The 55,760-nt window shown below is 72.5% G+C and carries 54 protein-coding genes (1 of these 54 running past the window's edge); 25 read left to right on the top strand and 29 right to left on the bottom strand.

What is annotated here, in order from left to right:
- Positions 1-381: the end of a universal stress protein gene (locus ACIB24_RS09935; protein ID WP_398278966.1), read on the top strand. It extends 606 nt beyond the left edge of the window; 381 of the gene's 987 nt are visible here — the last part of the coding sequence; its start codon lies off the left edge, out of view; its stop codon occupies positions 379-381.
- Here ACIB24_RS09935 and ACIB24_RS09930 read toward each other — a convergent pair.
- The 3 genes from ACIB24_RS09930 to ACIB24_RS09920 are packed head-to-tail and all read right to left on the bottom strand — an operon-like array spanning position 352 to position 4,746.
- Positions 352-2,916: a cation-translocating P-type ATPase gene (locus ACIB24_RS09930; protein WP_398278963.1), complete on the bottom strand. Its 2,565-nt coding sequence runs from the start codon at positions 2,914-2,916 to the stop codon at positions 352-354. The genes ACIB24_RS09935 and ACIB24_RS09930 overlap by 30 nt on opposite strands.
- 35 nt (positions 2,917-2,951) lie before the next feature.
- Entirely contained in the window at positions 2,952-3,833 is an 882-nt protein-coding gene (locus tag ACIB24_RS09925; RefSeq protein WP_398278960.1) for a hypothetical protein, read from the bottom strand.
- Position 3,834: 1 nt separating this feature from the next.
- A complete protein-coding gene (locus ACIB24_RS09920) occupies positions 3,835-4,746 on the bottom strand; it encodes a universal stress protein (protein WP_398278957.1) in 912 nt (303 codons plus the stop codon).
- A gap of 210 nt (positions 4,747-4,956) precedes the next feature.
- Between ACIB24_RS09920 and ACIB24_RS09915 the strand changes: the two genes are divergently transcribed.
- Positions 4,957-5,502, top strand: coding sequence for a flavodoxin domain-containing protein (locus ACIB24_RS09915; RefSeq protein WP_398278954.1), 546 nt, complete (start codon positions 4,957-4,959; stop codon positions 5,500-5,502).
- A gap of 15 nt (positions 5,503-5,517) precedes the next feature.
- Here ACIB24_RS09915 and ACIB24_RS09910 read toward each other — a convergent pair whose 3' ends face one another.
- Positions 5,518-6,009 (bottom strand): DUF3291 domain-containing protein, encoded by a 492-nt coding sequence (locus ACIB24_RS09910; RefSeq protein ID WP_398278951.1) that lies wholly within the window; start codon positions 6,007-6,009, stop codon positions 5,518-5,520.
- Positions 6,010-6,107: 98 nt separating this feature from the next.
- On the opposite strand from ACIB24_RS09910, the gene ACIB24_RS09905 reads away from it, so the two are divergent.
- Together ACIB24_RS09905 and ACIB24_RS09900 are read left to right on the top strand one after the other, a co-directional pair.
- Positions 6,108-6,533 carry a MerR family transcriptional regulator gene (locus ACIB24_RS09905; protein ID WP_398278948.1) on the top strand — a complete coding sequence of 142 codons (426 nt, stop codon included), beginning with the start codon at positions 6,108-6,110 and terminating at the stop codon, positions 6,531-6,533.
- A complete protein-coding gene (locus ACIB24_RS09900; protein ID WP_398278945.1) occupies positions 6,530-7,519 on the top strand; it encodes an NAD-dependent epimerase/dehydratase family protein in 990 nt (329 codons plus the stop codon). Before ACIB24_RS09905 ends, ACIB24_RS09900 begins: the two co-directional genes overlap by 4 nt.
- 21 nt (positions 7,520-7,540) lie before the next feature.
- Here ACIB24_RS09900 and ACIB24_RS09895 read toward each other — a convergent pair whose 3' ends face one another.
- From ACIB24_RS09895 to ACIB24_RS09880, 4 genes are all read right to left on the bottom strand, one after another.
- Positions 7,541-8,377, bottom strand: a complete 837-nt coding sequence (locus ACIB24_RS09895; protein ID WP_398278942.1) for a hypothetical protein — start codon at positions 8,375-8,377, stop codon at positions 7,541-7,543.
- Positions 8,378-8,388: 11 nt separating this feature from the next.
- Positions 8,389-9,564, bottom strand: a complete 1,176-nt coding sequence (locus ACIB24_RS09890) for an alpha/beta fold hydrolase (RefSeq protein WP_398278939.1) — start codon at positions 9,562-9,564, stop codon at positions 8,389-8,391.
- Positions 9,565-9,569: 5 nt separating this feature from the next.
- The gene (locus tag ACIB24_RS09885) at positions 9,570-10,124 is read right to left on the bottom strand and encodes a PadR family transcriptional regulator (RefSeq protein ID WP_398278936.1); all 555 of its coding nucleotides are present in this window, start codon (positions 10,122-10,124) and stop codon (positions 9,570-9,572) included.
- A gap of 93 nt (positions 10,125-10,217) precedes the next feature.
- Positions 10,218-10,976 (bottom strand): TetR/AcrR family transcriptional regulator, encoded by a 759-nt coding sequence (locus ACIB24_RS09880; protein WP_398278933.1) that lies wholly within the window; start codon positions 10,974-10,976, stop codon positions 10,218-10,220.
- Between the two features lie 302 nt (positions 10,977-11,278).
- Here ACIB24_RS09880 and ACIB24_RS09875 point away from each other — a divergent pair, with 302 nt between their 5' ends.
- The 3 genes from ACIB24_RS09875 (at position 11,279) to ACIB24_RS09865 (ending at position 14,821) form a co-directional block, all read left to right on the top strand.
- Positions 11,279-11,419 carry a hypothetical protein gene (locus ACIB24_RS09875; RefSeq protein ID WP_398278930.1) on the top strand — a complete coding sequence of 47 codons (141 nt, stop codon included), beginning with the start codon at positions 11,279-11,281 and terminating at the stop codon, positions 11,417-11,419.
- Between the two features lie 48 nt (positions 11,420-11,467).
- Positions 11,468-12,253, top strand: a complete 786-nt coding sequence (locus ACIB24_RS09870; protein WP_398278927.1) for an SDR family oxidoreductase — start codon at positions 11,468-11,470, stop codon at positions 12,251-12,253.
- 210 nt (positions 12,254-12,463) lie between these two features.
- The gene (locus tag ACIB24_RS09865; RefSeq protein WP_398280390.1) at positions 12,464-14,821 is read left to right on the top strand and encodes a phosphoketolase; all 2,358 of its coding nucleotides are present in this window, start codon (positions 12,464-12,466) and stop codon (positions 14,819-14,821) included.
- 22 nt (positions 14,822-14,843) lie between these two features.
- Here ACIB24_RS09865 and ACIB24_RS09860 read toward each other — a convergent pair whose 3' ends face one another.
- Positions 14,844-15,428 carry a hypothetical protein gene (locus ACIB24_RS09860; RefSeq protein ID WP_398278924.1) on the bottom strand — a complete coding sequence of 195 codons (585 nt, stop codon included), beginning with the start codon at positions 15,426-15,428 and terminating at the stop codon, positions 14,844-14,846.
- Positions 15,429-15,587: 159 nt separating this feature from the next.
- Here ACIB24_RS09860 and ACIB24_RS09855 point away from each other — a divergent pair, with 159 nt between their 5' ends.
- From ACIB24_RS09855 to ACIB24_RS09825, 7 genes are all read left to right on the top strand, one after another.
- The gene (locus tag ACIB24_RS09855; protein ID WP_398278921.1) at positions 15,588-16,064 is read left to right on the top strand and encodes a nitroreductase/quinone reductase family protein; all 477 of its coding nucleotides are present in this window, start codon (positions 15,588-15,590) and stop codon (positions 16,062-16,064) included.
- A 73-nt stretch (positions 16,065-16,137) separates the two neighbouring features.
- Positions 16,138-18,456 (top strand): transketolase-like TK C-terminal-containing protein, encoded by a 2,319-nt coding sequence (locus ACIB24_RS09850; RefSeq protein ID WP_398278918.1) that lies wholly within the window; start codon positions 16,138-16,140, stop codon positions 18,454-18,456.
- Positions 18,453-19,751, top strand: coding sequence for a PucR family transcriptional regulator (locus ACIB24_RS09845; RefSeq protein WP_398278915.1), 1,299 nt, complete (start codon positions 18,453-18,455; stop codon positions 19,749-19,751). Before ACIB24_RS09850 ends, ACIB24_RS09845 begins: the two co-directional genes overlap by 4 nt.
- 135 nt (positions 19,752-19,886) lie before the next feature.
- Positions 19,887-20,864 carry a fumarylacetoacetate hydrolase family protein gene (locus ACIB24_RS09840; protein ID WP_398278912.1) on the top strand — a complete coding sequence of 326 codons (978 nt, stop codon included), beginning with the start codon at positions 19,887-19,889 and terminating at the stop codon, positions 20,862-20,864.
- Between the two features lie 3 nt (positions 20,865-20,867).
- A complete protein-coding gene (locus ACIB24_RS09835) occupies positions 20,868-21,515 on the top strand; it encodes a VOC family protein (protein WP_398278909.1) in 648 nt (215 codons plus the stop codon).
- 29 nt (positions 21,516-21,544) lie between these two features.
- A complete protein-coding gene (locus ACIB24_RS09830; RefSeq protein WP_398278906.1) occupies positions 21,545-23,386 on the top strand; it encodes an FAD-dependent monooxygenase in 1,842 nt (613 codons plus the stop codon).
- The gene (locus ACIB24_RS09825; protein WP_398278903.1) at positions 23,383-23,799 is read left to right on the top strand and encodes a DoxX family protein; all 417 of its coding nucleotides are present in this window, start codon (positions 23,383-23,385) and stop codon (positions 23,797-23,799) included. Before ACIB24_RS09830 ends, ACIB24_RS09825 begins: the two co-directional genes overlap by 4 nt.
- On the opposite strand, the gene ACIB24_RS09820 is transcribed toward ACIB24_RS09825, so the two are convergent.
- Positions 23,719-25,212 (bottom strand): cytochrome P450, encoded by a 1,494-nt coding sequence (locus ACIB24_RS09820; protein WP_398278900.1) that lies wholly within the window; start codon positions 25,210-25,212, stop codon positions 23,719-23,721. The two genes, ACIB24_RS09825 and ACIB24_RS09820, sit on opposite strands and share 81 nt — an antisense overlap.
- A 96-nt stretch (positions 25,213-25,308) precedes the next feature.
- On the opposite strand from ACIB24_RS09820, the gene ACIB24_RS09815 reads away from it, so the two are divergent.
- Positions 25,309-25,956 carry a TetR/AcrR family transcriptional regulator gene (locus ACIB24_RS09815; protein ID WP_398278897.1) on the top strand — a complete coding sequence of 216 codons (648 nt, stop codon included), beginning with the start codon at positions 25,309-25,311 and terminating at the stop codon, positions 25,954-25,956.
- Positions 25,957-26,189: 233 nt separating this feature from the next.
- Positions 26,190-26,360, top strand: coding sequence for a hypothetical protein (locus tag ACIB24_RS09810; RefSeq protein ID WP_398278894.1), 171 nt, complete (start codon positions 26,190-26,192; stop codon positions 26,358-26,360).
- Here ACIB24_RS09810 and ACIB24_RS09805 read toward each other — a convergent pair.
- The 3 genes from ACIB24_RS09805 to ACIB24_RS09795 form a co-directional block, all read right to left on the bottom strand.
- Positions 26,357-26,656, bottom strand: coding sequence for a putative quinol monooxygenase (locus tag ACIB24_RS09805; protein WP_398278891.1), 300 nt, complete (start codon positions 26,654-26,656; stop codon positions 26,357-26,359). The two genes, ACIB24_RS09810 and ACIB24_RS09805, sit on opposite strands and share 4 nt — an antisense overlap.
- Positions 26,657-26,776: 120 nt before the next feature.
- Positions 26,777-27,928 (bottom strand): EAL domain-containing protein, encoded by a 1,152-nt coding sequence (locus ACIB24_RS09800; RefSeq protein WP_398278888.1) that lies wholly within the window; start codon positions 27,926-27,928, stop codon positions 26,777-26,779.
- Between the two features lie 78 nt (positions 27,929-28,006).
- Positions 28,007-28,696, bottom strand: a complete 690-nt coding sequence (locus ACIB24_RS09795) for a TetR/AcrR family transcriptional regulator (protein WP_398278885.1) — start codon at positions 28,694-28,696, stop codon at positions 28,007-28,009.
- A 130-nt stretch (positions 28,697-28,826) separates the two neighbouring features.
- Between ACIB24_RS09795 and ACIB24_RS09790 the strand changes: the two genes are divergently transcribed.
- Genes ACIB24_RS09790 through ACIB24_RS09770 form a run of 5 tightly spaced genes read left to right on the top strand, consistent with a single transcriptional unit; the run spans position 28,827 to position 35,380 of the window.
- The gene (locus ACIB24_RS09790; protein WP_398278882.1) at positions 28,827-29,960 is read left to right on the top strand and encodes a VOC family protein; all 1,134 of its coding nucleotides are present in this window, start codon (positions 28,827-28,829) and stop codon (positions 29,958-29,960) included.
- Entirely contained in the window at positions 29,957-30,913 is a 957-nt protein-coding gene (locus tag ACIB24_RS09785; RefSeq protein ID WP_398278879.1) for a fumarylacetoacetate hydrolase family protein, read from the top strand. Before ACIB24_RS09790 ends, ACIB24_RS09785 begins: the two co-directional genes overlap by 4 nt.
- Positions 30,910-32,820 (top strand): acyl-CoA synthetase, encoded by a 1,911-nt coding sequence (locus ACIB24_RS09780; protein WP_398278876.1) that lies wholly within the window; start codon positions 30,910-30,912, stop codon positions 32,818-32,820. Before ACIB24_RS09785 ends, ACIB24_RS09780 begins: the two co-directional genes overlap by 4 nt.
- Before the next feature lie 5 nt (positions 32,821-32,825).
- Positions 32,826-34,355, top strand: a complete 1,530-nt coding sequence (gene mhpA, locus ACIB24_RS09775) for a bifunctional 3-(3-hydroxy-phenyl)propionate/3-hydroxycinnamic acid hydroxylase (RefSeq protein WP_398280387.1) — start codon at positions 32,826-32,828, stop codon at positions 34,353-34,355.
- Positions 34,352-35,380: an amidohydrolase family protein gene (locus ACIB24_RS09770; RefSeq protein WP_398278873.1), complete on the top strand. Its 1,029-nt coding sequence runs from the start codon at positions 34,352-34,354 to the stop codon at positions 35,378-35,380. Before mhpA ends, ACIB24_RS09770 begins: the two co-directional genes overlap by 4 nt.
- A 10-nt stretch (positions 35,381-35,390) precedes the next feature.
- Here ACIB24_RS09770 and ACIB24_RS09765 read toward each other — a convergent pair whose 3' ends face one another.
- From ACIB24_RS09765 to ACIB24_RS09715, 11 genes are all read right to left on the bottom strand, one after another.
- Positions 35,391-36,059: a GntR family transcriptional regulator gene (locus ACIB24_RS09765; RefSeq protein ID WP_398278870.1), complete on the bottom strand. Its 669-nt coding sequence runs from the start codon at positions 36,057-36,059 to the stop codon at positions 35,391-35,393.
- Positions 36,060-36,160: 101 nt separating this feature from the next.
- A complete protein-coding gene (locus ACIB24_RS09760) occupies positions 36,161-37,762 on the bottom strand; it encodes an ABC transporter substrate-binding protein (RefSeq protein WP_398278867.1) in 1,602 nt (533 codons plus the stop codon).
- 11 nt (positions 37,763-37,773) lie between these two features.
- Entirely contained in the window at positions 37,774-38,889 is a 1,116-nt protein-coding gene (locus tag ACIB24_RS09755; protein ID WP_398278864.1) for an ABC transporter permease, read from the bottom strand.
- Entirely contained in the window at positions 38,886-39,770 is an 885-nt protein-coding gene (locus tag ACIB24_RS09750; protein ID WP_398278861.1) for an ABC transporter permease, read from the bottom strand. Before ACIB24_RS09750 ends, ACIB24_RS09755 begins: the two co-directional genes overlap by 4 nt.
- The gene (locus ACIB24_RS09745) at positions 39,770-41,377 is read right to left on the bottom strand and encodes an ATP-binding cassette domain-containing protein (protein WP_398278858.1); all 1,608 of its coding nucleotides are present in this window, start codon (positions 41,375-41,377) and stop codon (positions 39,770-39,772) included. Before ACIB24_RS09745 ends, ACIB24_RS09750 begins: the two co-directional genes overlap by 1 nt.
- Entirely contained in the window at positions 41,374-42,279 is a 906-nt protein-coding gene (locus ACIB24_RS09740; RefSeq protein WP_398278855.1) for a polysaccharide deacetylase family protein, read from the bottom strand. Before ACIB24_RS09740 ends, ACIB24_RS09745 begins: the two co-directional genes overlap by 4 nt.
- Entirely contained in the window at positions 42,276-43,793 is a 1,518-nt protein-coding gene (locus tag ACIB24_RS09735) for an amidohydrolase family protein (RefSeq protein ID WP_398278852.1), read from the bottom strand. The genes ACIB24_RS09740 and ACIB24_RS09735 overlap by 4 nt, the downstream gene beginning before the upstream one ends.
- Complete coding sequence (locus ACIB24_RS09730; protein WP_398278849.1) at positions 43,790-44,515, bottom strand: aspartate/glutamate racemase family protein; 726 nt, start codon at positions 44,513-44,515, stop codon at positions 43,790-43,792. The genes ACIB24_RS09735 and ACIB24_RS09730 overlap by 4 nt, the downstream gene beginning before the upstream one ends.
- Positions 44,512-45,399, bottom strand: coding sequence for a carbohydrate kinase family protein (locus tag ACIB24_RS09725; RefSeq protein ID WP_398278846.1), 888 nt, complete (start codon positions 45,397-45,399; stop codon positions 44,512-44,514). The genes ACIB24_RS09730 and ACIB24_RS09725 overlap by 4 nt, the downstream gene beginning before the upstream one ends.
- A complete protein-coding gene (locus tag ACIB24_RS09720; protein WP_398278843.1) occupies positions 45,392-46,573 on the bottom strand; it encodes an SIS domain-containing protein in 1,182 nt (393 codons plus the stop codon). The genes ACIB24_RS09725 and ACIB24_RS09720 overlap by 8 nt, the downstream gene beginning before the upstream one ends.
- A 178-nt stretch (positions 46,574-46,751) precedes the next feature.
- Entirely contained in the window at positions 46,752-48,866 is a 2,115-nt protein-coding gene (locus ACIB24_RS09715; protein WP_398278840.1) for a catalase, read from the bottom strand.
- A 157-nt stretch (positions 48,867-49,023) separates the two neighbouring features.
- Between ACIB24_RS09715 and ACIB24_RS09710 the strand changes: the two genes are divergently transcribed.
- Positions 49,024-49,410 (top strand): ankyrin repeat domain-containing protein, encoded by a 387-nt coding sequence (locus ACIB24_RS09710; protein WP_398280384.1) that lies wholly within the window; start codon positions 49,024-49,026, stop codon positions 49,408-49,410.
- Between the two features lie 191 nt (positions 49,411-49,601).
- On the top strand, positions 49,602-50,786 hold the full coding sequence (locus ACIB24_RS09705) for a zinc-dependent alcohol dehydrogenase (RefSeq protein WP_398278837.1): 1,185 nt from the start codon (positions 49,602-49,604) through the stop codon (positions 50,784-50,786).
- Between the two features lie 9 nt (positions 50,787-50,795).
- On the opposite strand, the gene ACIB24_RS09700 is transcribed toward ACIB24_RS09705, so the two are convergent.
- From ACIB24_RS09700 to ACIB24_RS09680, 5 genes are all read right to left on the bottom strand, one after another.
- Entirely contained in the window at positions 50,796-51,215 is a 420-nt protein-coding gene (locus tag ACIB24_RS09700; RefSeq protein WP_398278834.1) for a lipopolysaccharide assembly LapA domain-containing protein, read from the bottom strand.
- Between the two features lie 88 nt (positions 51,216-51,303).
- Positions 51,304-51,726, bottom strand: a complete 423-nt coding sequence (locus ACIB24_RS09695; protein WP_398278832.1) for a hypothetical protein — start codon at positions 51,724-51,726, stop codon at positions 51,304-51,306.
- Positions 51,723-52,934: a fatty acid desaturase family protein gene (locus ACIB24_RS09690; protein WP_398278829.1), complete on the bottom strand. Its 1,212-nt coding sequence runs from the start codon at positions 52,932-52,934 to the stop codon at positions 51,723-51,725. Before ACIB24_RS09690 ends, ACIB24_RS09695 begins: the two co-directional genes overlap by 4 nt.
- 22 nt (positions 52,935-52,956) lie before the next feature.
- Complete coding sequence (locus ACIB24_RS09685) at positions 52,957-54,066, bottom strand: ferredoxin reductase (protein ID WP_398278826.1); 1,110 nt, start codon at positions 54,064-54,066, stop codon at positions 52,957-52,959.
- A 74-nt stretch (positions 54,067-54,140) separates the two neighbouring features.
- Positions 54,141-54,494 carry a hypothetical protein gene (locus ACIB24_RS09680; protein WP_398278823.1) on the bottom strand — a complete coding sequence of 118 codons (354 nt, stop codon included), beginning with the start codon at positions 54,492-54,494 and terminating at the stop codon, positions 54,141-54,143.
- Between the two features lie 87 nt (positions 54,495-54,581).
- Between ACIB24_RS09680 and ACIB24_RS09675 the strand changes: the two genes are divergently transcribed.
- Positions 54,582-55,043: a hypothetical protein gene (locus ACIB24_RS09675; RefSeq protein WP_398278820.1), complete on the top strand. Its 462-nt coding sequence runs from the start codon at positions 54,582-54,584 to the stop codon at positions 55,041-55,043.
- Between the two features lie 2 nt (positions 55,044-55,045).
- Positions 55,046-55,660: a trimeric intracellular cation channel family protein gene (locus ACIB24_RS09670; RefSeq protein WP_398278817.1), complete on the top strand. Its 615-nt coding sequence runs from the start codon at positions 55,046-55,048 to the stop codon at positions 55,658-55,660.
- Positions 55,661-55,760: the final 100 nt, after the last annotated feature.

Raw genomic sequence — 55,760 nt, 5'->3', positions numbered from 1 at the left:
CCCGCGCGGCGGACGCAGCCGTGGACGGACGGCGGGCGGCCGGGGGAGTCCGCGGGGGACGGGGAGTTCGCGGACCTGTCGAAGCAGGCGGCGGACGCGGTCGCGGCCCACGCGGCGGTGGCGGCGACCGCGAACCGCCCCGACCTGAAGGTGACGCCCGTCGTCGTCGAGGGCGCCCCCGGCCAGGTCCTGGTCGACGTGGCGCAACCGGCCGCGCTGCTCGTACTCGGGTCCCGAGGGTGGGGCGGCGTCCTGGGCATGCTCGGTTCGGCCACCCACTGGGCGGTGCACCGGGCCTCCTGCCCGGTGATGGTCGTCCCGAGACCGTCGGGCCGGCCCGCCTCCGAGATCTCAGGCTTCCCCGGCCAGCTCGACCGATGAGCGCCGGCCGGCCCGGCGGAACAGCTCGTCCACCCCCCACACCAGGAACGGGAAGGGGGCCAGCAGGGCGAGGGTCGCGCCGTCGAGCGCGGCGGTGCCGAACACCGCCTGCAGCGGTGGCGCATAGATCACCGCGAACCCGAACAGCAGCTCGACGGCGACGCCACCGAGCAGCAGCCGGTTGGTGGTCACTCCGACCGTCAGGAGGGAGACCCGGTCGGTGCGGGCGGCGAACGCGGTGCCCACCTGGCAGGCCACGATGGCGGCGAAAGAGGCCGTGGTGGCCTGCAGGTAGGCGTGGTGCAGGGCGCTGCCCGGTCCGACCGCGGCCCCCGGGTGCCAGCCCGCCCGCCAGAGCACCTGCAGGAAGGCGAAGAGCGTCAGGGCGGCGGAGACCGAGCCCAGTACCGCCCAGGCGCGGACCAGCATCCGCCGGTTGATCACCCCGGCCCGGCGCGGCCGGGGTGGCTGGTCCATCAGGCCGGGTTCGGCGGGCTCCCGGCCCAGGGCCAGCGCCGGCAACGTCTCCGTGCCGAGATCGATCGCCAGGATCTGCAGCACGGTCAGGGGCAGCGGGACGGCCCCGCCCGACAGGGCGAACAGCAGGAAGGGAACGACCTCCGGCACGGCGTGCGCGAAGATGTAGAGGATGAACTTGCGGACGTTGTCGTAGACCCGGCGTCCCTCCTCGACCGCGGCCACGATGGTGGCGAAGTCGTCGTCGGTCAGCACCATGGTGGCCGCCTCGCGGGCGACGTCCGTCCCGCTGCGCCCCATGGCGATCCCGATGTCCGCCCGACGAAGGGCGGGCGCGTCGTTGACCCCGTCGCCGGTCATCGCCACGACGTCCCCGCGACGGGACAGCAGGTCGGCGATGCGCAGCTTGTCCTCCGGAGTGGTCCGGGCGAAGACCACCTCGTGCCCGCCGTGCAGCACCAGATCCAGGGCCTCGTCGGCGTCCGAGGCCAACTGCTCACCGGTCAGCACCGGACTGCCCTCGTCGCCGATTCCGACCGAGCGCGCGACGGCGGCGACGGTCAGGGGGTTGTCGCCGCTGATCACGTGGATCCGCACGCCCGCCCGGTGACAGGTGGCCACGGCGTCGGCCACGGCGGGCCGGGCGGGGTCCATCAGACCCACGAGACCCACCAGCCGGAGCCGGGTCTCGACGTCCTCGCGCCGGTCGGGGACCGGTCCCGTGAGCCGCGCGGTGGCCACGGCCAGCACCCGCAGCCCGCGGCTCGCCAGCTGCCGGACGGCGTCGTTCGCCGCTTCCCGTGACTGCGTGTCGTCGCACAGCGGCAGCACCGCCTCCGGCGCGCCCTTGGTGGTGACGACCGCCCCGGTCCCGGTCTCCGTCACCGTCGTCATGCGTCGCAGGTGCGGGTCGAACCGGTGGACGGCGTACCGCCGGCCGGCGTCCGGACCGGGCCGGTCACCCGCGAAGCGGAGCAGGGCCGTCTCCGTCGGGTCACCGCCGCCGTCGCCGTCCAGGTGGGCCTCGGTGCACCGACGCAGCGCGGTGGCCAGCTCGTCGTCCGAGGCCCCGCCGCACAGGACGTGGGCCTCGACGTGCATCCGGTTCTCGGTGAGCGTGCCGGTCTTGTCGGTGCAGATGACGGTGGTGGAGCCGAGCGTCTCGACCGCGGACAGGCGCTTCACGACGGCGCCCCGACCGGCCAGGCTGCGCACGCCTGCGGCCAGCGCCAGCGTGATGGTCGGCAACAGGCCTTCGGGGACGTTGGCCACGAGCAGGCCGACGGCGAAGACGAGCGCGGAGCCGAGGCCGAGGCCGGCGAACATGCCGAGCGGTAGGAAGGCGGCCCCCACGGCGACCGCGATCACGGCGATCAACCAGGCGGCGCGCCGGACCTGGCCTTCCAGCGGGCTCTCGCCACCTGCGGTGTGGCCGGTCAGGGCCGCGATCCGGCCGATCTCGGTGGCTCCTCCGGTGGCCGTGACCTCGGCCCGCGCGGCGCCGGACGTACAGAGGGTCCCGCGGAACACCCGGTCGGCCCGGTGCAGGTCGGTGGCCGCGCGCCCGCCGACCGGCGGCCGGGCGCCGCCCGCCTCCCGGAGCACGGGTACCGACTCACCGGTCAGGGCGCTCAGGTCCACCTCGACGGCCCCGTCGACCAGGCGGGCGTCGGCCGGGACGGCGGCGCCCTCCTCGAGGAGGAGGAGGTCACCCGGCACCACCTGCGCCGCGTCGATGTGGTGGGGCACGCCGTCCCGCAGCACCAACGCCTGCGGGGGCAGGTAGGCCGACAGGGCCTCCACGGAGTTCACGGCCTGCCGTTCCTGCCAGAACGCCAGGGCGGCGTTGAGCAGGATGACGCCGATGATGGCGTAGGTCAGCGTCGGCGTCCCGGCCGGCCAGGAGAGCGCGGCCGCACCCCACAGCAGCAGGGCCAGCGGATGGGTGAGCTGCTTGAGCAGTTCGCGCGCCCAGGACAGGCGCCGCCCCTGGGGTAGCGCGTTGGGCCCGTACTGCAGGAGCCGGCGGGCCGCCTCGTCGGAGCTCAGCCCACCCACGTCGTCCTCCGAGTTGTCCTGCCGGTCATGAAGTTTCAGGCGTAGGCGGGCGGTGCGGGAGCCGGGAGCGCGGGAGCCGGGAGCAGCAGAACCGGGCAGGGCAGGGCGCCCGGGGTGACGAACTCCGCCGCCGCGCCCGGCAGCACCACGAGGTCGCCGCCGGAGGCGTGCTGCCGGATACCGGTCTCCCAGGTGGTGTCCACGACCAGGTCCTCGACCGCCGTCGGATCGTCCAGACCGGCCCGTAGGGCGCCGGTGAACAGGTCGTGCACGAGCTGCAGCTCACCGCCGCCGGACGCGGTCCCGTCGGCCACGCCGATCGTGAGGACGCAGATCCGACGGTGCGCGGCCTGGGCGACCAGCCAGGCGTGGACGTCGCCGTCGGGGTCCCACAACGAGGAGGTCACGTACCGCTCCACGGGGACGGCGGGCACCCGCCGGCCGACGAGGACGACCCCGTGACCGCGGTCGAGACCCTGGGTGGCCGCAGCGCAGAGCCCGGTCGTGGCCTGGTGCGGGCCGTCGTCGCAGCCCAGCACCACCAGATCGTCCGGCCGCGCCACGGCACCGAGGACCTGGCCACCCCGACCAGGGCCGGTGAGGGCGGCACACCCCACGAGGCCGCCGGTGAACGTGGTGACCTCGTCGCAGGCGGCCGACAACGCGTCGAGGGCGGGCGGTTCCGCTGCCGGACCCCGGCCCGGACCTCGGGGGGCCGAGGGTTCGGCCAGGACGACGAGCACGTCGGCGTTCGTGCGGGCGGCCTCCACGGTCGCCCAGCGCAGGGCGGCCCGGGACGCGGGCCGGCGATCGAAGCCGACGACCAGCCGCCGCCGCCGCGGGCGCTCCGTCGTCCCCCTGAGGGTCGTGGTGCCGGCCGCGGGGCCGGCGTCGGTGCGGGTGGGGGACATCGTCACGTCACCGGACGATGGCGACAGGACAGGTCGCGCGCAGGAGGCAGCCGTGCCCCACGGAGCCGAGGAGCAGTCCGGTGAAGGCCCCTCGTCCGCGTGAGCCGACGACGAGAAGACCTGCGCCGCGGGCCGCTTCGACCAGTCCGTCGGCGGCGCGGCCCTCGATGATCCGTTCGGTGATCGGCAGGGCGGGGTGGGTCGTGCGGACGAGCTGCGCGGCGGCCGAGACGGTCTCGTGCGCCTCGGCCGTCATGATCTTCTGGAACTCGACGCGCCCACCGGCCTCCAGGGAGAGGCCGACCGCCTCGGTCCAGACGGGCGAGCCGATCGTGGGGCTGACCGCCACGATCGTCAGTGCCGCGCCCCGCTCGGCGGCCTGGTCGGCGGCGAACCGGACCGCCTGCGTGCAGCTGTCGGAGCCGTCGGTCCCCACGACGACGGGGTGCTCCGGTCCGGGCAGCGCCGCCCCGTCCCGGACGACGACCACCGGACAGTGGGCGTGCGCCGTCGCGGTCAGGGCCACGGAGCCGAGGAGAACGGCCCCGACCTCGGAGTGACCGTGCGAGCCGACGACGAGCAGGTCCGCGTCCCGGGACAGGTCGACCAGCGTCTGGGTCACCCCCGCGATCACCGTGCGGCCGGCGACCTCGACGTCGGGGAATTCGCTCTTCGCCACCTCGATGCCGGCCGACACGATGCGGGCGGCGGACTTCTCGGCCAGGTCCGGCCGGTAGGGCGGTGCCCCCATCGGCCCGGGGATCAACGCGTAGTCGGCCGCGTGCACGACGGTCAGGGGACGCCCGCGTCGCGCGGCCTCAGCGGCCGCCCAGCGCACGGCCGAGTCCGCGGACAGGGTGCCGTCGTAGCCCACCACGACGCCCTTGGGCAGCTGCGGTCCCTGGGGAAGCTCCGGCATGGTCCGTCCCTCTCGATCAGCGCGGCGCCGTCCGCCCGGGCCGCGATCCGTGACCACTGTCGCGGCCCCGCCCGCCGCTCCCCAGAGCACTAGGTCCCGGCTCCGCCGTCCCTTTCGACCCTGGTCGCCGATCCGGCCGGATCGCACGCTGCTGGTGTCGGTTCGTCGGAGTCGTCGGAGTCGCAGCAGTCGTAGGAGGGGAGAACGTCGATGTCGGTCCTGGTCGCCGTCGCGACACGGCACGGATCCACCGAGGAGATCGCCGATCGGATCGGGTCGGCGCTCGCTCACGCGGGCCTCGGGGTGGACGTGGTGAGGTTGCCCGAGCCCGGCGCGTACGGCCCGAGGCCGGCCGTGGAGGCGTACGACGCGGTCGTCGTCGGGAGCGCCGTCTACTTCGGTCAGTGGCTGAGGGCCGCTCGTGACTTCGTCCGCGAGAACCGGCAGCTGCTGGAGCAGCTGCCGGTGTGGAGTTTCAGCAGCGGCCCCGTCGAATCGGTGATGCACCGGGACCAGGCCGAGGTCGAGGCTGCGCCGGACGTCGTCGCGGGCCTCGGCGTCGTCCAGCACCGGACCTTCGCCGGGCGGCTGCGGCGCGACGGGCTCGGACGGGGAGAACGGGTCGTCGTGGCGGCCCTGCGGGCGAGCGACGAGGACGACCGCGACTGGGCCGAGATCGACGGCTGGGCGCGGAGCATCGCCGACGTCCTCGTCGCGTGGCGGGCCTCGCGGACGGGTGCCGCCCCGGGGGCCTGATCGTGCCCGAACGCGTCACGGGCGACGGCCCGCCGGTCGCGAGGTCCAGGGGATGTCACGTCGTCCGTCGGGCGTGAAGCGCCGGCGCATCGTGAACGCCTGGGGTGTGGGGCCGTACCGGCGCAGCTGCGCGAGGCGGGCGCGCGCCTGCGCGTCGGTGGGCCTGCTGCCGGCGGTCACCCACCACAGCGCGGACGTCGGGTGTTCGCTCGGCTCGAACCACGCGGCCCGGCGGCGCAGGTGGTGCATGTGCCGGGTCCGGTAGGTGTACTCGTGCAGGCGCAGGTAGTCCGTCCACACAGAGACGTTGACCATGAAGCCCGCCGACCCGTCCGGAACCAGCGATTCGCGCGTGGTGGGCCGTCGCCAGACCAAACCCGGCGCGTGGTCCGCCAGCGCGTAGACCTGGTCCAGCGCGCTGACGAGTTCGGCGCAGCGACGGTCGCCGGGCGGGAAGCGCAACCGGGCGACGGTGACGTGCGCGAGCTGCCAGTCGGTACCTGACACGGTCGGACACTACGCCCGGCCCTCCACCGAAACGATGCCGTCCGCGTCGCCCTTGCCTTCAAGCGCTTGAGGGGTGACAGGGTCGGGACATGACGGCGATGAGCATTCACGAGGTCGCGCGGGAGAGCGGGCTGAGCGGGCCGACCCTGCGCTATTACGAGCAGGTCGGCCTGATCGGGCCGGTCGAGCGTGACGAGAACAGCCACCGGATGTACGGCGCGGACGACGTCCGCGTGGTGCAGACGCTGTCGTGCCTGCGGGCGGTCGGCATGGGCATCGAGGACATGCGCCGTTACGTGGCCAACCTCGAGCGGCGCGGCGAGACGGCTGCCGAGCAACGTGATCTCCTCCTCCAGCACGCCGAGCGGGTCGAGGAGGAGATGGCGGCCAAGCGGGTCCGGCTGGCGTACCTCCGGGCGAAGGCGGCCATGTGGGACGCCCGGGACCGGCAGGACGCCGCGGCCGAGACCGAGGCGACCGACGAGGTCCGGCGGGCCGGGCTCGAGCTGCGGGTGATCGCGTGAGCGCGGCGAGCCGCCCCGTCCTGGTCACCGGCGGAACCGGCTACCTCGGGACGCATCTGGTCGCCGCGCTGCTGCGGTCCGGCCGGCCGGTGCGGGTCACGGCCCGCTCGACGGCGGCCGAGACCGGGCTGCGGGACGCGGTCCGACGCGGTGGGGCCGACGACGCCGGCCTGGAACTGGTGGTGGCCGACCTGGAGTTCGACGCCGGTTGGGCGGCCGCCGCCGCCGGGGTCGACGAGGTCTTCCACACGGCCACGCCGTTCCCGCTCACGGCACCTGACGACCCCGACCAGGTGGTCGGGCCCGCCCGGGAGGGCACCCTGCGGGTGCTGCATGCCGTGCGCGAGGCCGGTGCTCGGCGCCTCGTCCTGACGTCGTCGTTCGCCGCGATCGGGTACACCCCGAAGCCGGGTGCGGAGTTCACCGAGCACGACTGGACCGACCCCGCCACGCCGGGACTGGCGCCTTACCCGCTCTCGAAGACGGTGGCCGAGCGGGCCGCGTGGGACGCCCTGGAGCGGGGCGGCGGGGACACCGAACTGGTGGTCGTCAACCCGACGTTCATCCTCGGTCCCGCGCTCACGACCGAGGTGCGCTCCACCGTGCAACTGGTCCGGATGATGCTGGAGGGTGCGATGCCCGTGGCGCCCCGGGCCCGGTTCGGCCTGGTCGACGTCCGCGACGTCGCGGACCTCCACCTGCGGGCGATGGCCGCCCCCGAGGCGGCGGGAAAGCGGTACCTGGCCGTCGCCGACGGTCCGACCATCGACTACCTCCAGATCGCCCGGGTCCTCCGCGAGCGACTCGGCCCGGCCGCCGACCGGGTGCCGACCGAGGAGGCGCCCGGCGACGACCTGCCCCGGCCCGTCATCCACAACGACCGGGCGCGCGAGCAGCTGGGCTGGCGGCCCCGGCCGTGGGCGACGACCGTGGCGGACACGGCCGACGACCTCATCGCGCGCGGCCTGATGGACATACCGGGCTGAGCAGCCGGGGGCGGACCCTCCTCAGAACCCGCCGTCGAACAGGGCCAGCAGGGCCGGCGCGGGGTCGCGCGCGACACCCGTGTTCGCGACCAGCAGCAGGACGGCGAAAAGCGCCGGCAGCGCTGTGAACCCTGCCGCCCAACCGATCACCCGTCGGGTTCGGCGGTCGGCCGATCGCGCCCGGCCGCGCCAGAGCAGCACGCCGAGGCCGACGGAGGCGATCAGGAGGACGACGGCGATCACCGCCATCGCGACGTGGTAGCGGGCGCAGTCGCCCACCATGACGTCGAGCGCAGGTGGGGTGTAGCCGTCGACCCGATGAGAACCCGCCAACTGGAGCCTTGCCTGGGCCAGTAGTCGGGTGGTGGCCGGGTCCGAGGTCTTGTCCAACTCCATCGGCAACAGGGACGAGAAGGGCGCCACGGCCCCCTGCAGGTTGGCCATGACCATCGCCAGCACGAACGCCGTCGACAGCGTGACGGCGGCGCCGACCGCGCCGAGCGCGGCCCGACGTCCCCGAGGGCGCCCGCCGGCTCGCGCGAACTCCCTCCAGAGCCGGACGGTCAGCACGCCGAGCACCCCCAACAGCAGGATGGCCACGCCCGTCTTGATCAGGTGGAACCGCAACCAGTAGTCGACCACGTGCTGCAGCGCGGGCGGGTAGTTGCGGGCCCCCGAGCTCCAGTAGCCGGCTACCGCGGCGCGGAAGGCCGCACCGATCTGGGCCCGGTCGTGCAGGCCGCCCCCGGCCAACCGCTGCGGGGCGAGGAACACGGCGCCGGTCAGAGCCGCGGCGGCCACGGTCAGCATCGCCGGGGTGCGGGCCCCGAGGGGCCGCGTCGTGGTCGGCTCGATCATGGGGATTCTCCTCAGTGTGCTTGCGGCGCAGCCGGGTACGCAGCCGAATACGCGGCTGCGCGACGATCCAGCCAGGTGCCGACGGAGTCGATGCTGCGGTTGATGACACCGAGGTGGTCGGCGCCGGCGACGATCTGTGTCGTCGCCCGGGGCGCGTGCCGGGCGAAGGTGCGCACCGCGGCGGGGTCGAAGACCTCGTCGTCGGAACCGACCCAGACGCCGACCGGCCGGTGCGTGCCGGCCAGGACGGCCGCGCTGTGGCCGGCGTTCTGGGCGATCGCCATCGTCGAGGTGTAGCGGCTGACCAGCCCGGCCCGATGGATCTCCGCCGGCGCGTAGGCGAAAGCCACGGCGTAGGCGTGCGCGTCGAGCAGGCCGCCGGTCAGGACGTCGGCGATCAGGACCCGGTGGCTGATGGTGGCGAAATTCGCTGCTTCCGAATGTCTTTCGGTCCCGGAATGCAGCCCGAAGTCGGGGGCGAGGTACACGTACCCGGCCACCTCGTGGTCGATGCGGCTCTCGCTGTTGAGGACGAGGCCGGCCCCGGCCGAGTGGCCGCCGACGTACTCGGGCAGCCGCGGGTTCGTGTGCTTGACGAAGTCGACCGCGGTCCGGGTGTCCGCGAACATCTGTCGCCGGCTGGGTGCGTCGCCGCGCCGTCCGCCGGACTTCCCGTGACCGCGCATGTCGAACAGGTACGTGGCGACGTGGTAGCGGTCGGCCACTTGGCGTCCGAAGTCCAGGTAGCCGGCGCCCTCGTTGGCTCCCGACCCGTGGTAGAAGACGAGCGTCGCGACCGGGTCGGCCGGGACGTCGGCGAAGTACGCGAGCCGGGTGCCGTCGCTCGCCCGCAGGTACCCGGTCGGGTCGGGCTCCGGCGGTGTGGTCGGGCTCTGGTCGTCGGACAGCGCCGGGGCGTTCGCCGAGACCGGGAGGTTCGCCGGCACGAGGGCGACGACGAGCCCGGCGCCGGTGAGACCGGCCAGGGCGGCGGCGGTCAGGGGAACGGCCCGTCGTCCGCTCGTGGCGCCTGGGCGGCGTAGCCGGGCGACCAGCCACCAGAGCAGCAGCCCGACCGCGACGAGGGCGCCCCCGAGCACCCTGGTCAGGGGTCGCGCCTCCGGACCGCATTCGATCGCCCCGGTGAGGACCGAGCCGAAGCCCCCCAGCGTGAGAATGACTCGCATGACGGTCACGGTCGGCTCCTGGACAGGTCGGCCTCGACCCGGTCGCACCAGTCGATCGCCGTCTGGGCGAACTCGAGCCCGTAGTCGCGGATGTAGTCGGGGGTGGGCAGCGACGCCTGTCGTTCCTCGTCGGTCCAGCCGGTGCGGGTGGCGACGGAGGCCAGGTGATCATGCAGCCACCGGAACGACTCGCGGCGCTCCTGGATCAGCCGGACCGCCTCGGCCCGGTCGAGCTGTGCGGCGAAGAGGATCTTGACCAGATTCTCGTCGCGGGTCTGCAACGCCTTGGACGGTTCCCGTAGCCAGGCCAGGAACGCCTCCCGGCCCTCATCGGTGAGTCTCCAGAGCTGGCGGGCGCGCGGGCCCTCGGGTGGGTCCACCGTCTCGATCAGCCCACGAGCCGCCAGCAGCTTCAGCTGCGGGTAGAGCTGACCGTCGCTCACGCCCCAGAAGAAGGAGACAGCCCGTCGGGCCGCCTCCCGGATCTCGTAACCCGAGCGCGGATGGGTGGCGAGGAAACCCAGGATCGTGCGAGCCGTGGGTGTGAGTTCTTCAGACATGAATATCCCTCTGGTAGAGCTATCTCTGGGAGAGATATTAGATCGGAGTGCCGCCCATGTCGACCGCCCCCGGGACGGTACGGATGGTGTGGTCTAGCGCGGTCCGCCAGGCCCCGTACCCGGCGCCGAGCTCGCCAGCTTCGACAGCAGCTCGCCGAGCAGTGCGACCTCGCCGGGCGACAATTCCGTGTCACCGGCGTCGAGCGAGGCGCGCAGTCGGGCCGCCAGCAGCGTTCGCGCGCCGGCGGCGTCGTCGCCCGTCGTCTCGTCTTGGGCGGCGAGGACGCTGGTCAGGATGGCCTCGCGCGTGGCGAGGGACAGCTGGGCATCCCTGTGGCCCGGCGGTTGGGCGATCAGCGCCAGCGTGATGCCGACATTGGCGGCCAACAGACGTTCGGCCGCCTCCTGGGCCGTCGTCAGCAGCCGTCCGTCGGCCGCGAGCTCGCCGAACAGCCTGGTCAGGCGCTCCAAGGCGGGGCCGGTGATCGCGCAGGGGATCCCCTCGCGAACCCGCCCGTAGAGGAGTGCGTAGTACGCCGGGTGGTCCAACCCGAAGTCGACGTGCTTCTCCCAGCCGGCCCGGACCCTGTCGAGCGCGTCCCCGGAACCGTCGTCGAGGTACTGGCTGAAACCGTGGTTGAGGACCTCGTCGACGAGGCCCTGCTTGTTGCCGAAGTGGTGGTAGAGCGTCGGGGCCTGGACCCCGGCGCGGGCGCAGATCTCCCGGGTGGAGGGCTCCGCGGGGGCTTTCTCCTCCAGGAGTTGGGTGGTCGCGGTCAGCAGACGGTCACGGGCGGAGCCGATGCGTGCGGCGGCTTCCGGTGTCTCGTCTGTCTCATCGTCTCGGCCCACGTGAGTCAGTGTAGCGATGTGTAACGCGATGCAGGAGCCTGCTATACACCGCTATATAGCGCTGCTACATTCACTCGTGTCAGGCACCCGTGAGGACACTGAGAGAGCGGAACAACCAATGGACGACATCACCCTGCCCGTGGCCGTCGACACCTTCGTCGCGGCCACCAACGCGCATGACGCGGACGCGCTGAGCGCGATCTTCGGCGACGGGGCCACCGTGCGCGACGACGGAAGGACCCACACCGGGGCGGCCGAGATCGGCGCGTGGATCCGGAGTCACCTGATCGCCCCCCCGGATCGTGCTCACCCCGACCTCGTTCGAGGGCGACCGGCTGGTGGCTTCCGGGGACGGCGATTTCCCGGGTGGTCCGCTGTCCTTCGCGTTCGTCTTCGCCATCGAGGACGACCGCGTCACGGATCTCGTGATCGACCCCGTCTGACCGCCACCGGCCAAGGGCTCGACGGTTCACGTTTCAGAGGAGAGGGAGATGTCTGGTTCAGGTCGCGATCGGCTCGACGGTCGCCGGGCGCTGGTCACGGGCGGGTCGAAGGGGTCGGGCAAGGCGGTCGTCCAGAGACTGCGGGAGATGGGTGCCGATGTGTACACCACGGCCCGGACGATGCCCGAGGGGTACAAGCACCCGGACCGGTTCATCGAGGCGGACACCTCGACGATCGACGGCGTCGACGCCGTGGCCGCCCGAGTCTCCGAGGGAGGCGCGCTCGACATCCTCGTGCACGTCGTCGGTGGGTCGTCGACGCCACCCGGCGGCTTCGCGGTCATCACCGACGAGCAGTGGCTCGCGGAGTTGAACCTCAACCTCCTCGGGGCCGTGCGACTGGATCGAGCGCTTCTGCCCGCGATGATCGAGGCCGGGTCGGGCTCGGTGCTGCACTTCACGTCGATCCAGCGTGAGATGCCTCTGTATGACGCGACTCTGGCCTACGCCGCGGCGAAGGGCGCGCTGCGTACCTACAGCAAGGGGCTGGCCAACGAACTGGCGCCGCGCGGTGTGCGGGTCAACGCGATCAGCCCGGGCGGGATCGAGACCGAGGCCTACGAGGCTTTCGTCGACCGGCTCGCGGAGGGCAACGGACTGGCCCGTGAGGAGGCCAGGCGATCGATCTTCGACTCGCTCGGGGGAGTGCCGCTGGGGCGATTCGCGACGACCGACGAGATCGCCGACCTGGTGGGGTTTCTCGTCTCGGACCGCGCGGCGGCGATCGTGGGCGCCGAGTACGTGATCGACGGCGGAACCGTCCCGACGGTCTGAATCGACACGCCCGACGTTGGGTGGGGCGGGCTCTGATGGTGGAATGGGCTCCTCGGCCTCGTGACGGAGGAGCATCCCGTGACCGCAGAAGCGCCCGCCACCGGAACCCCCGCGTCGATCGGAGGTGACACCTCCGCGGACGACGTCAGCACCGGTTCGGGGGAGACCCGCGCGCCGTCGGGGTACACGCTCGACGATGTCGACGGGCCGCTGACGCGGCCCGAACTGGAGGCGCTCGACGCCTTCTGGCGGGCGGCCAACTATCTGTCGGTCGGGCAGATCTACCTGATGGACAACCCGCTGCTCACGCACCCGCTGCGCGCCGAGGACGTGAAGCCGCGGCTCCTCGGGCACTGGGGGACGACGCCGGGTCTGAATCTCGTGTACGCGCACGCGAACCGGGCGATCCGGGAACGCGACCTGCAGGCCGTGTACGTGATGGGGCCCGGGCACGGCGGCCCCGGCCCGAACGCCTGCGCCTGGCTCGAGGGCACCTACTCGGAACTGTCCCCGGAGATCGGGCCCGACGGTGAGGGGATGCGCAAACTGTTCCGGCAGTTCTCGTTCCCCGGTGGCGTCCCGAGTCACTGCGCGCCCGAGACGCCTGGGTCCTTCCATGAGGGCGGGGAGCTGGGCTACTCGCTGCTGCACGCCTACGGTGCGGCCCTCGACGACCCCGACCTGACGGTGTTCTGCGTGGTCGGTGACGGCGAGGCCGAGACCGGGCCGCTGGCCACCAGCTGGCACGTGAACAAGCTCATCAACCCCGCGACCGACGGCGTCGTGCTGCCGATCCTGCAGCTGAACGGCTACAAGATCGCGAACCCGACGGTGCTCGCGCGCATCCCCGAGCCCGAGCTGCTGTCGCTGCTGCGCGGCTACGGGTACGCGCCGCGCGTCGTGGCCGCCGACGTCGACACCAACCCGGCCGTGGCGCATCAGGACCTGGCCGCCGCGCTCGACGCCTCGCTCGATGAGATCGCCGCCATCCGTGAACGGGCCCGCGCCGGCGACCTGAGCCGCCCGGCCTGGCCGATGATCGTGCTGCGCACCCCGAAGGGCTGGACCGGCCCGCCGGTCGTCGACGGGCAGCAGGTCGAGGGCACCTTCCGGGCGCACCAGGTGCCGCTGGCCGCGACCCGGACGGACGACGTCCACCGGGCCACGCTCGAAGGCTGGCTACGCTCCTACCGCCCGGAGGAGCTCTTCGACGAGACGGGAAGGCCTGTCGCGCAGGTCGTTTCGCAGGTGCCGGCGCCGCCGCGCCGGATGAGCGCCAGCCCCGTCGCGCACGGGCAGCGGCAGCTCGCCCTCGACCTGCCGGACTTCCGCGACTTCGCGGTGGACGTCGAGCGGCGCGGCGTCTCGGCGCACGAGGCCACCCGGGTGCTCGGCTCGTTCCTGCGGGCGGTGACCGAGCGGAACCTCGACCGCTACCTCACCTTCGGGCCCGACGAGGTGGCCAGCAACCGCCTGCAGGACGTTCTCGAGGTCGGTGGACGCCGCTGGCTGGCCGAGGTGGTGGACGGCGACGACCGGCTCTCGCCGCGCGGCCGTGCCCTCGAGCTGCTCTCGGAGCACGTCTGCCAGGGCCTGCTGGAGGGCTACCTGCTGACCGGCCGGCACGGCGTCTTCACCTGCTACGAGGCCTTCATCCACATCGTCGACTCGATGTTCAACCAGCACGCCAAGTGGATCGAGGCGAAGAAGAAGGTGCCGTGGCGCGGCCGCGTCCCGTCGCTGAACTATCTCCTGACGTCGCACGTCTGGCGGCAGGACCACAACGGCTCCACCCATCAGGACCCAGGCTTCCTCGACGTGGTGATGAACAAGAAGCCGGACGTCGTGCGGGTCTACCTGCCGCCGGACACCAACTGCCTGCTGACGGTCATGGACCACTGCCTGCGCAGCCACGACTACGTCAACGTCGTGGTGGCAGGGAAGCAGCCGCAACTCGACTACCTGCCCATGGACGAGGCGGTGCTGCACTGCGAGCGCGGCATCGGGATCTGGGACTGGGCCGGCACGGAGCAGCCCGGCGCGGCGGGCGAGCCCGACGTCGTCCTGGCCTGTGCGGGCGAGATCCCCACGTTGGAGACCCTCGCGGCCGCGTCGATCCTGCGTGCGGAGCTGCCCGACCTGACGGTGCGAGTGGTCAACGTGGTCGACCTGATGCGGCTGCAGCCGGAGACCGAACACCCGCACGGCCTGCCCGACCGCGAGTTCGACGCCCTGTTCACCACCGACCGACCGGTGATCTTCGCCTTCCACGGATACCCGTGGCTGGTGCACCGGCTCACCTACCGGCGAGCCAACCATCACGGCCTGCACGTGCGCGGCTACAAGGAGAACGGCACCACCACAACGCCTTTCGACATGGTGATGTTGAACGACCTGGACCGGTACCACCTGGTGCTCGACGTCATCGACCGGGTGCCCGGGCTCGGCGCGCGGGCGGGCGGTCTGCGTCAGCGGATCGTGGACGCGCGGCTGCGGGCCAGGGCCTGGACCCGCGAGCACGGGGAGGACATCCCCGAGGTCGCCGGCTGGACCTGGCCCGCGGAGTGAGCCTGTCGCGGAACCGCCTGTCTCAGTGGAGGACCGGGAAGTCGCGTACGACCGGCAGTCGCCGCCAGAGCCGGCCCAGACCGACCGTGTCCTCCGCGCCGGCCAGGGCCAGGGCGACGAGCAGCCCGGCGTAGATCAGGTGGTCGTCCATGAAGACGTTGTTCTCCGGGGGCAGGACGACGGTCCACATCATGACGAGCAGGAGCGCGCCGCCGGCCGCGGCGATGCGCATCGCGACGCCGGCGATCAACGCGACCCCGATGCCCAGCAGGCCGATCATGAACAGCCAGTCCGCCCAGGCGTCGCCCGCGATGGAGTGGTACAGGTCGGTGAACGGTCCCGTGGCCGCGTGGGCCAGGAAGCCCTCCGTCGGCGACCCGCCGTTGACCCACGCCTGCGCCGAGGTGGTCTCGTGGCCCAGGCCGAAGGTCTTGTCCAGGAACGCCCACAGGAAGACCCAGCCGAGGCTGATCCGCACGGCGGCGAGGACGTAGTGCAGCGCACGGGCGCGTGGCGTCCGGTCGTGGACGACGGCCGACGGGCCGGAGACCTCGACCGTGAGGGAGGGCTCGTGGGGGTGGCGACGGCGGGGAACGGTGAGTGCCATGGTGACTCCTTGACCGAGGATCGCTGGTGCTACCCACGTTCCGGCGGCCCGGGGGTGGGGCGACAGGGTCTGCGAGCACGACCGGCCCGGGACCTTGGTCCGTGCGTCGCGAGTCGTGCGACCGTGCCCTCCGGGGCCCGGCGAGGCCACGGTGGTCGGATGGAGACCACGATCACCCGGCACGTCCCCCCGCAGCACCTGATCGATCTGATCAACCCGGTCGTGCGGGCCGCCCTGCGCTCGCGGGCGCACGCACCGCTGGACGACGCCCTGCTGATCCTGCACGTCACCGGCCGTCGCAGCGGCCGCACGCTGGACATCCCCGTCACCTACCACCGGTTCGGCGACGAACTGCTCGTCGTCACCCAGCACACCTGGCGTGCGAACCTGCGCGGTGGCGCCGAGGTCCAGGTCACCCTGCAGGGCCGTTGCCGCACCATGCACGCCGAGGTCGACGAGGACCCGCGCTCGGTCGCCGCCACGATCCTCGAGCTCGTGCGCCGGGACGGGCTGCACGCCACCCAACGACTGGTCGGCCTGACCTTCCATCCGGAACAGGTGCCCGAACCGGCGGAACTGGAGGGGGCCGTCCGCCGGTTCGACCTGGCGTTCGTCAGGCTGACTTCATGTCGTTGACTGACAGTCAAGGATTCTCCTAGAGTCCCTCGGCGGGGCGGCCCACCGGAAGCCCGCCCCGGATGGAGCCGGAATGTCCCTGATCGACGGAATCGCGACCCGACCGGTGGACCTGGCCACGCTGCGGGAGGTGTCCCGGCGGGTCCTGTGGCTGTCCACGGCGATCGTGGACGCCGCCAACCATGGCCGCCCCTCCAGCGGGTTGAAGGTGGGTGGGCATCAGGCGTCGTCGGCCTCGATGGTCGACATCATGGTGGCCCTGTGGTTCCAGGAGCTGACCGCGGCCGACCGGGTCTCGGTGAAGCCGCACGCGTCTCCGGTCCTGCATGCGGTGAACTACCTCCTGGGCGACCTCGACGAGGCCCACCTGTCGACGTTGCGGGCGAAGGGTGGGCTGCAGTCCTACCCATCCCGCCTGAAAGACCCCGACACCGTGGACTTCTCGACCGGCTCGGTGGGGATCGGGGCCACGGCGCCGGTCTGGGCGGCCCTGAGTCACCGCTACCTGCGCTCACACCGCGCCGACACGCCCGAGGCCGGCCGGTTCATCTCCCTCCTGGGGGACGCCGAGCTCGACGAGGGAGCCGTTTGGGAGGCCGTGGCCGACCCGCAGGTGTCCCGACTGGGGGAGCTGCTGTGGGTGGTGGACCTGAACCGGCAGTCGCTGGACCGGGTCGTGCCCGACATCCAGATCGACCGGCTGCAGGGGATGTTCGCGGCGGCCGGCTGGGAGGTGATCACCCTGAAGTGGGGCCGGTCGGTGTCGGCGCTGTTCGACCGGCCCGGCGGGGCGGCCCTGAGACACCGGCTGGAGTCGATGCCGAACGAGGAGTACCAGCGGATGCTGCGGGTCGCCCCCGCCGAGGTCTCGCAGCGACTCCTGGCCGGCGCCGACGGGATGCCGGACCCCGGGCTGCGGGAGCTCGTCGAGTCGCTGCCCGCGGACGACCTCGCCGCGGCGGTCCGGGACCTCGGCGGGCACGACCTCGGGCTGCTGGTCGACGCCTTCGGATCGGTCGCCACGGACCGGCCCACGGTCGTCTTCGCCTACACGGTCAAGGGCCGTGGGCTTCCGATCGAGGGGCACCCGAACAACCACTCGGCGCTGCTCACCGAGGCCCAGCTGGCGGACCTGGCCGTGCGGTGCGGGGCCGACGTCCAGCAGCCCTGGCAGCCGTTCCCGCCCGACAGCCCCGCGGGCCGGTTGTGCGAGCGGCGCGGGCAGGACCTGCGTCGCACACCGCCGGCGCCGCCGCCGCGGATCGCGATCCCGGCGGCCCTGGGCCACCCCTACCGCAAGCCGGTCTCGACCCAGTCGGTCCTCGGGCGGGTCCTCGCCGACCTGCCCCGCGACGCCCCCGATCTGGCCGCCCACGTGGTCACCACGAGTCCGGACGTGGCGTCGTCGACCAACCTGGGCGGATGGATCAACAAGACCGGCGTGTGGTCCGTGGCCGAGCGGCACGACTGGTTCGCCGACGACGCCCAGCGCACCCTGCGCTGGTCGGAAGGCCTCGGCGGGCAACACATCGAGCTGGGCATCGCCGAGGTCAACCTCGTCAGCCTGCTCGGCGAGCTGGGCGCCACCTGGAACCGCTGGGGGCAGCGTCTGATCCCCATCGCCACGCTGTACGACCCCTTCGTCGGCCGGGCCCTGGAGCCCTGGTCGTACGGCATCTACGCGGGCGGCCAGTCGATCCTCGTCGGCACTCCCTCCGGCGTGACCCTGGCGCCGGAAGGTGGCGCCCACCAGTCGATCACGACACCTTCGATCGGTCTGGAACAGCCCGGCTGCGTGGCCTGGGAGCCCGCCTTCGCCGAGGACCTCGAGTGGTGCCTGTTGCACGCCATGGACCAGGTCGGCGTCCCCGGCGGGACGTCCGCGTACTTCCGGCTGTCCACCCGGGCCGTCGACCCGGCCCTGGCCCGCGTCCCGGAGGGGCCCGAACTGCGCGAACGTCGCCGGCGCCAGGCCGTCGCCGGCGGGTACCGGATGCCTGCCGCACATCAGCCGGCCCCGGACGACGTCACCCTGGTGGGCGTCGGCGCGATCATGCCCGAGGTGCTGGCCGCCGCCGACCTGCTGGCCGCCGAGGGGGTGCGGGCCGGCGTGGTCTGCCTGACCAGCCCCGACCTGGTCTTCCGCTCCTTCCAGGCTGGTGGGGGCGTCGTCCACGACCTGTTCCCCCGCGAGCACCCGGCCCCCCTGGTCACGGTGCTGGACGGCCACCCGCACACCCTGGCCTTCCTGGCCGGGGTCCGCGGCGACCGGATCCGGTGCCTGGGCGTCACCGAGTTCGGCCAGTCCTCGGACCTGTCCGACGCGTACGCCCTGCACGGCATCGACACGACGGCGATCACGGCCACCGCCCTCACGCTCCTGGGCCGATGAATTCCGGTCCCTCGAGCTGGCTCGACCGGCTGTCCCCGCGCGACCCCGCCGCCGTCGACGATTCCCTGCTGCCTCCGGGGGTTCTGACCGGACTGGTCGAGGAGGTCGGCCCGCGGGCGGTGGCCTGGGCGGTGGAACTCGGTCAGGGGATGGCCGCCCGCATTCTCGAGGAGCTGCCGACGTTGGCGGTCGAGGGCGTCGTCCAGGAGATCCGCACCGGGTGCGAGTCGGTGGCCGTCGGGGCGCTGGCCACGGTGGCCGGCGGACAGCCGCCGGCCTGGGTGGCGGCCCAGCTGCTGCAGGGCCCGGCCGAGCTGGTCGGGCGTGGCATCGGGATGGAGGAGATGCTGCGCAGCATCCAGGTGGCGCAGTCCTTCGCCGCGCGGGCGGCCGTGGCCGCCGTCCAGGACGTGGTGCCCGAGCCGGAACGGTTCGCCCAGACCCGGTGGGTCCTGGACCTGATCTTCGGCGCCGCCGAGCAGGCGGCCGCCGCCCTGAGCCGCGAGTTCGCCCAGGCCCAGAAGGCGTGGCTGACCAGTTCGTCGGCGGTACGCCAGGAACTGGTGCGGGAGATCGTCGCGGGGGAACCGGTGACCCCGTCCAGGTCGTCCCGGACGCTCGGCTACGACCTCTCCCGCCAGCACACCGCCCTGATCCTGTGGGTCGAGGCCGAGGAGGCGGATCCCCGCGAGTTGCCTCGCCTGGCCGAGGACCTGCTGCGGGCCCAGGGCTGCACCGCCAGCCTGGTGCTGCCGGTGGGACGTCGTCGCGTGTGGGCCTGGGGGTCGGGGCTGAGCGCGCCCGACACGACCCGCCGGGACGAGTGGCCGCCCCCACCCGCGGGGGTGAAGGTGGCTGCGGGCCTGCCCGGCCGGGCCGGGGTCGAGGGCTTCCGGCGCAGCCACCTCGAGGCGGTCGAGGCAGCCGCGGTGGGCGAGCGCTCGACGTCCGGCCGTCGCCTGTTCCGCTACGAGGACGTCGACGTCCTCGTCCTGCTCCTGCAGCAGCCCGAGCTCGCCCGCGAGTTCGTGCGCCGCGAACTGGGCGCCCTCGCCGGGCCGGGGCCGGCCACGGCCACTCTGCGGGCCACCCTGAAGTGCTACCTGGACGTCGAGCGCAGCCTCACCGAGGCCGCCGCCCGCCTTCAGGTCGCCCGCAACACCGTCTCCTACCGCGTGCACCGAGCCGAGCAGCTGCGCGGCCTGGACGTCGCACAGCGGCGGATGCCGTTGCAGGCCGCGCTCGCCCTCGCGGCCGAGTTCGACGACCTGGTCACGGAAGGCCCGGCGACGTAGCGGGACCTGGCTCCTGAACCAACGGCGGCGTCAGTCTCTGGGGTCGAGCCCAAGCGCTGGCCGGCCCCTTCGGCGTTTGCTGGATGCGTGCGCCTGTGGGCGTACGACCCCGCACCCCGGCCGATGGAGGCTCTCGTGGTACCGCACCTCGCCAGGTTCCACCAGGCCGGCTCCGTCGACTTCGGGCTGGTCGTGGACGGCGGAATCGTCCCGTTCCGGGAGCGGTACGCGACGCTGCCGGAGCTGATCGAGGCCGAGGGCCGCGACGTCCTGGCGGCCAAGCTGTCGGACCGGCGGCTGGGCCTGGACGAGGTGACCCTCCTGGCGCCCACGACCCTGCCCTGCCGGGTCCTGTGCCAGGGGGTGAACTACCGGCAGCACGCCATCGAGTCGGGCCTGGATCCCGATCACCGCGCCTTCAACCTCTTCTTCGACAAGACCGACGCCGCCGTGACCGGCCCCCTCGATCCGGTCGTGCGGCCCGGCCACGTCCGCCTGCTCGACTTCGAGATCGAGCTGGCCCTGGTCATCGGCAAGCGCATCGACGCGCCCGTGGAGGTCACCGACGCCAACCTGCACGAGTACGTCTACGGCGTCGTCATCGCCAACGACCTGTCGGCCCGCGACGTCCAGCTGCCGCAGGGGCAGTACCTGAAAGGCAAGAGCTACCGCGGGTTCTGCCCGGTGGGGCCCTACCTGGCCGTCCTGGGCGCCGACACCGTCGGCCTGCTCGACGACCTGGACCTCCGCCTGGAGGTCAACGGGCAGGTCCGCCAGGAGGACAACACCCGCAACCTCGTGTACCGGCCGGCCGAGACCCTCACCGAACTCAGCACGTTCGCCAACCTCGACCCGGGCGACCTGCTCCTGACCGGCACGCCGCACGGGGTCGTCGCGAAGGCGCCCCACCCGATCGTGCACCGCCTGGCCCGTGCCCTGCTCCCCGAGGACCGCCTGTGGTCGGCGTTCGTCCGGACCAACCTCTCCAAGCCGTACCTGCAGCCCGGTGACGTCGTGGAGTCGACCATCCGCAGCCGGGACGGTCGCATCGACCTGGGTCGGCAACGCAACCGCATCACCGCCCCCGAACCGTCTCCCGCCGGAAAGGCCTGACCGATGAGCACCGAACAGCCCGACGCGCCGACGACCTTCTACCGGGACCAGAAGTTCGTCCCCGACCTGCTGGCCCACTTCGTCGTGAAGACCGCCCGCCCCGAGGCCATGATCCGCTGGTACGGCGAGGTCTTCGGCGCCGAGGTGGTGCACCAGGACAAGCAGATCGCCTTCCTCACCTGGGACGACGAGAGCCACCGGCTCGCGCTGGTCAAGGTGCCCAAGGTGCTGCGCTTCGTCTTCCCGTTCGCCCGGTACCGCCGGAAGGCCTACGGGGTGGACCATCTCGCGTTCACATACCACTCGATCGAGCATCTGCTGGTGACCTACAAACGGCTCAAGCGCGCCGGCATCCTGCCGGTGTGGACGATCAACCACGGCCCGACGACGTCCCTGTACTACGAGGACCCGGACGGCATCCGGCTGGAGTTCCAGGTGGAGAACTTCGCGACCGCGGCCGAGACCGCACAGTTCTTCGGCAGCCCGGAGTTCGCGCAGAACCCGATCGGCGTCGAGATCGACCCCGACTACCTGCTGGAGCGGCTGATCCGGGGCGACGAGCCCGCGACGCTGCTGCGGCCCGGCGCCGGCACCCGGCCCGGCACCACCCCGCGGGCCAACAAGCGCACCATCACGTGGAAGACCCTGTGACCGAGGCGGTTCAGGCTGGGCCTCCGGTCGTGGTGATCGGGGCGGGACCCACGGGCGCGACCCTGGCCCTCCTCCTGGCGGCTCAGGGCGTGGCCAGCATCGTCCTCGAGCGGCGCACGACCCCGTTGACGCATCCGGCCGCGCACGTCGTCAACGCCCGCTCCTTCGAGATCTGGAACTCCGCCTCGCCCGAGCTCGCCGCGCGGATCGCCGCGCTGGCCCCGCCCGAGGAGGAGGTCAACATCATCCGCTGGTGCGGCGGCCTGGACGCCGAACCGCTGGGCGAGATCGACCTGCTGTCGGAACCGGACCTGGTCGCCCGGGTCAAGGCGAGCAGCCCGTTCCTGATCTCGCACATCGGCCAGCACCAGCTCATGCCGGTGCTGTGGGAGGCGGTCCAGGCCGAGCCGCTGATCGATCTGCGGCTCGGCCACGAGGTCACCGACCTGACCGTGACGCCGGAGGGGACCGTCGAGGTGGCCGTGGGTGAGCCGTCGGGCGCGAGCACGAGACTCGCCGCCCCGTACGCCGTCTCGGCGGACGGTGCCAACAGCCGGACCCGTGACCGGATGGGCTTCGACCTGATCGGGCCCGTGCTGGCCACCATGGGCAGCGTCTTCTTCCACGCTCCCGGCCTGCACCGGCCGGGAACCGTGCGCCCGCTGCTGACCTGGATCTACCAGCCCAGCTTCTGTGGCGTGATGATCGCCCACGCCGACGACGACTACATCCTCATGACGGCCTACCTGCACCCCGGGCAGTCGATAGCCAGGCAGCCTCGCCGGTACTGGGAGCGCACCCTGCCCAAGGTCCTGGGCGACGGCGTGGCCACCACGATCCGCTCCACCAGTCTGTGGACGATGAATTCCCAGGTGGCAGAGCATTTCCGGAGCGGGCCGGTGTTCCTCGCCGGCGATGCGGCGCACCGCTTTCCGCACACGGGCGGGTACGGGCTCAACAGTGGCGTCCAGGATGCGCACAACCTCGCCTGGAAGCTCGCCGCCGTGCTCGACGGCTCGGCGTCGGAGTCCCTGCTCGACACCTACGAACCCGAGCGGCGCCCCGTGGTCGAGCTGTTCGCCCGGCAGAGCACCGCCAACCACTTCCTGCTCGACGAGGTCACCCGGTACATCGGGGTGACCAACAAGATCCTGCAGAAGGCCACCGGCGTCTTCGCCGGCCCCGTCTTCTCCCGGGTGCCGCGCTCCGTGGGGGGTCGGGTGGCGGCGGGTGTCATCGCCGCCGGCCAGGCCCAGACCTCCGTGCTGGCGTCCACGGGCCGGCGGGGTCGGAAGGTGCGCGACCGGATCGCGGCCAAGATCATGGGCCAGGCCGAGCACTTCGTCTCCAGCGGTCTGGAGCTCGGCTACGCCTACGGCGGGCCGTTGATCTGCACCGAGCCGGGACCGCAGCCGGTCGCGGTGGACGACGTGGTCCTGTACCGGCCGACGACCTGGCCGGGCGCCCGGTTGCCGCACGCCCGCCTCCGGCACGGGGGAGCGGGCCGCGACGCCCACGACCTCCTCGCCCCGCAGGGGATGACCCTGTTCACCGCCGACCCCCCGGGCTGGCGGGCGGTGCTCGGCGCCCGGGCGGACGACGGGCGCTACCCCCCGGGGCGCTCGGTGCGCATCGTCGGGCTCGATCCCGAGGACCCGACCCGGGCCGAGGACCTCGTCCGGCTCTACGAGGTCGGCGCGCGCGGCGCGGTCCTGGTCCGACCGGACGGGCACGTCATGTGGCGGACGGCGGGAGCCGCCGAGGACGCGGGACCGGCGCTTCACGCTGTGCTGCAGGAGGTCTGGGACCTCTTCTTCCCGGGCGAGAGCCCCGCCCGGCCCGCTGCCCGGAAGGCAGGGTTGTCGGCATGAAGGGTCTCGTCCGCCTGGTCGGTGTCTCGGCCGCACCGGCCTTCTTCGGCGGGCTCGCCGTGGGCAAGCTGGCCGCCCTGCCGCCGCTGCGCCGCAGGGCCGCCCACCTCGGCTACGACGTCAACACCTATCGGCTGATCGGGACGGCGGAGCTGGCCGGCGCGGCCGGGCTCGTCGTCGGGTTGCGGTACTCCCGGCTCGGCGATGCGGCCGGCGTCGGGCTGGTGGCGCTGCTCGGCGGGGCGTGCGTGGCCCACCTGCGGGCGGGGGACGGGCCGTCGAAACTCCTGCCCGCCGCCGCCGGGGTGCTCGCGCTGGGCGCCTACTGGACGTCAGTGCGCGACCGGGCAGCCTCCGGAGGACGGCGGGCCGTCGTCCGGGACGGCGTCCGCCTCGGCGACCGCGGCCGGTGATGAGGCCGCTGAAGCCGCGGGGATGCGGGGCCTCAGGGTCAGCGTGAACCTCTCCGGCATCAGGGTGAGCCGCTCCGTGATCTGCAGGGTGTAGTCGGGGTCGCCCGCGATGTCGTAGCGGTGCAGCACCCGCGACAGCACCAGGACGGCCTCGTGCAGGGCGAACTGCCTTCCGATGCAGGCCCTCTCACCGGTGCCGAACGGCTTGTAGGAGTGGGGGAGCCGGCCGTGGGACCGCTCCGGCAGGAACCGGTCGGGGTCGAACTCGTCGGCGTCCTCGCCCCAGACCGCCGGGTCGCGGTGCGCCATCGCGGTCAGGACCAGGGCCCAGTCGCCGGGGCGCATCCGGTGCCCGGTGGGCAGCGTCAGCTCCTCGCGCGGGGTGCGAGGGAAGGCCGGCACGGTCGGCCACAGCCGCAGGCTCTCGTCCAGGACCCGCCGCAGGTAGCGGAACTTGGCGACCTGCTCGAAGGTCGGTTCGGCGTCCGGGTCGGGCCCGAGGACGGCGTCCGTCTCGGCCTGCGCCCGGGCCAGCGCCTCGGGGTGCCGGGACAGGTGGTAGAGCGCGAAGGACAGTGCGCCCGAGGTCGTCTCGTGCCCCGCGACCAGGAAGGTGAGGATCTGGTGGCGGATGTTCAGGTCGTCCAACCGCTGCCCGCTGACCGGGTGCGCCGAACCGAGCATGATGCCGAGCAGGTCGCGCTCGTCGGGCTCGCCCTCCGCCCGGCGCTGCGCGATCAGGTCGTCCAGCAGCCCGTCGGCGTAGGTCACGTGGTGGGCGTTGGCCCGGTCGATCCGGCGGCGCAGCAGCCCGCCGCCCGGAACCGAGCCCAGCATCCCCTTGCGGCGTCCGGCCTTCAGGGCGGCCACCATCGCGGCCACGAACGGGTGCGGCAGCTCGTTCTCGAAGGAGCCGAAGTCCCGGCTGAACGCGGCCCGGCTGATGGTCTCGAGCGTCAGCTTGGTCATGTCCCGTGCGACGTCCACGGGTTCCGGCGTCGACGGCCAGTAGTCGAACAGCTCCCGCACGGTCTGCAGCATCACCGGGTGGTAGCGGCGCATGGCCGAGCGGGAGAACGCCGGCAGCAGCAGGTCGTGGGCCAGCCGCCAGTTGGGCTCGTCGTCGTAGGCGGTGAAGAGGGCGTCCCCGACGTAGTCGCGCAGGGCGTCGACCGCGGGAGCGACGCCCTTCGCGAACCGCGCCTCGTCGCACATCAAAGCCGCCAGGTGCGCGCCGCCCACGAAGACCAGCTTCTGGCCGAAGACCTTCAACTCGAAGATGGGGCCCAGCCCCTGGGCGCGGCGCATGGTGCTCTGCAGCGGGCGGGCGCCGTCCGTGCCCAGCACGTCCCCGATGAAGGGCCGCCGTCCCGTGGGGTGCGGCAGGACCTGGCCGCCCCAGTCGTTCCTCATGCGCTCCTCGCCCCTCACCGGCGGCATCCGCTACTGAATCGCTGTCCAACAGGCAGCATCGGATGCTATTGAACGAGTGTCAAGTAGGCTGCTGGCGTGACGACCCGGACGCGACTGACGCCGGGGGAGCGGCGCGCCCAGCTCCTCGACCTCGGCGCGCAGCTGTTCGCCGAGCAGCCCTACGACCAGGTTCGCATCGAGCGCGTCGCCGAGCTGGCCGGTGTGTCGAGAGGTCTTCTCTACCACTACTTCCCGACGAAGCGGGCGTTCTTCGTGGAGCTGCTGCGGCGCGAGTCGGAGCGGATCACCGAGCGGACGGCGCCCGACCCGGACCTACCGCCGCTCGACCAGTTGCGGCACGGCATCGACGGCTTCCTGGCCAACTGCCGGGGCCGGATGCACGGGGCTCAGGCGGTGTTCCGGGGCACGGCCTCGGCGGACCCTGACGTGCAGGCCATCATCGACCGGGGCAGTGCCGAGCAGACGCGGCGCATCCTCGCGGCCGTCTCCCCGGGAGAGGAGCCGCACCCCCTGCTGGGCATCACCGTGCGCAGCTGGCTGCTCTTCCTGCGCTCGGCCTGTTTCGAGTGGTTGGAGAACGGGTCGTCCGCCGATCAGGAGGAGGTTCGAGAACTGGCCGTCGGCGCGCTCGTCGGAGCGTTCCTGGCGTTGCCGCGGTACGCCCGCCCGGCCCTGGTCGACGAACTCACCCTGTCCGGCCCGCCCGGTTCCCGGACGACCTGAACTGCTGTCTCCGTCGAACGCTCTCCGGCGTGGTCGTCCTGGGCCGCCGGCGAGGCTCCAGATCGTGGCCCGAGACGAGCGGCGAGCCGCCCCGTCTTCGGGGCGTCCGGCTCAGCCCGGTCGTTCTCGTCGGCCGCGGAACCGGTCAGGTCCAGGACGACGTCCTGCACCGCCCGACGGGTCGCGGGAAGTCTCAGACCGCCCAGCGCAGGCAGCGACACCAGCGCCGACCCGTGCTCGTGGCTGACGTCCAGCACCAGCTTCCGGCGCTCGGCGTGCAGCGGCAGATCGGAACTGAAGGGCTCACCGACCACCTCGACGGTGAACCGGCGTCCGGCATCCCCCCGTCCGGTGAGGTGGGTACCGAGCTCCCCGGCCAGGTGCCGCGGCCCCGTCCCGGCTAGGCCGGGAGCTTGTCGGCGAGCACGTCGAGCTTCTCGATCTGCGGCTCGGAGAAGAGGACCCCGGTGTTGGGTCCAAGGGCCTGGCCCACACCGCCGGCGAGATGGGCTTCGCGCGCCTCGTCGTCGGGGAACACGTCGTACACGCCGAACGTCCAGGGGCCCAACCGGATCGCGAACCATGCGATGGTGCCTGGTTCCTCCATCACGATCGAACGCGCGCCGGTGAGGAAGTCTGCGAGCTCTGCCTCCTTGCCCGGCAGTGCCTCGAGACGTACGAGGAGAGCTTTGGTCACCATCGGTCGGACTCCTTCAATCGGGAGGGGCCTGCGACGGCAGCCCGTCTCTGTGCCTGCAGGAGCCCTACCCCGGTATCGCGGTCGGCAACCGCCGATACCTGAGCGAACCTACGCGGTGGGTCAGGTCGAGGCCCGCGTCCGGGTGACGTTCGGCTCCGAGAGCAGGGGGCCCTGGGCCACCTGGACGCCCAGCGCCCGCAGGCAGTGCAGCTCGGCGTCCGTCTCGACGCCGTCGGCGATCACGACGGCTGCGGTCTTCTTCGCGAAGGTGACCATGGAGGCGACGAAGGCCTGGCTGGGGAAGTGCCGGTCTATCCCGCCGGTCAAGCCGGCATCGAGCTTGATGTAGTCGGGAACGAGCTGCAGGACGTGTCGCATCCCGGCGTGACCTGCTCCGGCGTGGTCGACGGCCACGCGCAGTCCCGCGGCTCGCAGCGGGGCGAGCACGGCCTGGACGGCCTCGTAGTCGGTGACCGGGTCGTGCTCGGTGATCTCGATCATGAGCGACGTGAGCGGCAGGCTCGCGAACGACTCGGTGAAGGCGTCGGAGGTGATCGTGGCCGGCGAGACGTTGACCGAGAGGAAGCCGGGCATCAGGTCCACGACACCGACGGCGTTGCGGACGGCCAGCAGTTCGAACTCCACCCCGAACCCGTGGGCGTGGGCGGTGGTGAGCCAGGCCTCGTACGAGGGGAACCCCTCCGGAAGGGTGCATTTCGCCTCCGAGCCGATGACCTGCATCCGGTCGAGGGTGCAGACGGGTTCGTAGCGGGGGAGTGGACCACCCTGGCCCTGGAGAGCGGTGAAGCGCTCGACCTGCCGCCGGCGCTCGTCGTCGAGCCGGTCCTCCTCGTGGGCCAGCTCGTAGATGACGTCGGCCAGCCCCGACAGGACCGCGGCGTCGCGTTCGCGCAGATCGTGGTCGGCCGCGGGCGAGAAGGCGCACAGGGTCCCGTAGACGCTCCCGTCGTGCCTGCGGACCGGCACGCCGATGTAGGCGGCGATGCCCAGTTCGGCGGTGACGGGTAGCTCGGCCAGGACCGGATGGAGCGTCGCGTCCGGAATGACCGCCTCGACCAAGCCCTGCGTCATCAGGTGGCAGTAGGTCTCCGTGACGGGATGGGACTGCCCGACCGCGATCGGCGCCTCCGAGGACGACGACACGTTGCGGAAGACCCGGGCGTCGTCCTCGAACCGGGAGAGGAAGGCGACATCCATCCCCAATTGCCGCCGGACGACGTCCAGGAGCAGGTCGATCCGGCTGGCGCTCATGACCTCTCGTCGGCATCCGAGGCTGCCCGCAGGAGGGGCGCAAAGAGTGACGCCCTGCCGCCGCGTGGGTCGGCCCGGCTAGCCCGCCGGCTGCTCGTGCGGCAGGTCCGGCAGGGTCTCGTGGATCATGTCGAGCACGTCGGGCAGGGGCGAGTGGCAGATGGCGACGGCCTCGTCCGGCGGGACGCCGAACATGCGCAGGAGATCCTCCGCGACCTGATCGGTGAGGTCCGCGTCGTCGCGCTCGGGGTGGTCGTGGATCGCCTGCCCGAGGGCCAGGGCGGCGCCCCCGGCGATGAGCAGGGCGGAGTAGGCGTCCCGGACTGTGAACCTCCCCGTCGCACGACCCTTCTCGATGTCACGCAGCGCTCGCGGTCCCAGGCCGAAGTCCGAGTTGATCATGCTCAGGCCGCTGGCGAGGATGACCCGGCTGAGCTGCGGTTCGATCCGGTGCAGGCGGCCGGTCAGCCGGAAGCTGCGGGCGAAGACCTCGGCGGGGTCGTCGAGGTCGCGGGTCCAGGCGTCGAGCGCGACCCCCTGCAGCTCGAGCGCGGACTCCACCGCGGCCTGGAAGAGCTCCTCCTTGGTCGCGAAGTGGTTGTAGAAGGACCCCATGCCGACGTCGGCGAGCTCGGTGATCTCCAGGACCGCGACGCTCGTACGCCCCTCGGCCAGGAGCTGCTGAGCGGCCCGGACGAGCGCCGCCCGGGTCTGGGCCTTGCGGCGTTCGCCCCGTTTGCGAGCTGCGGCGGCCACTGCTTCCGACATCGTGCCTTCCCCCTCTCCGGGGCCCGCATGCTACCAATCCCTGCGGCACGTCTGACGATATCGTCAGGAAGGGTTGACCGCTGCAGACCTATTGGGTGAGGATTTCGTCAGTGACGACGAAGAGGTTGGGATGACCACTCACCACACGCACAGCGACCTGCACAGCGAGCAGGGCGCGCTGCCGGGGGAACACCGGGGCCGGGTCGCGAGCCCGGTCATCAAGGTGCGTGACCTCGCCTGGTTGGAGTTCGAGAAACCCGACCTCGACGGCGCGGAGGTCTTCGGGCACGCCTTCGGTTTCGCGACCAGCTTCCGCGGCGCCGACGAGCTGCACCTGCGCGGTGCCCTGGCCGGAACCCCGGCAGTCGTCATCCGTCGGGGTGCCCGTTCGCGGTTCGTCGGTCCGGCGTTCCTCGCGGCGGACGACGTCGACCTGGTCCGGCTCGGCGATCACCTCGGGGTGCGGGTGCAGCCGCTGCCCGACCCCCTCGGCGGGCTCACCGTGGACACCCTCGACCCGAGCGGGGCTCGGGTCCGCGTCGTCAGCAGCTGCCACCAACTGCCCGCGCTGCCCGTGCAGACGCCGCTGGTGCACAACGTCAACGGCGGCACCACCCGCACCAACGCCACGCAGCGCCCGGCCCGCGAACCCGCCACGGTGGAGCGCCTCGGTCACGTCGTCCTGCAGACCACCCGCTACCGGCAGGCTCTGGACTGGTACCTGGAGAAGCTCGGCCTCATCGTCAGCGACTTCCTCTACTACGACGGCCAGCGGGCCAAGGGCCCGACGATGAGCTTCATCCGGTGCGACCGAGGTCGCGAGCCCGCCGACCACCACACCCTCGCGATGACCCTGGGCCCGCGGACCCGCTACGTGCACTCCGCGTACCAGGTCGCCGACCTCGACGCCCTGGCGGCGGGCGGTGAGTTCCTCAAAGACGCGGGCTACAAGCGCTCCTGGGGCATCGGCCGGCACATCCAGGGCAGCCAGATCTTCGACTACTGGCGCGACGACAAGGGTTTCCTGGTCGAACACTTCACCGACGGCGACATGTTCGACGACACCCTCGAGCCCGGCTGGGCCCCCATGACCGCCTCCGGGCTCGCGCAGTGGGGGCCACCGGCCACCCCCGACTTCCTCGGGATCAAACCCGGCCGGGAGTCGCTCGCCGAGTTGCGCTCGATCCTGGCCAACGTGACCCGCTCCGACAACGAATTCGACCTGACCCGACTGCGGGGACTCCTGAAGGTGGCCAACTCTTGAGCATCGACGTGATCCGTACCCGTGGCCGCTGGTACGTCCAGAAAACCGACACGACAGGCGTTCTCGTCGACTCGACGGCCGAGACCACCGGTGCGCTCCTGACCGACCGGGCCGCCGTCGAGGAGGCCGCCACCGTCGGCCGGGAAGAGCCTCTACCGGACGGCGACCTGCAGTCGCCCGTCACCGCCCCGTGCCGGGTGGTCGCGCAGATGACGAACTACGTCAGCCACATCCGGGACTCGGGCATGGACCCGCGCACCGTGCCGATGACGTTCTTCCGCAAGACCTCCCACTCCCTCAGCGGACCCGTGGCGGACATCGTCAAGCCTGCCCACGTCCGGTTCCTGGACTACGAGGTCGAGATCGGCCTGGTCATCGGCCGTGACATCCCCGTCGGCACCGTCCTCACCGCCGACACGATCGCCGAGCACGTCGGCGCCCTGGTCGTCACGAACGACGTCTCCGCGCGCGACCTGCAACTGCCCAAGACCCAGTTCTACGAGGCCAAGTCGTACCCGACCTTCACCCCGGCCGGACCGCGGCTGGTGGTGCTCGAACCGGGGGACTGGAAGCGGTTCGAGCAGCTGCGCCTCACGCTGCGGGTCAACGGCGAGGTCCGCCAGGACGCCCTGGTCGGGGACGACATGCTGTACAAGCCGCTCGAGGCGCTCAACGAGCTGGCCCGGTTCCAGCCGCTCGCGGCCGGCGACCTCGTCCTGACCGGAACCCCCGGCGGGACGGCGCTCAAGGCCCCCGCCAAGCCGATCGAGCTGATCGGGGCCCTCCTGCCGCCCGCGACGAAGTGGAAGGCGTTCTTCCGGGCCCAGGCCCGCAATCCCCGGTACCTGGCCGACGGTGACGTCGTCGAGGCCGCCATCCGCACCGACGACGGCGCGCTCGACCTCGGCCGCCAGCGAACCGTCGTCCGCTTCGCCGCGGAGGTCGCCCGATGAGTCTCACCACCCCCGGCGGGACGCCGGGCACGAGGCCCGCCCGCGAATGGCCGGCGTTCGCCGAACCCGAGGACGTCGAGCGCATCGAGGCGGTACCGCTGGCCGAGCGGGACCTGCCGGCCACCACCTACGAGATCCTCGTGCGGGCCGCCGAACAGTGGCCCGACCGGGTCGCCGTCAGCGTCATGCCGGACGCCGCGCGGTGGGCGGAGGCGGTCGACGTCACCTACGCCGAACTGCTCGCCACGACCGCCCAGGTCGCCAACGTCCTGCGGAGCCGGGGCGTCACCCCGACGACGCCGGTGGGGATCCTCTCTCCCAACTGCCTCGGGCTGGTCCCGGCGGTCCTCGGGGCCCAGGCGGCCGGTGTCGCGGTCCCGCTGAACGGTGGCCTCAGCCCGCAGCACCTGGCCACCCTGATCGAACGCAGCGGGGTCGAGCAGCTCGTCGTCGCCTCACCGGACCTCGACGAGGCCGTCTGGGCCAAGGTCACGGAGTTGGCGAGGGGCGCAACCCTGCGCCGCGTCTACGTTCTCGACCCCACCGACGGGACCCGCACCGCGCGAGCGAGCCTCGACGGCGTCGACGTCGAGTACCTGCTCGACGCCGCCCGGGCCGAGGCGCCCGCGTTCGACGACCCGCACACCGCGGACGACATCGCGGCCGTCTTCCACACGGGCGGCACGACCGGCATCCCCAAGCTGGCGGCGCACACGCACGCCAACCAGGTGACGGACGCCTGGCTCATCGCGGCGGACTCCGAGGCGGACGCCGACGAGGAGGCGACCGTCCTCGCCGCGTTGCCGCTGTTCCACGTCAACGCGCTGCACGTGACCATGCTCGCCCCGATGCTCAAGGGCCAGCAGGCCGTGTGGGCCGGCCCGCTCGGCTACCGCGACCTCGCGCTCTACGGCCAGATCTGGAAGATCGTCGAACACTTCCGGATCGCGGCCATGAGTGCCGTGCCGACCGTCTACGCCGTCCTGTCGCACTGCCCGGTCGACGCGGACATCTCCTCGCTGCGCTTCGCGGTCGTCGGGGCCTCCGCACTGCCCCAGGCCGTGCGCACCTCGTTCGAGGAGCACACCGGTGTGCCCCTCCTGGAGGGCTACGGCCTGACCGAGGGCACGTGCGCGAGTGCCCGCTCGTTCGCCTCGCACCCCCGGCCGGGCTCGGTCGGCAAGCGCCTGCCGTACCAGCCGATGCGGGTCGTGGAGGTGGCGGACGACGGCACCTGGACGGACGTACCCGAAGGCGGCGTCGGGACCCTGCTGATCGGCGGGCCCACCGTGTTCGCCGGGTACGTGACCGGTCGCACCGCCGACGGTTTCGTTCTCGACCACCTGGGCAAGGTGCGCGACGGTTGGCTCGACACCGGTGACCTGGCCCGCCTCGAGGACGGTTTCGTGTACCTGACCGGGCGGGTCAAGGACCTGATCATCCGGGGCGGCCACAACATCGACCCGGCCGCCGTCGAGGCGGCGCTGCTGGCCCACCCGGCGGTCGCCGACGCCGCCGCCGTCGGGCGCCCTGATCCGCGCGCCGGTGAGGTGCCCGTCGCCTACGTGACGTTGAAGCCCGGGACGACCTCCACCGAGGCGGAACTGGAGGCGTTCGTCGCCGACTCCGACCTCGAGGCCGCCGCAAAGCCGAAGACGGTCACCATCCTGGAGGCGCTGCCGGTGACCGACGTGGGCAAGCCCTACAAGCTCGCCCTGCGCGCGGACGCCGCCGGCCGGGCCCTCGGCGGCGCGCTCGCCGACCTGCCGGGCGTGACCGGCGTCGAGGGCGTCGTGGGTGACGGGTCGGTCCGGGTCGTCGTGCACGTCGACGCCACGGCCGACCCGGTGGCGGTCCGCCGGCGCCTGGACGAATATGCGGTGGCCAGCGAGGTCGTCGAGAGGTGAGCGCCGTGGTCCAGCCGGACGTGGTGGTGATCGGCGCCGGTCCGACCGGTACGTCGGCCGCGATCCTGCTCGGGCAGGCCGGGGTCCGGACCCTGGTCCTGGACAAGCGTTTCGACGTGTACGCGCAGCCCCGCGCGGTGCACCTGGACGACGAGGTCTACCGCATCCTGGCCACCCTGGGGGTGGCCGAGCGGTTCGCCGCCCTCTCCCGCCCCGGCGCCGGCCTGCGGCTGCTCTCGCCCCGGCACCGGACGCTGGCCCAGTTCGACCGGACCGATCCGCAGACCTCCAACGGGTACCCGCAGGCGAACATGTTCGACCAGCCCGATCTCGAGGCCGCGCTGCGCACCCGGATGCACGAACTCGAACCCGTCACCTTCCGCGGGGGCGTCGAGGTGACGGCGGTGCGGGCCGAGGCCTCCGACGGTTCCGGCCGGCCGGAGGTCGAGTTCAGCGACCCGGGCACCGGCGAAAGACACGTCGTACGACCGCGGTTCGTCTTCGGTTGCGACGGCGCCAACAGTCGCACCCGCGCCGCGATCGGCGCCACCATGAGGGATCTCGGGTTCCGGCCCCAGCGGTGGCTCGTCGTCGACATCGCCACGCCCCGCGACCTCGGCCACTGGGACGGCGTCCACCAGGTCTGCGACAGCCGGCGGGCGGCGACCTACATGCGCATCGGTCACACCCGGCACCGGTGGGAGTTCCAGCTGCTGGACGGCGAGCGCGCCGCCGACTACCAGACCCTCGACGCGCTGGCCCCGCTGCTGGCGCCGTGGGACACGGACACCCGCGACTTCGCCGTCCTCCGCGTGGCGGAGTACACCTTCCGGGCCCAGCTGGCCGACCGGTGGCGCACCGGCGGCGTGTTCATCCTGGGCGACGCCGCCCACCTCACCCCGCCCTTCATCGGGCAGGGGCTGGGCGCCGGCATCCGCGACGCCGCCAACCTGTCGTGGAAGGTGGCGGCGGTCGTCCACGGAACCCTTCCGCCCGGCGTCCTGGACAGCTACGAGGCCGAACGCCGGCCTCATGCCCGAGCCCTGGTCCGGCTCGCGGTCGTCGTCGGCCGGTGCATGACGGGCGGCGGACGCGCCGGCGACCGGCTGCGCGAGGTCGTGCTGCCGTGGGTGGTGCACCTGCCCGGCCTGCGCCGCAAGGTGCTCGACAGCACCACCCCGGCCCTGAGGCGTTCGGTGCTGATCGGTCGTCGTCGGTTCCGGCGCGGTCCCGCCGGGCAGCTGTGCCCCAACGTGACCCTGGGCTCCGGGGACCGGTTCGATGCGATCTGCGGCTGGGGGCCGACTCTCGTCGTGCGCGTGCCCCCCGGCCCGGCGGACGCCGAACGGCTGGCCGCGCTGGGGATCGCCGTCGTCCGGGCCGCGGAGTCGCCGGAACTGCTCGCCTGGCTCGGCCGGCGCCCGGCCGTGCTCGTACGCCCCGACCGCACGGTCCTCATGGCCGGGACCGTCGCAGACGTCCTGCGGCGGGCGCCGTTCCGACCGGCGGCGGTGCTGGCGCCCGGCCCGGCATGAGCGGGCTGACCGACGTCCACGCCCACTTCCTGACCGAGCGGTACGTCGAGGCGGCGACGGCCGCGGGGCACGCCGAACCCGACGGCATGCCGGCCTGGCCGGAATGGGACGCCGGCCGCCACCTGCGGCTGATGGACGCGACCGGGATCGACACCGCGGTGCTGTCCATCTCCTCACCCGGCGTGCACTTCGGCGACGACGCCCGGGCGAGGGCCCTGGCCGTCCACGTCAACGACCACGCCGCCGACCTCTCGGGCCGGCACGACGGCCGGTTCCGGTTCTTCGCGGCCCTGCCCCTGCCGGACCTCGAAGGCGCTCTCGACGAGGTGCGACGGACGGCGGGGGCGCCCGGGCTGGCGGGGTACGTGGTGTTGTCGAACGCGCACGGGCGCTACCCGGGCGACCCCCAGCTCGAACCCTTGTGGCGCGCCCTCGACGCCGCCGGGACGGTGGCGTTCCTGCACCCGACGTCGCCGCCCGGCTGGGAGTCAGTGTCCCCGAGGCGGCCGCGTCCGATGGCCGAGTTCATGTTCGAGACCGCGCGGGCGGTCGTCGACCTGATGGACGCGCGGGTCGCGGAGCGGCATCCCGCGATCCGCTTCGTCGTGACCCACTGCGGCGGCGCGATCCCCGGTCTCGCCGATCGGCTGCAACTGTTCCGCTGGGGCGACGCCATGGACGGCGTGCCGGAGTCGGTGGACGAGCAGCTGCGCCGGCTCTGGTTCGACGTCGCCGGCACGCCCCTGCCCACCCAGCTACCGGCCCTGCTCCAGCACGTGGGCGAGGACCGCATCGTCTACGGCTCGGACCACTGCTTCACCCCCGCTTCCGCGGTGGCGCTGCAGCTGGGCGCCCTGGACGCCGGGCGGGACGGCTGGCGGGCGCTGTGCTCGCGCAACGTCGAGACCCTGCTCGGTGCAGGCCGGCCGGCGGCACCGCCCGGGGTCGTGCCGCGGGCCCGCGCCGAGCTGGTGCGGCGGGTGTTCCGGCGGGCCGCCGAGAGGCTGCTGCTCGGGCAGGGGTGAGCGGCTCCCGCTACGGGAGGTGGGCCTGCATCGCGGCGAACGAGGGCAGCCGGTCGCGTTCGATGTGGGCGTAGGCGCAGGCCTCGGCGACCCGCTCGTTGCCCGAGGCGATCGCGTCGCGCAACGCGACGTGGTCGTCGTAGGCGTCCTCCGCCGGGAGGCCGCTGGTCAGGTAGAACAGCCAGGTCATCCGGCCCGAGATGGTGCGCATCATCTTCAGCATGAGGTCGTTGGCGGCGGTCTCGACGATGGCCTCGTGGTAGGCGGTGCTGGCCCGCGCGATCGCGTAGGTGTCGCGTTCCTCGACGACGTGGTGCGCCTCGTCGAGCGCCGCGTTCAGCCCGGCGAGGGACGCCCCGAGCGACACCTGGCGGGCGGCGTGGCGGGCCGCGCCCACCTCGAGGCAGAGCCGGACGTCGAAGAGGTCGTCGATCGCCTTCTCCGACCACGTGGTCACGACCGCTCCGCGGCGGGGCATCGTGCGCACGAAACCGTCCCGCTCCAGCAGCGGCACGGCCTCCCGCAGGGGAACCCGGGAGACGGCGAGCTCCTCACCGATGCGTTGCTCCGGCAGGCGGCTGCCCTGCTCGTAGCGGCCGAGGATGATGCGTTCGCGGACCGTCTCGTACACCAGCTGCGACAGGGACTGCGCCGGTTCCGTGAGGATGCTGTCGGCCAAACCGTTCTCCTTACCCGTGGGCCGGTCGGACGGGCGGACGGGCCGGCGGCCCACCAGAGGTCGCCGGCCCGTCCGTTCCGATCCAGATCTAGCCGAGATGTCTAGCCCGAGATCCCCAGCAGTGAGAAGTTCAGCTCGTTCGCGCCCAGGTTCTGCGCCTCGGCCACACCGGTCAGCCAGCTCTTCGCCACGACCCAGTCCTTGTTGTACGACAGGTTGAGGAAGCAGCCGGTCTGCCCGTAGAGCGCGCCGGCCTGGTTGTACTTCGCGGTGTCGCCGGTCTTCACGGCGTCGTCGAGGAGCGAGTTCACCTGCGCGGACTGGCATCCGAAGTAGTTGATGCCGCCGGAGGCGTCCCAGAACACGTGGCCCCACATGTACGGGTCACCGCCGTCGGGGCCGTTGTTGCCGTCGATGAAGGCGTCCGGTCCCTTCTTCGGGTCGTTGATCCAGCCGAACACGGTCGAGGTGTCGTAGCCCTGCGCCGAGGCCGTCAGGCCCGCGGCCTGCAGGTTGGCGACGACGAGGTTGGTCATCTGCTGGGCGTTCACGTTGCCGTTGGCGTAGCCGATCGTCAGCTTCGTCGCCTTCTGCGCCCCGGACAGCCCCGACACGTAGGTGCCGAGCGCGGCCGCGTCGTACGAGATCGGCTGCTGGTCACCGGAGGCGACCATGCCCTTCGCGTACATCGTCGTGGCCACCTCGCTGCGCTTGCCCAGGACCTGGTCGACGAGCTTCTGCTGGTCGATGGACTTCAGGAACGCGACTCGGGCGGCGGCGTCCCGGAAGAAGGCGTGACTCGGGTTGACCGTCACCATCGCCCCCTGCAGGGTCGGCAGGAAGTAGTTGGTGACGCCCTCGGCCTTGCCGTACTTGTCCAGGCTGGACGACGGGAGGGCGGCCACGATCGTGTCGACCGTCCCCTTGTCGAAGGCCAGCTCGAGCGCCGACTCGTCCGTGTACACGGGCAGGTCGATGCGGGTGAACGGCGACTTCGGGCCCCAGTACCCGTCGTACTGCGAGAGCACGTACTTCTGCCCGGTCTCGGCGGTGGTCAGCTCGTAGGGGCCGGTGCCGAGGTCGTGCGTGGTCAGGTAGGTCTGGGCGTCGTCGTCGCCCGCGTGCTTCTTCAAGCCGGTCGGGGACTCCATCTTCGGCCCGAACGGGGAGGCCAGGTAGCTCAGGAACGCGGAGTTGGGCGTCTTCAGGGTGACGACGGCGGTCCGGTCGTCCGGCGTGGCAACGGATTTCACGACGTCGACCATGTACGCGGCGCCCCCCTTGACCGCGATCCGCCGCTTGAAGGCGACGTCGACGGCGGCCGAGGTGAACGGCGTCCCGTCGTGGAACGTCACGCCGTCCCGCAGGTGGAAGGTGTAGACGGTGTTGTCGTCGTTCACCTCCCACGACGTCGCGAGCCGGGGCGCGATCTCGACCTTGTCGGTGTTGTTCTTGTACTGCACCAGGCCTTCGTAGGCGTTGATCATGATCGCGGTGCCGTTGTTGGCGTAGTAGATGTCCGGGTCCGGCGGCTGGCCGATGTCACCCAGGAGGCCGACGGTCAGCACCCCGTCGGTGGGTGCGGCGCCCGCGCCGTCGCCCGACGACGTCCGGGTGCCCGAACTGCAGGCGGTGAGGGTCAGGGACAGGACGGCGCCGAGGACCACAAGGCTCTGGGTCGCGCGCCGGGAGGGGATCTGCACGTCGGGTGCTCCTAGGTGAGGGCGGAATTCTCGGAAGGGGCTGTGCGGGAGGTGCGGGTGGTGCGGGTGTTGCGGCGGCGACCCTCCCCACCGTCGCGGCCGCGCCCGCGCGCCGCCGCCGCGGTGACCCGCGGATCGGCGAGGCCCTGGAGCAGGTCCACGACGGTGTTGGAGAGGACGTAGACGGTCCCGAGCACGAGGGTCACCCCTGCGATGGCCGGGAAATCGGCGACGGGGATCGACGCGGCGAGGTAGTTGCCGATGCCGGGCCAGGAGAAGACCTGCTCGACGACGACCACCCCCGCGAACATGAACCCGAGCTGGAGACCGGCCATGGACAGCCCCGGGCCCAGTGCGTTGCGCAGCACGTGCCGCAGCAGCACGCGGCGCTCGGTCAGCCCCTTCGACCGGGCCGTGCGGACGTGGTCCATCACCAGGACGGCGTCGAGGGAGGCCCGCAGGACCCGGCCGATCGCCACGGCGGGGGCGATGGACAGCACGAGCGCGGGCAGGGCCAGGTGCCAGAGCGCGTCGGCGAAGGCGTCCGGCTGGCCCGCGAGCAGGGTGTCCAGGGCCTGGGCCCCGAACGGTCCCGGATCCTCGAAATCGCCTACGCCGCCGGCGGGCAGCCAGCCGAGGTGCCCGAAGAACACGACGACGCCGACGATGGCCAGGAGGAACGGCGGGGCGGTCGCCAGCACCAGCAGCACCCCGCGCGCGAGCCTCCCGCCGGGCCACCGCAGCACCCCCGAGAACGCGAACAGGGTCCCCAGCAGCAGCGCGAGCGCGAACGCGGCGAACACGAGTTCGGCGGTGGCGGGCAGGAAGGCGGCGAGATCGGTGGTGACCGGATGCCGGGTCCGCAACGAACGCCCGAGATCACCGCTCAGCGCGTGGCCGACGAACCGCACGTACTGAACGAGGAACGGGTCGTCGTAGCCGAGCCGGTGCCGGGCCTGTGCCACGGTGTCGTTCGACGCGTTCGCCCCGACGTAGGCCCGGGCCGGGTCGCCGGGCGCGATCTGTGCGAGCGAGAAGACCACGAACGACAGGACGAGCAGCAGGACGACGGCCGCGGCCAGCCGCTGCACGAGGAACCTCAGGACGGTGGTCGGGTTCACGGTCATCGCCTCACCGGCAGCAGGTTCCGGATGCCGTCGCCGCCGACGTTGGCCACGAGGCTGAGCAGGAGCACGGCCAGCCCCGGGATGCCGGGCACCCACCACTGGCTGAGGAGCTGGCTCAGTGCGCGCGCCGTGTCCGCGCCCAGTTCCGGCGCGGGAGCGGGCTGTCCGAGACCGAGGAACGACAACCCCGCGAGCAGGACCACGACGTTCCCGACGTCCAGGCTGGCCGTGACGATCGCGGTGGGCACCACACCGGGGAGCAGGTGCCGGCGGACCAGCCGCACGCGCCCGGCCCCGGCCAGGCGCGCGGCCTCCAGGTGCGGGCGGGCCGCCAGGGCCACCGTCTCGCCGCGGACGATGCGTGCGTAGTAGGGCCACCAGACGACGGCGACGCCGAGCAGCGTGTGTCCCAGGCCCGGGCCGAGCGCGGCCACGATCGCGATCGCCACGAGCGCCCCGGGCATGGCCAGGAAGAGGTCGGTGACGCGCATCAGCAGGGCATCCACCCAGCCGCCGGTGGCTCCCGCGACGAGGCCGACGGTCCCGCCGACGAGCAGACCGCTCGCCACGACGGCCAGCGCGCTGAACCAGCTCACCTGGATGCCGATCAGCGTGCGGGAGAACAGGTCCCGGCCGATCTGGTCGGTGCCGAGCAGGTGCCCGGGGCTGAACGGCGGGAGGTTGAGGCCACCGATCGGCTGGACCGGGTCGTACGGGGCCAGGTAGCGCGCGACCAGCGCGACCAGCGTGACGATCACCAGCAGCGCCGCCAGCCCCCACGCCACCGGGCGGGACACGGGCACGCCGCCTACCGATCCGGGGCGGATCCGGGTCCGGGGCGAGGGCGCGCCCGCGGCGGCCACGTCGGGTTCCATGGACATCAGGCGACTCCCCGCACGTCGTCGACACCCTCGATCGCGGGCACCGCCGCGAGCAGGTGGCGGGTGTACTCCTCCTGCGGTGCGCCGATGACCTGTTCGGCCGCACCGAGTTCCACGACCCGGCCCTGCTGCATGACGGCGATCCGGTCACCCATCAACCGGGCGACGGCCAGGTCGTGGGTCACGAAGAGCACGGTCATGCCCAGCCTCAGGCGCAGGTCGCGGATCAGCTCGAGCACGCTCTTGGCCAGCGAGGCGTCCAGGGCGCTGGTCGGCTCGTCGCACAGCAGGACGGCGGGCGGCACGATGGTCGCGCGGGCCAGGGCGACCCGCTGCCGCTGCCCGCCGGACAACTCCGCGGGCCGGGCCTTCGCCACCTCGGCGGGCAGCCCGACGGCGTCCAGCGCCGCGTTCACCCGGCGGGCCGTCTCACCGCGCGAGAGTCGTTCGCGGCGAGGCCGTCCGGCGCGGAGCCGTTCGCCCAGCAACTCACCGACCGCCAGCCACGGGGTCAGCGACGAGCCGGCGTCCTGGAACACCATCTGCGCGCCCCCGGTCCCGGACAGCTGGACCGACCCACCGGTGGCGGTCTCCAGCCCGGCGACGATCCGCAGCAGAGTCGACTTGCCCGATCCGCTCTCCCCGACGATCGCCAGGGCCTCGCCGGCCCCCACGTCCAGGCTCACGCCGTCCAGTGCGGTCAGCGTCTCGCGGTGCGCCCGGTACTCGCGGCGCAGGTCGCGGATCCGGACCGCGGGCGGCGCCGGGACCGCGGCCTCCACGGCCGGGAACCGCTCGTCGCGCGGCGTGGACAGCGAGAGCCGGGACGCCAGGAGGGATCTCGTGTAGGAGTGCTGGGGGTCCCGGACGACCTCGGCCGCCGGACCGACCTCCACGAGGTCGCCCCGGTAGAGCACGGCCAGCCGGTCGGCGATCTGGTCGGCGACCCCGAGGTCGTGGGTGATCAGCAGGACGGAGCAGCCGAAGTCGTCACGCAGCTCCCGCAGCAGGTCGAGGAGCTTGGCCTGGACGGTCACGTCGAGCGCGGTGGTCGGCTCGTCGGCCACGATCAGCCTCGGACGGCCCGCGACCGCGATCGCCGCCATGACCCGCTGCCGCAGGCCGCCCGAGAGCTCGTGGGGGAAGACCCGCAGGCGCAGGGTGGCGTCGCGCACGCCGACCGTCTCCAGCAGACGGACCGACTCCTCGTCGTCGCCCGTGGTCTCCGCGATCTGCCGCCCGATCTGCATGGTCGGGTTCAGCGACGTCATCGGGTCCTGGAAGATCGCGCCCAGCGCCTCCCGGCGCACCCGGCGCAACTCGTCCGGGGCGGCCGTGAGCATGTCGACCCCGGTCACGCGGACCGCACCCGACGTCTCGGGGTGCGCGGCGTCCGGCAGCAGGCCGAGCAGCGCGAGCGCGAGAACGCTCTTCCCCGAGCCGGATTCGCCGACCAGACCGAGGATCTCGCCGGGGGCGAGCGACAGGTTGACACCGTGCAGCACCTCGCTGCGCCGCCCGTTGCGGACCAGGGACAGGCTCAGGTCCTCGACCTCGGCCACCGCGGCCCCGACGCCGTCCGCCGCGCGGTTCGTCGCGCCGTTCATCGCGAGACCTCCTCGGGGGCCGGGAACAGGGCGGGGGAGGCGACGACGGCGTCGTAGATCTCCCCGGGCGTCGTCAGCCAGACGTCCGGCAGCGCAGCGACGGCCTCGAGCGCCCGCATGACGGGCCGCAGGCGGAAGGGGGCACCGCTGATGAACGAGTGCAGGACGACGCTGAGCACCAGGGGGTGCTCGGCCGCCGCCGTGTGCAGCTCGGCCGCCTCGTCCTCGATCATCCGTGCGAACTCGGGGGCCGAGAGGCTGCGACCGATCATCGTGCTGGAGTCGTTCAGCTCGGCCGCGTACGGGATCGCCAGCAGGGGGCCGGATCTCGTCGTCAACCACACCGGTTGGTCGTCCAGGCGCAGGTCGAGCAGGTACCGGTACCCCGTCTCGGCGAGCAGGTCGACGGTGTTGGGGGTGTGGGCCAGCCAGGGGCTGGACCAGCCGCGGGGGGCGGCCCCCTCCTGCCCCCGGATCGCCTCGGCCACGGCCGCGAGATAGCCGCGTTCGTCGTCCTCGTGGCGCCCGCTGAGCGAGTCCGAGTTGCTCAGCCCGTGCCCGACGAACTCCGCGCCCGCCCGGCGGGCGGCGGCCGGCACGTCGGGGGCCTGCGCGTAGACGTCGGTGTTCAGCAGCACCGTGGGCCGGACGCCGAGTGCGGCCAGCCGGTCGAACAGGCGGAAGGCGCCGACCCGGTTGCCGTAGTCCCGCCAGGCCGTGTTGACCAGGTCCGGCGCGGGGGTGCCGGGCAGCACGTCCTCGGTGAGGCCCTCGCCGAACCGGTAGGACTCGACGCCCACGCACACCACGACCGCCAGCCGCGCGCCGTTCGGCCACGTCCCGCGCGGCCGCCCGGGCAGGGCGCTGTAGGACCATCTCTCCCGGTGCGTTTCGATGCTCATCGCACCTCCACCCAGCGGGTGAGGCCGACGTCGGTGGCCGCGGCCCGCCGGACCATCCCCTGGTAGGCGGGCACCAGCACCCGGGCCGTCCGGCGGGCGGCGGCGATGCGGGGCAGCTTGGCGGCGAAGAGTTCGCGCGCCTCGGCCAGCAGGGCGGTCTCGTCGACCGTGGTCACGTGACCCTTCTCGGCGACGACCCGCCCGGCGACCATGGTGAGGACGACGTCCCGCCCGTCCTGGCAGTGCACGAGTTGCTCCCGGAGGTCGTTCAGGGGGGTGAAGGCGATCGTGTGCAGGTCGAGCAACGCGAGGTCGGCGAGCATCCCGACCGCCACGGCCCCCAGCTCGCCCTCGAGCCGCTGGGCCCGGGCGCCGCCGAGCCAGAGCGCGTCGAGAACCTCGGCCGGGGTGGGCCAGTCGTCGCTGTCGAGGCCGGTCACGGTGTGGATCAGGCCGGCGGTCTTGGCCACCGACCAGAGGTTGATGGTGTCGTCGCAGATCGCCTCGTCGGTCCCCAGTGCGACCGGGATGCCCCGCGCGAGCGCGGCCCGCCAGGGCATCACCCCGCTGCCCAGCCGCAGGTTGCTCACGGGGTTGTGCGCCACGGTCGCCCCGGCCCCGGCGATCAGGTCGAGGTCGGCGTCGTCGACCCACACCGCGTGGATCACGTTCGTGTGCGGTTTGAGCAGTCCGAGGTCCGCCGTGTACGCCACCAGCGACCGGCCCGCGAACCGGGGCTGCTCCCGCATCAACGCCCGCTGCGCCCGGGTCTCCAGCATGTGCGCGTACAGGGGGAGCCCGTGCCGCTCGGCCAGGTCGTCGAGGGCGGCGAAGTACGCGGGGCTGACCCGCTGCGGGGCCGACACCGACACCGCCGCCCGCAACCGGCCGCCGCCGGCGCCGTGCCAGGTGCCGATGAGGTGGTCGTAGGCCTCCAGCAACTGGGCCGCGGTGGCCGGGGCCGGTTCGTCGAGCAGGCCGGCGCGGTCGCCGAGGGCGGCCCGCATTCCGTCGACGAACGGCAGCTTCTCCGCCTCCGTCAGCTCCGGCTGGTCGAGCGCGAGCGTGGCCCGGATGCCGCTGTCGAGGTACGCCTGGGCGATCGCGTCGACGATCTCCGGGGTGGGACGCGGCATCACGAAGGCGTCGTCCTGCACGCTGGTCACGCCCCGCTGCAGCATCTCGACCGCCCCGAGCATCGTGCGCAGGTACGCCTCGCGGGGGGTCGGGGTGAGGTCCGGGTCGGCGGGCGACTCGAACAGCATGAACAGCTCGAGCGGCAGGCTGGGCACCGAACCCTTGAGATGGTTGGCGGGGGAGTGGAAGTGGGCGTTGATCAGCCCCGGCACCAGCAGGTGCCGTCCCCGGCCCTCGACCACCCGCTCGGCCGTCGTGTCGCCCAGCGAGCCGATCGTGGTGATCCGGTCGCCGGTGACCAGGACGTCGGTGGGGCCGGACATCCCGCTCGGCGCGGCGGCGTCGTAGACCAGCACGTCACGGAACAGCACGCTCATGCCTTCACCGCCGACAGCCGGAAGCCGGGCAGGGCCGGAACCGGGGCGAACGTCGATCCGCGTGACGTGCCCACCCCCATCGCGACGAGTGCGGCCGCGAAACCCACTGCGGCGGCGACGCCTTCGACGACCGGGACGCCCAGCTGTGCGCCGAGCGGTCCGACCAGGTCGGCGAGCCCGGCGCAGCCGAGCACGACCGCCTCCGCGCCGTCCTGGGCGATCGCGCGCCGGCCCTCGGCCGCGAACGTGCCCAGCAGGTGCACCGATCCGGCCTCCAGGTCGTGCACCGGGACGTCGACCGCTCGCACTGAACACCGGTGCTCGAGCCCGAGGGCGCGGACCACGCGCTCGCTGTGGGCGATCGTGCGCGGGGGCATGGTGACGACCGTGAACCGGTGGGCGATCAGACAGGCCGCCTGCAGCGCGGCCTCGGTCATGCCGACGACGGGGCCCGAGGCGATCTCCCGGGCCGCGGCGACGCCCGTGTCTCCGAAGCAGGCGACCACGAAGGCGTCGCTGCCGGCGTCGTGCGCCCGGACCTGTTCGAGCACGCCGAGCGCGGCCACCGCCTCCTCCGCGTGACTCTCCACGCTGTCGACCCCGACCGTGGGGCGCGCGCCGGCCACCTGGACACCGGCGGGCGCCACCCGCCGGGCGGCCTCGGTGATCACCGCCGTGAGCGCGTCGGAGGTGTTGGGGTTGACGACGGTGATCCGGGTCATCGCGGCACCGCCCCGAGCGTGGCGACGGCCGTGAGCAGGGCGTCGAGACCGGGCCCGCCGACCGCCACCCGGGCGGCGGCCGCTCCGGCGCGCGCCGCGGCGACGGCGTCACCGCTGCGCAGGTGCTCGGCCGCGAACGCGCCGCAGAAGGTGTCCCCGGCGCCGGTGCTGTCCACGGGTTCGACGACCTCGGCCGGGACGGCGACGGGCCGCGGCGTCGTGCGGGTGGCCACCAGGCAACCGGCCTCGGCGCGCTTCACCACGACGGCGGACGGGCCGAGCTGGAGGAACCGGGCGACGGCCTCGTCGAGGTCGTCGGTCCCGGACAGGGCGACGGCCTCCACCTCGCTGGGCAGGAACACGTCGCAGGCGGCGACCGCCTCGAGCAGGGCCGCCTCGTGGCCGGCGACGTAGTCCTCCTGCGGGTCGAAGTAGATCGTGGCGCCGGTGCGGGGCCGCAGCCAGGCGGCCAGTTCGAGTTGGGGCCGCAACGCCATCGCCGACAGCAGCAGGCCGTCGGCGGCCAGCGCCGCGGTCGGCACGTCGGCGGGCCACACCGACAGTTCCTCGAAGTGGGACTCGCCCAGCACGAGTTCCCAGGTGCGGCCGCCGGTCTCGGCGTAGCGGACGACGTTGCGCACCGTCGGCGTGCCGCGGCGGGGGAGGGTGTCCGGGTCGGTGCCCGCGGTCCGCAGGGCGGCCAGCAGCGCCTCGGGTGCGTCGGCGCCCAGCGGGGCCAGGACCCGCGGCGACCCACCGGCCAACCGGGCTCCGAGGGCGGCGAAGAGCGCGTCCCCGCCGACCGACTCGGTGCGTTCGCCGGTCGGGGACACGGCGTCGTCGACGGTCAGGTTGCCGACGCAGACCAGGACGGGGTCAGTCATCGGACGCCGCCTCGGCGGCGGCGAAACCGGCCAGCCCCAGGTGGTAGCCGACCAGCTGAGCGGGCAGCAGGTACAGCAGCGGCGACAGCGACTCGGGCACGGCCGGGATCTCGAGCACGGCCTCGGGGTCGAGGGCGTCGAACGCCCGCTCGCCCTCGGTGGTGACGACGTAGAGCCGCCCGCCCCAGCGGTGCGCGTCGGTCCCGGTGTCGACCGCCCGCGGCACGGACGGCCCGCTGGGCACGAGCAGGAACAGCGGCTCCTCGGCCTTCTGCGAGTTGTAGTGGTGGTATTCCTCGACCTGGATCTCGGTGGCGCGCAACGGGGTGCATTCCTTGACCTTCGCGGCGCCCACGACTGCGGCCGCGACGTTCGGGCCCCCGCCGGAGAACAGCACGGTGGGGGCCGTGACCTCGCGGGCGGCGATGGCGGCGATCGGGCCGTCGAGCCGGCCCAGCACCGTGCGCATCGTGTCGGGCAGCGCGTCGAGGGCACTGCGCAGCGCTGCCGCCCCCGCGACGCCGCGGCGCCGGCCCACGCGGACGGCGAGTTCCAGCAGCAGGGCGAGGGCCGCCGTCGACGACTGCGTCGGCCAGCCGACGCGGGTCGCCTCGACCAACAGGGCCACGTCGGCCTCGGTCTCGAGGGTCGACCCCGAGGTGTTGGTCACCGCGACGGTATACGCATTGCGGTTCTGGGCCACGAGCAGCGCCTCGACGGTGCGCGTGGTCTCACCCGAGCTCGACAGGGTGATGACGGCCGTGGAGGCATCGATGAGGCCGGCCTGGTAGTACGCGAACTCCAGGCTCTGCACCGGTTCGCAGGGCACCTCGAGCATCGACTCGAGCGCGTAGCGGGCTGCGGTGACCACGGCCAGCGAGTCACCGGCACCGACCAGGAGCACGCGCCGGATGCCGTCCGACAGGGCCGTTGCCACCGACTCGAGCGCCACATCGTTGCGGGTCAGCGTGGCGCGCACGGCCTCCGGCTGGCCGAACAGCTCCGGCCCGGTGGCCTGCACGCGCGCCCGGCGCTTCGCGTCGAGCGGATCGTCGCTCGGCAGCGCCAGGATGTGGGCGCGTTCCGCGGCCGACACCCGCTCGACCACCCCGCGCTGCCGCTCGTCGAGCACGTCCGAGCCGGGAGCGAGCAGCGGGCTGACGACGGCGACCATCGGGGCGAACTCCGTTCGAGTCGGGGGCCGCTGAGTGATCAGCGGCCGACGACGCGAGACGGTATACAGTTCGTGTTTCTAGGGGATGACCCCGAACGTCGGCGGCGTTACGGCCGAACTCGGGGGGCGAGGAACACCTAGCCGGGCGCCCGCTCGGCGGGCTGTCTGACCGGCGCGCTCAGACCATCGCCGGAGCGACCTGGGACGACATGACCAACTCGGCCCGCTCCCAGACCCGGTGCAGGCCCAGTGCGGCCACGAGGTCGGCGCTGAGGCGGGCGGTCACGGAGTCGGCGACCAGCACGCCCGGCCCGTCGACCGGGATGCCGGCCAGGCCCAGCTGGGCCGCGCCGCCGCCCCAGGCGCCGACGGCCTTGAGGTGCCGGTAGGCCTCCTGCAGCAGGATGACCGCCTTGATGTTGTTCGTCGGCGTGGTGCCGTCGGCGATCACGAAGGCGTCGAACTCGATCGAGCGCGCGGTGTCGAAGGTGCGTTCGACGACGACGCTCGTGCGGCCCTTCTTCAGCACGCCGCCCACCGGGGCGATCACGTGGGCCGTCACGCCGACCTTCTCGAGCGCCTTCGTCAGCTTGTTCACCCCGCCGAGGTCGGCGCCCGCGTCGGCGATCACGCCGACCTTGCGGCCGGCCACCGGCCCGGATTCGGTGACGATCTGCGACAGGGCCGGGCTCACGTCGTCCAGCACCGGCGGGGTGCCCTGCGGGGCCCGCAGGCCCAGCCCGGCGGCGACCTGCTCACACAGCTGGGCGTCGACGTTCGCCAGGACGGCGAGCTCCCGCTCCTTGACCGACTGCTCGTAGCACTTGCCCAGTTCGAACGTGAAAGCCTCCGCGACGTGCGCCTGTTCAAGGGGCGTGAGCGACCGGTAGAACAGCGCGGCCTGCGTGAAGTGGTCGTCGAACGAGACCGGGTTGGCGCGTACGACCGACCCCTCGACGGGGCGCGGCACGTTCACGTAGCCGCCCTCGGCGAAGTCGGCGACCGCGGGCAGCCCACCGTCCAGGCTGTTCGGCCGGTAGGGCGCGACGCCGGTGTGCACGGCCGTCTGGTGCATGCCGTCGCGCAGCATGTCGTTGACGGGGGCGTGCGGCCGGTTGATCGGGATCTGGGTGAAGTTGGGCCCGCCGAGCCGGGACAGCTGCGTGTCGAGGTAGGAGAAGTTGCGGGCCTGCAGCAGCGGGTCGTTCGTCGACTCGATGCCCGGCACCAGGTGCGCGGTATGGAACGCCACCTGCTCGACCTCGGCGAAGAAGTTCGTCGGGTTGCGGTCGAGGGTCAGCTTGCCGATCCGCTGGACCGGGCACAGTTCCTCGGGCACGAGCTTCGTCGGGTCGAGCAGGTCGATGCCCTCGAACGTGTCCGTGCCGTCGTCGGGCATCACCTGGATGCCGAGTTCGTACTCCAGCGGCGCCCCCGCCTCGATGCCGTCGAACAGGTCGCGGCGGTGGAAGTCCGGGTCCACCCCCGCCGCGATCTGCGCCTCCTCCCAGACCAGGGAGTGGACGCCGGCCACCGGCTTCCAGTGGAACTTCACCAGGCTCGTCTCGGCCCTGGCGTTCACGAGCCGGAACGTGTGGACGCCGAAGCCCTCCATCGTGCGGTAGCTGCGCGGGATGCCCCGGTCACTCATGTTCCAGAACACGTGGTGGGTGGCTTCGGTGTGCAGGCTGACGAAGTCCCAGAACGTGTCGTGCGCGCTCTGCGCCTGCGGGATCTCCCGGTCGGGGTGGGGTTTGGCGGCGTGGATGATGTCGGGGAACTTGATGCCGTCCTGGATGAAGAAGACCGGCATGTTGTTGCCGACCAGGTCGAAGGTGCCCTCGTCGGTGTAGAACTTGGTCGCGAAACCCCTGGTGTCGCGCACCGTGTCGGCGGAACCCCGCGACCCCAGCACGGTCGAGAAGCGCGTGAAGACCGGGGTCACGGCGCCGCGTTGCAGGAACGCGGCCCGGGTCAGGTCCTTCACGTTGCCGTACGCCTCGAACACGCCGTGCGCCGCGGCGCCCCGGGCGTGCACGACCCGCTCCGGGATCCGCTCGTGGTCGAAGTGCGTGATCTTCTCCCGCAGGTGGAAGTCCTCCAGGAGGGTGGGCCCGCGCTCACCGGCCTTCAGGGAGTGGTCGGTGTCGGGCAGTCGCACCCCGCCCGCGGTCGTCAGCACGTCGCCGGTCTGGCGCAGCGCGTCCGGGTCGAGGGCCCCGTCGAGGTCGGCTCCCGTGGGACCCGACGGCTTGGGGGCGCTCTGGTCGGGCTTGCGGCGGGCGGTGGGCATTCGGGGACTCCCTGCGGGTGTGCTGGACGCGCATCGGTCGGACTGCCCATCCCATACCCGCTCGACGTCACGGCAATCCGAGATGGCCCCTGGAAAACGCAAGGTGCCAAGATCTTTCGCGCGCGGCGCGCGGACGGGCCACGATGCGTCCATGACCATGATCGAGCTGACCGACGGCGAGCTGGACCTGCTGCACGCGGTCCTCGACCACGCCCGCAGCGGCGCCACCGAGGAGCTGGAGTTCCTGCTGGACGCCGGGGTGCCGGTGAACCTGACCAGTCCGCGCGGCGATTCACTGCTGATGCTGGCCGCCTACCACCAGCAAGCGGCCACCGTCGCCGTGCTGCTCGGGCGCGGCGCCGACCATGCCCGGGTGAACGACCGGGGCCAGACGGCGCTGGGAGCGGCCACCTTCCGCCGCAACGAGCAGATCGTCCGGTCACTCCTCGACGCCGGCGCCGACCCGGACCTGGGCCGCCCGTCGGCTCGCGAACTGGCCGACCACTTCGGCCTTTCCGACGTGGCGGCCCTGCTCGGCGGCTGACGTCGAAGTGGCTCAGACGGGTGCCGGATCCCTACCCGCCGGTTCGAAAGGCGGTCCGTACAGGCGGAGGTACCGTCGGTCGAAAGGGGCGCTCCGCCGATGACTCACCTAGCTCCGGCGGGGCGCCCTCGCCACCTTCTGGACACCGATCACGCCGCGGAGGCGCACATGTTCCGCTCGAGGAATCCCCGGTGAAGGCGCTGACCTGGCAGGGGCGGCGCGACGTGCGGGTGACCGACGTCCCCGACCCGGTGATCGAGCTGCCGACCGACGTGGTGATCGAGGTGACCTCGAGCGGGCTGTGCGGCTCCGACCTGCACCTCTACGAGACCCTCGGGCCGTTCCTCGACCCCGGTGACGTCCTCGGCCACGAGCCCATGGGCATCGTGCAGGAGGTCGGGTCCGAGGTGCGCAACCTCGCCGTGGGCGACCGCGTCGTGATCCCGTTCAACGTCTCGTGCGGCACGTGTTTCATGTGCGCCGCCGGGCTTCAGTCCCAGTGCGAGACCACCCAGGTGCACGAGTACGACAGTGGAGCGGCGCTCTTCGGCTACACGAAGCTGTACGGGCAGGTGCCCGGCGGGCAGGCCGAGTACCTGCGCGTCCCCTTCGGCGACACCATGCCGATCAAGGTGCCGGACGGTCCGCAGGACGAGCGATTCCTCTTCCTGTCCGACGTCCTGCCGACCGCGTGGCAGGCCGTGGAGTACGCCGCCGTCCCCGACGGCGGGTCGCTGGTCGTCCTCGGGCTGGGGCCGATCGGTGACATGGCGACCCGTGTGGCGCGGTATCGGGGCGTCGAGACCGTCATCGGGGTCGACCTCGTGCCCGAGCGCCTCGCGCGGGCCGCCGAGCACGGCGTCATCACCCTCGACCTGAACGAGCACGACGGCGACCTGGCCGAGGTCGTCCGGGGGCTGACCGGGGGGCGCGGCCCCGATTCCGTGATCGACGCCGTCGGCATGGAGGCGCACGGTTCGCCCATCGCCCAGTTCGCGCAGTCGGCCACGGGCCTTCTGCCCAGCGCGCTGGCCCGCACCCTGATGGAGAAGGCCGGCGTCGACCGGCTGCACGCGCTGTACACGGCCATCGACCTGGTCCGGCGCGGCGGCACGATCTCCCTGGCCGGTGTCTACGGCGGGGCGGCCGATCCGATGCCGATGCTCACCATGTTCGACAAGCAGATCCAGTTCCGGATGGGCCAGGCCAACGTCTGGCGTTGGGTGCCCGAGATCCTGCCCCTGCTCGTGGACGGCGACCCGTTGGGCGTGGACTCGTTCGCCACCCACACCGTGCCGCTGGCCGAAGCCCCCGACGCCTACGAGATGTTCCAGAAGAAAGCGGACGGCGCCGTCAAGGTCGTGTTCAAGCCTTGACGCTGCGCGTCACGCCGGTCGGTCGGCCTTCGCGTTGGCCACCTTGCGGGCCCGTCGGGAGTACCGGCGCAGCTGCAGGATCCGGGCGGCGCCCACCGCCACGGTCAGGGTCGCCGTGCCCACCCCGGCGATGAGCAGCGCCACCGCCAGCGGCAGGCTGCCCTGCATCCACAGGAACGAGACGGTGACCTGCTGGGTGTTCTGCAGGATGAAGACGATCAGCAGGATGAGCGCCAGCAACGCGACCGAGATGGCGATCCAGGTGGAGCTGATCCGCGTGCCGGCCGGTTTGTTCAGGGGCGCCGGCTCGGGACGGGTCTGCGGGCCGGGGGCCGGCCGGTCGAGCCCGTCGGGCCCGTCGAGGGTGTCCCCGTCCGGCGAGATCGGGCGTGGGAGGTCGGGATCGGGCTCGGCGACCGGCTGGCTCAACGTGGCTCCTGCTGCTTGATCGGTTCTGCCCTGTCAGGTTAAGCGGGGCGGCCGGTTTCGGCGCTTCGAGGTGCTGACGGGCCCAGCGTCAGGGGACGCGCTCGGTCCACAGCAGAGGGCCGGGGCGGAACCGGATCTGTTCGCCGGGCCCGCGGGTCTGCGGTCGTTCCACCGTGAAGCTGCCACTGGCCTGCAGGGCCCACGGCAGGTGGAGCAGCCCGGCGGCCCGGTACCGCTCGACGGCGAGCCGTGCGCAGGCGTCGTGCATGCCGGGGCGACGGCACCGGCCGCCGTCCAGCTCGGCCACCGGGCCGACGAAGACCAGCGGGAAGCCCTGCGGCTGCGCGCAGTATGCGCACAGCCGGGACAGGGCGCAGCGCACGGCGGCCGCCTCGACGACGGTCGCGAGATCTACCCGGCCGTCGGCCTGCACGTGCACGAACGGCGCGGCGTCGGGCGCGGCCACCACCGTGGGCCGCCGCCGTTCGAGCAGGCGGGTGAGCACACTCATCGCGCGCTCTCGGACCACAGTCCCGTCTCCAGCCGTCGGGCCGGTCGCTCGCTGTCGCGCAGCCGGCGACCCGGCGCCAGCGGCGGCACGTCCCGGCCCCCGGACGCCTCCGGATCGTCCCGGTCGGGCCGGTCGGGCCGGTCGGGGAAGGTCAGCAGCATGAGCGTCCGGAAGACCTGGCCGTACTGCCGCCAGAGCGGGCCGGTCGTGTACGGGATCCCGTACCGCTCGCACAACGCCTGCACCTCGACGGCGATCTCGGCGTAGCGGGTGCTCGGCAGGTCGGGGAAGAGGTGATGTTCGATCTGGAAGCTGAGCTCGCCGGAGAGGATGTGCAGCAACCGGGGCCCGGTGAAGTTGGCCGCGCCCAGCATCTGCCGCAGGTACCACTCGGCGCGCGTCTCGTCCTCCAGCTCCTCGGCGGTGAAGTGCTCGGCGCCGTCGGGGAAGTGCCCGCAGAAGATGATCAGGTAGGCCCAGAGGTTCCGCGCCAGGTTCGCGGTGAGGTTCGCGGTCAGGGTCTCCCGGTGGCTGCCCACCGACAGCGCCGGATAGAGGACGTAGTCCTTGCCCACCTGTCGGCGCACCTTGCGCCAGATGGACCTCAGCTGCCGCCGCATCTCCTTCGGGTCCTTGGTGCCCTTGCGGATGGCTCCGATGTCGAGGTCGTGCAGGGCCACGCCCCACTGGAAGAGCGCGGCCAGCAGGGCGTTGTAGACCGGCTGGCCGTAGTTGATGGGGTGCCACTTCTGCTCCCGGGTGACCCGCAGGATGCCGTAGCCGAGGTCGTTGTCGTGGCCGAGCACGTTGGTGAACTGGTGGTGGATGTAGTTGTGCGAGTGCTTCCACTGCTCGGACGGTTGCGCGGTGTCCCACTCCCAGTTGCTGGAGTGGATCTCGGGGTCGTTCATCCAGTCCCACTGCCCGTGCATCACGTTGTGGCCGATCTCGATGTTCTCGAGGATCTTGGCCAGGCTGAGCATGGCCGTGCCCGCGTACCAGGCGGGTCGGTACCGGCTGAACAGCAGGGTGGCTCGTCCGCCCGCGGCGAGGCCGCGCTGGATGGTGATCACGCGCCGGATGTAGGCCGCGTCCCGCTCGCCGCGTTCGGCCTCGATGCGGGCGCGGATCGCGTCGAGCTCGGCCCCGATCTCCTCGACCTGTTCGCGGGTGAGGTGGCAGTACTCGGCGACGTCGGCGATGGCCATGGGTCCTCCTGGATCGGACTTCTCAGACGTCCAGCTCACAGTCGCCGGAGGCGACGCTGATGCAGGTCTGGACGTAGCGGTTGGTCTCGTCGGCGGTGTCGCCGCTGCGGATGTCGACGACGGTCCCGGCGCTCAGCGGGACGACGCAGGTGTGGCAGATGCCCATCCGGCACCCGAACGGCATGTCGACGCCGGCCTGCTCGCCGGCCTCGAGAAGGGTGGTGGCGCCGTCCACCTCGACCGACCGACCGGACTTGCGGAAGGTGATGGTGCCGCCCGTGCCCTCGGCCGCCTCGCCGTCCACCCCGTCCGAGTAGCGCTCGACGTGCAACCGCTCCGTCAGGCCCGCCCGGCCCCAGAACGCCTGACACTCGTCGAGCAGGGCCGCCGGTCCGCAGGCCCAGACCTGCCGGCCCCGCCAGTCGGGAACCGCGTCGGCGACGGCCGCCGGGGTGAGATGCCCGGCGTCCGCACTCCAGTGCTCGACCAGGCGGAAATTCGGCTCGCCACGGGCCAGTTCGCTCAGTTCGGCCCGGAAGAGGGCTGTCTCCTCGCTGCGGAACGACGTGACCATGACGACGTCGCTCAGTGTGCCGCGTCGACGCATGGTGCGCAGCATCGAGATCAGCGGCGTGATGCCGCTTCCGGCCCCCAGCAGCAGGATGCGCGCGGGCGGTGGGTCGGGCAGCACGAACTCCCCGGCGGGGGCGGCCAGCCGGACGACGGTGCCGGGCTCGATCGCGCTGGTCAGGTGAGTCGACAGGAAGCCCTCGGGCATGGCCTTCACCGTGATGGTGAGGGCGCGCCGACGGCGGGTCGGGGGTGAGGTGAGCGAGTACGAACGCCAGTGGAACCGGCCGTCCACCGCCACGCCGATCGAGATGAACTGCCCGGGCAGGTGCTCGAACCGCCAGCCGAGGCCGGGCCGGATCACGAGGGTCACCGCGTCCGGGCTCTCGGGGACGACCGAGACGACGCGCCCGCGCAGCTGGCGGTTGTTCAGCAGCGGGTCGACCAGGGCCAGGTAGTCACCCAACCGCAGGGGAGTGGTGATCGGGCGCGTCAGGCGGGTCAGCCGCTCGACCGCCCGGTCGACGACGGCACCGGAGACCACGGCGTCCTTCGCACCCATGCATCGACGTTACGTGCGAGTAGCCAGGTCCGCGAGACGTCGTGCACGAGGCCCGACTCGAGTCATCGGCGGGCCTAGCGGTCCGCGTGGTGCATGCCGAACCGGTGGAAGCCGGCGATCTCCTCGGCCGGCCCGCCGAGGACGAACCGGACGCCCGCCGACAACGCGGCCGCCAGCTCCAGCCCGTCGTTCACCTGGAGGTCCGCGGTCCGGTAGTCGTCGGAGGCGGTGTCGACGTAGTCGAGGCACAGCTCGCCCGACCCCCAGGCCTGGGCCACGACCGCCCGCTCACCGGTGTCGAGGTAGGCCGTTCTCGACGTCGTCTCGGCCGGGCCTTCCGCGCCGACCCCGGCCTCGACGCCCTGCACCGCCAGGCCGAGCTCGTGCTCCTCGATCCAGCTCTGCAGCAGCCGTGTCGCGTCGGTCACCTGCGGAGCCTACGGCCGGAGATCGGTAACCTCGGCCCGAACCGGCCCCGGGATCACCCACCGGGACCAGCGGAGCAGGAGGTCGCGATGTCCGGATGGACGTGGCACACGACGGCAGTCGTGGCCGGGCTGACCGCGGCGACCCTGCTGGGCGCCTCGCCTGCCGCGGCCGCCACGTGCCCGACGTCCCCGAAGACTGCACAGGCCGCCGCCGACGCCTATCTGGCCGCCCTGACCAGCCATGACGCCTCGGCGGTGCCGTTCGCCGCGGACGTGCTGCGGGTCGAGAACGGGCTGGTCACGGGGCGTTCCGCTGAGGGGATCCGCACCGACCTGAACACGTCGGTCAAGTATCGGATCATCACCGGGCTGCGCGACCGGCAGTACACGGCCGGCCCGGGGCGCGTCGACGTCCGCTACCGGCTGGACGTCGGGTTCACCGCTCCCGTGGTCGGCACGGTGCGGGTGGTGACGGTCTCCGTGAACGAGCGCTTCGACGTGACCTGCGGGCGGATCACGTTCATCAAAGCCACCATCAGTCCCGCCTAGCCGTGCTCGTCCTCGACCTGGTGGCGACCCTCGTCTTCGGGGTCTCCGGCGGCCTGACGGCCGTGCGACTGCGGCTGGACGTCGTCGGCGTGCTCGCGCTCGCGACCCTCACCGGTCTGGGCGGCGGCTGGATTCGCGACGTCCTGATCGGGGTCACACCGCCGGCGGGGTTGGCCGACTGGCGCTACCTCACGGCCCCCATGATCGGCGGGCTGGTCACGTTCTTCCTCCACCCGCAGCTGGACCGGATCAACGCGACGATCAGCGTGGTCGACGCCTTCGGCCTCGGGCTGTTCAGCGTGGCCGGTGCGCTGAAAGCCGTCGAGCACGGTCTGGGCCCGCTGCCGTCCACCCTGCTCGGGCTGACCACCGGCGTGGGTGGCGGAGTGCTGCGCGACATCGTGATCGGCGTCATCCCGACCGTCCTGCGCAAGGGTGAGCTCTACGCCATCCCGGCGGTCGCCGGGGCGGGCGTCGCGGTGCTGGGCAGCCGGCTCGAGCTCACCACGCCCGTCGTCGCCGCGGTCGCCGCGTCGGTCACGACCGGGTGGCGGCTGCTGGCCCTGTGGCGGGGCTGGACGGCGCCCGAGCCGGTCCGGGCGGCGGCCGCTCCCTGAAAGCGGCCTAGGTGTAACCGGCCAGGACGTTGGTGACGGTCGGCGCGGCAGCTTGATCACGTAGTGAGACCTCCGGTGCGGTGGTGATTGCGAAGTCAGT

It is taken from the genome of Spongisporangium articulatum (assembly GCF_044465595.1).
GTDB lineage: Bacteria > Actinomycetota > Actinomycetes > Actinomycetales > Kineosporiaceae > Spongisporangium > Spongisporangium articulatum.
This window is presented reverse-complemented; position numbering and strand designations above follow the sequence as displayed.

What these genes read in the sequence shown, in the direction of transcription:
- ACIB24_RS09710 (WP_398280384.1), top strand. Translation starts at nt 49,024, where the DNA reads ATGATCGAGCTGACCGACGGCGAGCTGGACCTGCTGCACGCGGTCCTC.
- ACIB24_RS09920 (WP_398278957.1), bottom strand. Translation starts at nt 4,746, where the DNA reads ATGCCGGAGCTTCCCCAGGGACCGCAGCTGCCCAAGGGCGTCGTGGTG.
- ACIB24_RS09740 (WP_398278855.1), bottom strand. Translation starts at nt 42,279, where the DNA reads ATGAGCATCGAAACGCACCGGGAGAGATGGTCCTACAGCGCCCTGCCC.
- ACIB24_RS09795 (WP_398278885.1), bottom strand. Translation starts at nt 28,696, where the DNA reads ATGTCGGAAGCAGTGGCCGCCGCAGCTCGCAAACGGGGCGAACGCCGC.
- ACIB24_RS09890 (WP_398278939.1), bottom strand. Translation starts at nt 9,564, where the DNA reads ATGCGAGTCATTCTCACGCTGGGGGGCTTCGGCTCGGTCCTCACCGGG.
- ACIB24_RS09905 (WP_398278948.1), top strand. Translation starts at nt 6,108, where the DNA reads ATGAGCATTCACGAGGTCGCGCGGGAGAGCGGGCTGAGCGGGCCGACC.
- ACIB24_RS09725 (WP_398278846.1), bottom strand. Translation starts at nt 45,399, where the DNA reads ATGACTGACCCCGTCCTGGTCTGCGTCGGCAACCTGACCGTCGACGAC.
- ACIB24_RS09755 (WP_398278864.1), bottom strand. Translation starts at nt 38,889, where the DNA reads ATGACCGTGAACCCGACCACCGTCCTGAGGTTCCTCGTGCAGCGGCTG.
- ACIB24_RS09825 (WP_398278903.1), top strand. Translation starts at nt 23,383, where the DNA reads ATGAAGGGTCTCGTCCGCCTGGTCGGTGTCTCGGCCGCACCGGCCTTC.
- ACIB24_RS09915 (WP_398278954.1), top strand. Translation starts at nt 4,957, where the DNA reads ATGTCGGTCCTGGTCGCCGTCGCGACACGGCACGGATCCACCGAGGAG.
- ACIB24_RS09800 (WP_398278888.1), bottom strand. Translation starts at nt 27,928, where the DNA reads ATGAGCGCCAGCCGGATCGACCTGCTCCTGGACGTCGTCCGGCGGCAA.
- ACIB24_RS09820 (WP_398278900.1), bottom strand. Translation starts at nt 25,212, where the DNA reads ATGAGGAACGACTGGGGCGGCCAGGTCCTGCCGCACCCCACGGGACGG.
- ACIB24_RS09780 (WP_398278876.1), top strand. Translation starts at nt 30,910, where the DNA reads ATGAGTCTCACCACCCCCGGCGGGACGCCGGGCACGAGGCCCGCCCGC.
- ACIB24_RS09715 (WP_398278840.1), bottom strand. Translation starts at nt 48,866, where the DNA reads ATGCCCACCGCCCGCCGCAAGCCCGACCAGAGCGCCCCCAAGCCGTCG.
- ACIB24_RS09720 (WP_398278843.1), bottom strand. Translation starts at nt 46,573, where the DNA reads ATGGTCGCCGTCGTCAGCCCGCTGCTCGCTCCCGGCTCGGACGTGCTC.
- ACIB24_RS09730 (WP_398278849.1), bottom strand. Translation starts at nt 44,515, where the DNA reads ATGACCCGGATCACCGTCGTCAACCCCAACACCTCCGACGCGCTCACG.
- ACIB24_RS09745 (WP_398278858.1), bottom strand. Translation starts at nt 41,377, where the DNA reads ATGAACGGCGCGACGAACCGCGCGGCGGACGGCGTCGGGGCCGCGGTG.
- ACIB24_RS09770 (WP_398278873.1), top strand. Translation starts at nt 34,352, where the DNA reads ATGAGCGGGCTGACCGACGTCCACGCCCACTTCCTGACCGAGCGGTAC.
- ACIB24_RS09685 (WP_398278826.1), bottom strand. Translation starts at nt 54,066, where the DNA reads ATGGGTGCGAAGGACGCCGTGGTCTCCGGTGCCGTCGTCGACCGGGCG.
- ACIB24_RS09855 (WP_398278921.1), top strand. Translation starts at nt 15,588, where the DNA reads ATGGAGACCACGATCACCCGGCACGTCCCCCCGCAGCACCTGATCGAT.
- ACIB24_RS09790 (WP_398278882.1), top strand. Translation starts at nt 28,827, where the DNA reads ATGACCACTCACCACACGCACAGCGACCTGCACAGCGAGCAGGGCGCG.
- ACIB24_RS09845 (WP_398278915.1), top strand. Translation starts at nt 18,453, where the DNA reads ATGAATTCCGGTCCCTCGAGCTGGCTCGACCGGCTGTCCCCGCGCGAC.
- ACIB24_RS09735 (WP_398278852.1), bottom strand. Translation starts at nt 43,793, where the DNA reads ATGAGCGTGCTGTTCCGTGACGTGCTGGTCTACGACGCCGCCGCGCCG.
- ACIB24_RS09850 (WP_398278918.1), top strand. Translation starts at nt 16,138, where the DNA reads ATGTCCCTGATCGACGGAATCGCGACCCGACCGGTGGACCTGGCCACG.
- ACIB24_RS09805 (WP_398278891.1), bottom strand. Translation starts at nt 26,656, where the DNA reads ATGGTGACCAAAGCTCTCCTCGTACGTCTCGAGGCACTGCCGGGCAAG.
- ACIB24_RS09895 (WP_398278942.1), bottom strand. Translation starts at nt 8,377, where the DNA reads ATGATCGAGCCGACCACGACGCGGCCCCTCGGGGCCCGCACCCCGGCG.
- ACIB24_RS09675 (WP_398278820.1), top strand. Translation starts at nt 54,582, where the DNA reads ATGTCCGGATGGACGTGGCACACGACGGCAGTCGTGGCCGGGCTGACC.
- ACIB24_RS09870 (WP_398278927.1), top strand. Translation starts at nt 11,468, where the DNA reads ATGTCTGGTTCAGGTCGCGATCGGCTCGACGGTCGCCGGGCGCTGGTC.
- ACIB24_RS09695 (WP_398278832.1), bottom strand. Translation starts at nt 51,726, where the DNA reads ATGAGTGTGCTCACCCGCCTGCTCGAACGGCGGCGGCCCACGGTGGTG.
- ACIB24_RS09690 (WP_398278829.1), bottom strand. Translation starts at nt 52,934, where the DNA reads ATGGCCATCGCCGACGTCGCCGAGTACTGCCACCTCACCCGCGAACAG.
- ACIB24_RS09835 (WP_398278909.1), top strand. Translation starts at nt 20,868, where the DNA reads ATGAGCACCGAACAGCCCGACGCGCCGACGACCTTCTACCGGGACCAG.
- ACIB24_RS09885 (WP_398278936.1), bottom strand. Translation starts at nt 10,124, where the DNA reads ATGTCTGAAGAACTCACACCCACGGCTCGCACGATCCTGGGTTTCCTC.
- ACIB24_RS09750 (WP_398278861.1), bottom strand. Translation starts at nt 39,770, where the DNA reads ATGTCCATGGAACCCGACGTGGCCGCCGCGGGCGCGCCCTCGCCCCGG.
- ACIB24_RS09860 (WP_398278924.1), bottom strand. Translation starts at nt 15,428, where the DNA reads ATGGCACTCACCGTTCCCCGCCGTCGCCACCCCCACGAGCCCTCCCTC.